Here is a 55,183-nt window from a genome sequence, read left to right on the forward strand (position 1 = left end):
CGGCACCTGGCCCGGCGCGCGGGGGCGGGGCGGCCGGTGTGGCTGGCCGGCTGGCTGGCGGCGACCGTCACCTTCGACGCGCGGACGCGGACGACACCGCTGTCCGCCACGCTGCTGCACTGCGCGGCCAGGGGCGAGGCCAGCCCCGAGGTGATCGCGGTGCTGCGCGGCATCGCGGGCAGACAGGCGCTCGAACCGGCCCTGCGCCGGCTGCACCGGCTCGGCCACACCTCGGGCGCCGACCTGGCCCAGGGCGTCGCGATCGGCGTACGGGCCGTGCGGTCGCTGAGCGGGGCCCGATGAACGGCCTGCCCCAGGCGGTGCTCGTACGGAGAGGGACCTACCACGACTCGGTGACGCTGATGCGGGTCAGCCGGGCGCTGTCGGAGCTGCCGGGCGTGCACGCGGCCATGGTCGCCATGGCGACCGAGCTCAACGTGTCGATCCTGCGGGAGATGGGCTTCGGCGTGCCGGAGGCGGAGCCGGGCGACCTCGTGATCGCCGTACGGGCGCGCGACACGGACGCGGCGGTCGAGGAGGCCGACCGGCAGCTGACCGCGGCGCCCCGGCCCGGGGAGACCTCCGACGAGCAGCCGCCGCTGACCACCCGCTCGGCCGCCGCGCGCGGGCCCGCCGATCTCGTCCTGGTCTCGACCCCGGGCGAGTACGCCTTCTTCGAGGCCCTCGACGCCGTCGAGGCCGGCCTGAACGTGATGATCTTCAGCGACGGCGTCCCCGTCGAGCGGGAGCGCCTGCTCAAGGAGCGGGCCGAGGCGAGAGACGTCCTGGTGATGGGCCCCGACTGCGGCACCGCCGTGATCGCGGGCGCGGGCCTGGGCTTCGCGAACGTCCTGGCGCCCGGCCCCGTCGGCGTGGTCGCCGCGTCCGGCACCGGCGCGCAGCAGGTGACGTGCCTGCTCGACCGGGCCGGCACCGGCGTGAGCCACGTGCTCGGCGTGGGCGGCAGGGACCTGTCGGCCGAGGTGGGCGGGCTGTCGGCGCGGCGGGCGCTGCGCCTGCTCGACGACGATCCGGGCACCGAGCTGATCGTGCTGATCTCCAAGCCGCCGGCCCCCGAGGTGGCGCGGGCCATCGAGGAGTTGCCGCTGCGCACGCCGGTGGTGCGGGCCCTGCTCGGCCCGGGCGCGCCCGATCTGACGGAGGCGGCCGAGCAGGCGCTGGGCGCCCTCGGCCGGCCCGTCCCCGAGTGGCCGTCCTGGCCCGCCTGGCACGGCGGCCGGGCCACGCCGGAGCGGATCAAGGGTCTGTACGCCGGTGGCACCCTGAGCGTGGAGGCCGCGGCTGTCGCCGGCACCGGGGACTTCATCGACTTCGGCGACGACGCCTACACCAGGGGCAGGGCGCATCCGATGATCGATCCCGCGCTGCGCGTGGAGGCGCTGGGGCGGGCCGGGGCGACGGACGTGGTGCTCATGGACGTCGTCCTGGGGCACGGCGCCGATCCCGATCCGGCCGCCTCGCTCGCCCATCCGATCGCCCGCAGCCCCGCCACCGTCGTGGTCGCCCTGATCGGCACCGAGGGCGACCCGCAGGACCTGCACCGCCAGGCGGGCGCCTTCCGTGAGGCGGGCGCGGCCGTCTTCCTCTCCAACGCCCAGGCCGCCCGCCACGCCAGGAGCCTCCTGTGACCGTCCCGCCCGGCGGCCAGGCCCTCGCCGTGATCTCCGCGCCCGCCGTCCGGCCCGACCGCCCTGTCAGGAGCACCGTGTGACCTCTTTGCTCGACGCCCCGCCCCGGGTGATCACCGTCGGCGCGGGGCTGCTGGACGAGGCACTGCGCGCGCAGGCCGTGCCGACGACGCCGGTCGCCTGGCGCCCGCCCCTGCCCGGCACCGCGGAAGACCTGGCCACGGTGCTGGCCGACCCGCGCAGGCACGAGGCGAACGAGCGGGCCGTGGCCCGGCTCGTCTCCGCCCGCCCGCACCTGGTGGGCGTGCGGCGGGCGTCCGAGGTGCTCAGCGAGGGCATGTTCCTGCACGCGGGCCCGCCGATCACCTGGGAGCGCGCGTCGGGCCCGATGCGCGGCGCGCTGATCGGCGCGATGCTGCTGGAGGACCTGGCGGCCGACGAGCGCGCCGACGCCGACCGGCTCGCGGCGGGCGCGGTCGAGCTCCGCCCGTGCCACGAGCACGGCGCCGTCGGCCCGATGGCGGGCGTGGTGAGCCCGTCCATGTGGCTGTTCGAGGTACGCGACGACGAGCACGGCGGCACCGCGTACTGCTCGCTGAACGAGGGCCTGGGCAAGGTCCTGCGTTACGGCGCGTACGGGCCCGAGGTGCTGGAGCGGCTGCGCTGGATGGACGCGGTGCTCGGCCCGGCACTGGCGGGCGCGCTGGAGCGCACGGGCCCGATCGACCTGCGCTGGCTGATGGCGCAGGCCCTGCAGATGGGCGACGAGTTGCACAACCGCAACCGGGCCGCCACCTCGCTGCTGCTGCGCGAGCTGGCCCCCGCCGTGGTCGAGGCCGCGCCCTCCGACGCGGCCGCGGTGCTGCGCTTCGTCCACGGCAACGACCACTTCTTCCTCAACGCCGGCATGGCCGCGGCCAAGGCGGCCACGGACGCGGCGCGCGACGTCCCCGGCTCGTCCCTGGTCGTCGCCATGGCGCGGAACGGCACGGACTTCGGCATCCAGGTGTCGGGGCTGGGCGGGCGCTGGTTCACCGGTCCGGCGGGCGTGCCCGACGGGCTCTACCTCGGCTCGTACGGCCCCGCCGACGCCAACCCGGACATCGGTGACTCCACGATCACGGAGACGTCGGGGGTGGGCGGGTTCGCGATGGCGGCGTCACCGGCGATCGTGCGTTTCGTCGGCGGCGAGGTGGCGGACGCGGTGCGGGCCACCCGCTCGATGTACGAGATCACGCTGGCCGAGCATCCGGCGTTCCAGATTCCGGGCCTCGGTTTCCGCGGCACGCCGGTCGGCATCGACGTCGCGCTCGTGGCGCGGACGGGCCTGTTGCCCGTGGTCAACACGGGAATCGCGGGCCGGGTCGCCGGAACGGGGCAGGTCGGGGCGGGGCTGGTCGAGCCGCCGGTGGAGGCGTTCACCAGCGCGCTGCACGCGCTGGCCGAGGCGATTAAGTGATCCTTTTTGAATTCCGACATATCCCCATGTCGGAACCCATGTAAGGCAACATCACCTTCCCTTGCGCATTCGCCGCCGATATCGTAACCATCCTCATAATCTGCAAGTAGCGTGGAAACGCACGTGACGGATGAGGCGAGATGGGGGCGGGAACATGGCAGCCGACCGCTTGCTCAGCGGGCCCGGCTCAGAGGGAGGTGCCACGGGGGGCGCTTCGCAGAGCCAGGGTCGCCTGATCGGCAGGCGCTACCGACTGATGTCGCCCGTCGGCAGAGGCGGCATGGGCATGGTGTGGCACGCTCACGACGTGCTGCTCGACCGGGACGTGGCGGTCAAGGAGCTGATCCTCCCCTACGGCCTCGACCAGGCCGGCAAGCAGGTCGCCCACCGGCGCATGCTGCGCGAGGCCAGGTCGGCCGCGCGGCTGACGCATCCCGGCATCGTGACCGTGCATGACGTCGTCGAGGAGGACGGCCGCCCCTGGATCGTGATGGAGCTGGTCCGGGCCTGGTCACTGGAGCAGGCCGTACGCCAGAGCGGGCCGCTGCCGGTGATCCAGGCCGCCGAGATCGGCATCCGGGTGCTCGACGCGGTGCGGCACGCGCACGCCGCCGGGATCCTGCACCGCGACATCAAGCCGGGCAACGTGCTGCTCACCTCGGACCGGGTGGTGCTGACCGACTTCGGCATCGCGGCCATCGAGGGCGACGTCACGATCACGCAGACCGGGCTGCTCATGGGCTCGCCCGCGTACATCCCGCCTGAGCGCCTGTCCGGCCAGCCGATCACCCAGGCGGCCGACCTGTGGTCGTTCGGGGCCACCCTGTACGCCGCCGTCGAGGGCCGCCCGCCCTACGAGGGGCCTGACCCGGTCGCGGTGCTCGGCTCCGTGCTCACTCAGGACCCGATCACGCCACAGCGGGCCGGGTCGCTGCTGCCGGTGATCGAGGGGCTGCTGCTCAAGGATCCGGCGCGGCGGCTGACCTCGGCCCAGGTCATCGAGATGCTGGAGGCGGTGCTGCGCGCGCACGGCGCCCCGCGCCCCCGTACGCCCGAGACGCTGCCCAGCCAGTCCGACCCCACTCCCGCGGGGCTGCTGCCGCCGCTGGAGACCCCGTCGGGGCCGATGCCCTCACGGATCGTGGAGACGCCCTCCGGTCCGGTACGCGTGCCGTACGACCCGCAGGGCAGCCCGTCGGGCGGCTACTCGATGCCACCCTACGAGGGTCTGACGAGCCCGTCGGCCGGCCACCGCACCGACCAGCTACCGCAGTTGCCGCGCACGCCCGGCGCCCCTTCCGGCCCGCGTCCCGGCACGTACGACTCGCTCGCGAGCAACTCGGGCGGGTACGACTCCCTGGCGAGCTCTTCCGGCCCCTACGACTCTCTTGCCAGTTCCTCCGGCCCGTACGACTCCCTGGCGAGCAACTCGTACGACTCCCTCGCGAGTTCCTCCGGCCCGTACGACTCCCTCGCCAGCACGTCGGGCCCGGCCGGGATGCCCTTCGGCGCTCCCCCCGGCCCCAGGCAGGGCCGGCACCCGGACGACGACCTGGACAGCCCGGCCTGGCCGCGGCCCCAGCCGATCCTGCCGCTGACCAGCGACAGCCGTACCTCCGGCGCCACCCCCTGGCCGCTGGCCTCGCCCGACGACCTGCGCGAGCAGTCGCGCGGCCTGTCGCGCGACATCGGCCGCGACCGCCTGACCACGCTGCCCAGCGCCACCCCCCGCTCGGGCAAGAGCCGGCGCAGGAGCGACGAGGACGACGGCCCCTGGGTGCGCGACGGCCGGCCCACCCCGCTGACGATCATCGGCTCCCTGCTGGCGCTGACCGTCGTCACGGGCGCCGTGCTGATCATCCTGACCGGCGGATCGCCGACGGCGCCCACCGCGCCGGCCGCCGTCGCCACGGGCGCCGCCACGTCGGGCGTCTCGCCCCTGAAGGGCGACGACGGGCCGTCCAGCGCGCCCGAGGGTTACACGATGCACACGGGCGCCGGTTTCGCCGCCGCCGCGCCCGCGAGCTGGAAGCCGGGCGACGACGGCGACAGGTCCACCTTCACCGGGCCGAAGGACTCCGGGATGCGGATCGTCGTGGAGAAGGCCACGCCGCAGTCCGACGGCGGGCTGACGGCGCTGGGCCGGCAGGAGGCGGACGGCGGGCTGGAGAGCTACATCCAGGTGCAGCTCCAGAGCGTGGACTACCGCGACTGGCAGGCCGCCGACTGGGAGTACACCTACACCACGCCCAGCGGCGTCCCCATGCACGCGCTGACCAGGTACGTCTCGATCGACAAGAAGACCGCGTTCAAGATCACGTTCGATCTGCCCGAGCTCAAGTGGGACGACCAGGCCGGCACCCGCGAGGTGTTCCTGAACACGTTCCGGCATGCCTGACGTATTGCACTGACCATTCCAAAACGGGTAGCGTGCCTCTCGTGGCACGACCGAGGAAGTTCGAGGAGACACGGGCGGTCGAGGCGGCCATGCGCGCGTTCTGGGAGGCGGGCTACGAGGGCACCTCGACACAAGACCTGTGCGCCGCGACCGGCCTCGGGCGCAGCAGCATCTACAACACCTTCGCCAGCAAGCACGACCTGTTCGAGAAGGCGCTGCGGCACTACACGGGCTGGCGCAACGCGCAGTTCGCCGAGCTGATGACGGGCGAGGGGCCGGTCAAGGAGAGGATCCGGACGCTCCTGTGGTGGTCGGTCGACCCCGACCCCGACGAACCGGCCGGCTGCCTGGTGATCAACACGCTGGTCGAGCTGGCCCCGCACGACCCGCACATCGCCGAGTTGCTGCGCCGCGACACCGACACCCGGGTCCAGGTCATCAGGTCCGCCCTTGAGACCGCCCGGCTGCGCGGCGAGATCGGCGCGGACAAGGACCCGCTGGCCCTGGCCCACTTCGTCACCGCCACGATCAACGGCCTGGGGGTGGCCGCCAGGGGCGGGGCGAGCCGGGCCGCGCTCGAGTCGATCGCGAACGTCGCGCTGGGCGCGATCTGACTTTCCGCTGCCCTTGTTTTGTACTGATCAATCTAAAATTGAGGAGGTCGCCATGCCGTTGGCGGTCTACATCCTGGGACTCTCCATCTTCGCCCAGGGCACGTCCGAGCTGATGCTGGCCGGGCTGATCCCCGTGCTGTCCGACGATCTGGGTGTCTCCGTGCCGGAGGCGGGGCTGCTGATCTCGGCGTTCGCGATGGGGATGCTGGTGGGCGCGCCGGTGCTGGCCATCGCCACCTCGCGCTGGCCGCGCCGTACGGTGCTGCTGGCGTTCACCGCGATCTTCGTGCTCACCCACGTCGTCGCCGCGCTGACGTCGAGCTACGGCGTGCTGTTCGCCACCCGCGTGGCGGGAGCCTTCGTGTACGCGGGCTTCTGGGCCGTGGCGGCGAGCACCGCGATCGGGCTGGTGCCCGTCAACGCCCGGGCCAGGGCGATGAGCGTGCTGGCCGGCGGGCTGACGGTGGCGACCGTCCTCGGCCTGTCCGCCGGGACGATGATCGGCCAGCACCTGGGCTGGCGGGCGGCCTTCTGGACGGTCGCCGCGATGTCGGCCCTGGCCGGAATCGGCGTCTTCGTCACCATCCCGGGCGGTCGCCCGCGGCCCGCCACGAAGCAGCCCACGACGCCGGGCGCTGTTGCTGATGCCGCTCCCGGCCCGGTCTCCGGGGTCGTCGCCGAGTTGCGGGCGCTGGCCCGGCCCGCGCTCTGGCTGGCGTACGCGACCACCGCCATCACCACGGCCGCCCTCCTGGCCTCGTTCAGCTACCTGAGCGCCCTGCTCATCGGCACCACCGGCCTGGACGCCGCCTGGGTGCCCGCCGTCCTCGCCCTGTACGGCGTGGGCTCGCTGATCGGCATCACCATCGGCGGCCGGATCGCCGACGCGCGCCCCTTCCCCCTCCTGTACGCCGGCATCACCGGCGTCATCCTGACCTCGGCCGCCCTGGCCGTCTCCGCGACCACGGCCCTGATCGCCATCCCGCTGATCTTCCTGCTCGGCGCGTTCGGCTTCGGCACCAACCCCGCGCTGAACGCCCGCCCCTTCGCCCTGGCCAGGAACGCCCCCACGTTGGCCGCGGCGGTGAACGTCTCCGCCTTCAACGTCGGCATCACCGTGGGCCCCTGGCTGGGCGGCCTGGCCATCGGGGCGGGCCTCGGCTACGCCTCGGTGGCCTGGATCGGCGCGGCGATCGGCGTGGCGGCCCTGGGCAGCGTGGTGCTCGCCGCGGCGCTGCACCGCCGGGTTCCGGTCACGCAGGAAACCGCCGGCGCGGGTCCGGTACGGTCGGCCGTATGAGGCTGGCGAGCATCTCCTTCTATCCCGTCAAGTCCACGGCCGGGCACGAGGTCGCCACGGCCGAGGTGGAGCCGTGGGGCCTGGCGGGCGACCGGCGCTACCTCGTCACCGGCGCGGACGGCGAGGTCCTCACCGCCCGCGTGGAGCCGCGCCTGCTGGCCTGCGTCGCCCGGCTCGACGGCGACGCGCTCACCCTGACGGGGCCGCACGCTCCGCCGCTGCCGGTCTCGCCCGCCGCGTGGCGTTCCACCGTGAAGGTGTGGGCCACCCGGGTCGAGCTGACCGACTGCGGCGACGCGGCGGCGGAGTGGCTGAGCGCGCTGGTGGGGCGGCCGGTCCGGCTCAAGTGGCTGGACGACCCCACGCGGCGCCCCGTCAATCCCGCCTACGGCCGCCCCGGCGACCGGGTGAGCCTGGCCGACGGCTATCCGCTGCTGCTCACCTCGTCCGCCTCGCTGTCCCGGCTCAACGACTGGATCGCCGAGACGGCACTGGAGCGGGGCGAGGAGCCGCCCAAGCCGCTGCCCATGCGCAGGTTCCGGCCGAACGTCGTGATCGACGGGGTGATCGACGGGGTGGCGGAGCCGTTCGCCGAGGACGAGTGGAAGCGGCTGCGCATCGGCGAGGTGGACTTCCGGGTGAGCAAGCGGTGCGACCGCTGCGTGATGACCACGGTCGACACCTCCACGTTCACCAAAGGCGTGGAGCCCATCAGGACGCTGGCCCGGTTCCGCCGATGGGAGGGGAAGGTCTGGTTCGGCGTCAACCTGATCCCGGACGGGCCCGGCCGGCTGGCCACGGGTGACCCCGTCACCGTTTTCTAACGAAAAATGCCGCTTTCCCAATAAGAATTCATTCACCGTCCTTTTTGGGGCGATGTTGGGGGTTATGCGAGACTTCACGGGTGACGAGTGCCCCCACGAAGCCCGCAGTCTCCTCCTCTGACCGGATCACCCGCGTCCAGCGGCGCACCCTGATGGTGCTCTCGGCGGCGCAGATCGTCGGCGGAGTGGGGGTGGCCGTCGGGCTCGCGCTCAGCTCGGTCGTCGTCGACGAACTGTCCGGCTCCACGGTGATCAGCGGCTTCGCCGGCACGGCCACCGTGCTCGGCGCGGCGCTGCTGGCCCTGCCCACGGCCAAGGCGTCGGGTCAGGGCGGGCGCCGGGCGGGGCTGTCGCTGGCGTACCTGGCGGCCCTGGCCGGATGCGCGATCTCGGTGCTGGCGATCAGCCTGCGCGCGTGGCCGCTGCTGCTGGCCGGGCTGGTCCTGGTCGGCGGCGGCAGCGCGGCCAGCCTGGCCTCCCGCTACTCCGCCACGGACCTGTCGCCCAAGGACCGCTCGGCCCGGCACCTGTCGCTGGTCGTCTGGGCCTCCACGATCGGCTCCGTGGCCGGTCCGAACCTGGCCAAGCCCGCCGACCAGATCGGCATGCGGCTCGGGCTGGTGGAGAAGGCGGGGCCGTTCGCGTTCGCGGCGCTGGCCTTCGCACTGGCGCTCGTCGTCGTCATCGGCTTCCTCCGCCCCGACCCGCTCAAGCTGGCCCGCGAGCTGAACGGCACCGGTGACCCGGGGCCCGGCCGCAACCGGACGATCAGGACGGCGTGGCTGACCCTGCGCACGACCCCGATGGCCCGCCGCGCCCTGGTCATGATCGCGGTCAGCCACACGGCGATGGTCTCCGTCATGTCCATGACTCCGGTCAAGCTCCACCACGACGGATCGAACCTGGACGTCATCGGCCTCGTGATCAGCCTGCACATCGCCGGCATGTACGTGCTGTCTCCCGTCGTGGGCTGGCTGGCCGACAAGGCGGGCAAGGTGCCGGTGCTGGTGCTCGGCATGGCGCTGCTGCTCAGCGCCGCCGCGCTGGCCGGCACGGCCGGGCACCGGGTGTGGCAGGTCACGGCGGCGCTGGTGCTGCTCGGCCTCGGCTGGTCCTGCGGCCTGGTGGCCGGCTCCGCGCTGGTCTCGGAGTCGGTCCCGCTGGAGGGCCGCCCCGCCGTTCAGGGCCTGTCGGACCTGCTCATGAACGTCTGCGGCGCCACCGGGACGATCGTCGCGGGGGCGATCGTCGGCATGCTGGGCTACGGCATGCTGGGCCTGGTCGTGGGCATCATGGTCGCCGCCGCCGGCCTGTGGCTGACCGCCGTCTGGCGCCGCCCCGCCCCCGACCTCGCCTGACCCCTTGGGCGGCCCTGTGCGTCCGCGTCGTCCGGGCGGGGCGGCCGGTCCGCACTCGTAGCAGAGGGCCGGAGGGTTACTTGGCGTCCGCGTAGGAGGAGACCGCCACCGCCTCCATCGGGAACCGTACCGGCGTCCGCCCGAACAGCAGCCGGCTCGCCTCGGCCGCCGACTCTGTCACCGCCGCCATCACCTCCGCCGCCTGCTCCGCCGGGCAGTGCACCATCACCTCGTCATGCTGGAAGAACACCAGCCGGGCCGGCTCGGGCAGCCGCCCCCGCAGCACCGCGAGCAGCGCCAGGGCCCACTCCGCCGCCGTGCCCTGCACCACGAAGTTGCGGGTGAAGCGCCCCCTGTCTCTGGCCGCGCGCCCGCCCTCAGGGCCGGACACCAGCTCCTTCCACCGCGCCGACGGCGGCGGGCTGGTGCGGCCGAGCCAGGAGCGGACGATCCGGCCCTCCTCCCCCGCCTTGGCCGCGTCCTCCACGAACTGGTACGCCTTCGGGAAACGCTGGCGCATCACGGCCAGCAGTTTGGAGGCGTCGCCGCTGGTGCCGCCGTACATGGCGGACAGCATCGCGATCTTGGCGTTGTCGCGCTCGCCCCCGAACGCCTGCGCCAGCGCCGAGTAGAGGTCGATCTCGCCCGCCGCCCTGGCCAGCCCCACATCGCCGGCCATCGCGGCGAGCACCCTGGGCTCCAGCTGCGCCGCGTCGGCGACGACGAGCACCCACCCGTCGTCGGCCATCACCACGCGCCGCATCACCTTGGGGATCTGCAGCGCCCCTCCCCCGCTGGTGGCCCACCGCCCGGAGACGACACCGCCCACCACGTATTCGGGCCTGAACCGCCCGCCGCGCACCCACTGGTCGGCCCACGCCCACCCGTGCGCGCTGAACAGCCGCGCCAGCTCCTTGTAGGCCAGCAGCGGCGCGACCGCCGGATGATCGATCCGCTTCAGCTCCCACGACCGGGTGGTCTTCAGCGCCACCCCCGCGCTCTTGAACGCCTTGACCAGCTGCTGCACCGAGTCGGGGTTGACCGGATGGGCGAACGCCGCCGCCACCTCGTCGGCCAGCGCCTGCAGCTTGGCCGGGCGCATGCCGTGGACGGGGCGCGGCCCGAGCAGCTCGGTCAGCAGCGCGTCGTGCACGTCCCTGCGCCAGGGCATGCCCGCCTGCGTCATCTCGGCCGCCACCAGCGCGCCCGCCGACTCGGCCGCCACCAGCAGCCGGAACCTGCCGGGCTCGGGCAGCGCGGCGATCCTGGCGAGCTGGCCGGCCAGCACCTCGGCCACCGCCTCCGCGCCGAGCGGCTCGGGCGCGAACAGCGTGCCGGGCGCGTTGGGCTGCTCATCCGGCACGGGCAGGCCGTGCAGCCTGGCGTGGGCGGCCCTGGCCGAGCGGGGCTCGCCGTAGCGGCCCTCGGCGGCCAGCAGCAGCCCCTCGGTGAGGGCGAGGTCGTGGCAGCGCGCCACCCGCACGCCGCGCTCCAGCAGCGGCGGGTACGCCTCCCGCGTGTCGGCCCACACCCACCGGGGCCCTTGCGCCGCCTCGATCTCACGCACGGCTTCGGCCATCCCGCCTGGCCCGCCGCCGAGCACATCACCGGGCACGCCGACACGGCCGCCGGGGGGAGCGTCGGCGGGAAGCCCCGACGTGTCCCCGACCGGCAGCAGCCTCTCCCCCGCGACCACGACGTGCACGAGGTCAAGAGTGCCAAACGCCTCCGACAGAAAGCCCGCCAGGCGCCCGTCAGACGGTCAGCGGGATGCGTACCTCGTCCTCCAGCGGCGGGTCCAGCTCCTGCCCCAGGCACCCCGTGGCCCCGAAGCAGCGCAGGGTGAGCTCCTCGCCGGTGACCGTGACGTGCAGGAACTGCTTGAAGAACGGCGGCGTGTCCCAGTCGGACAGCTCGGACAGGAACCGGTGGAACACCTTGTCCACCGGCAGCCGCAGCGGCCACGGCCAGGCCCCGAGCAGCCGGGCCGCCCACCGCATCCGCCGGGTGATCCGCACGGGCCCGGCCATGGTCCTGACCGGCTCGTTCCTGACGTGCTCCGACGTGATGCAGGCCGCCTCGGACGGCGTCAGGCGGAGCCACTTCATCCGCAGCCGCTTGGCGTAGAGCTGGCTGTAGAAGGACAGCGAGTCGCCGCGCAGCGGGTAGCACCGGAAGTCGTCCTCGTGCACGCCGGCCACGTCCACCCGGCCGATGATGTGGGTGGCGTGCATGAACGCGCCGCCGCCGCCCGTCACGACATACTGGATCACCCTGCCGTCGTCCAGCCTGACCGGGTAGCGCTGGTAGTTGTGCACGTCGCCGCCGATGGCCGCGACGTACCGGTGCGCCGGGTCGCGCACGATGTCGTCGATCGTCCCGCCGCCCTCCAGCCGCGACGGCTTGTAGACGTTGCCGGTGTAGATCGGCTTGCCGGTGACGAGGATCTTCGGCCGCGGGTCGCGCGAGACGCGCCGCAGCCACTCGGTCTGGGCCCGGTCGATCACGTTGCGGATGCCGGTGTCGACGCCCACGACGAGCAGGCTGTCGCTCTCGATCACCCAGTACGGTCCCGGCTGCGCCGCCGGCGGGCTCGCCTGCTGCGACGGCCTGCCCCGCAGCGTGCGCGCCTCGGCCAGCGCGGCCTCGTCGATCGTCTCCGGCTTGCGCCACAGCAGCCCGCGCAGCCCCCGGTCCGGCTTCGGCTTCAGCGGCGGCGCGTCGCAGAAGACCCGCATGAAGCCGCCGAGCCCGTCGTACCAGTCGTGGTTGCCGGGGATGGCGTAGATCGGGGCGTCATAGTCCTGGTACGGACGGAAGAACTTGTCGCCGTATTCGTTGCCCGATCCCGTCGGATAGATCACATCGCTGGCGATGACCGCGAAGGACGTCTTTTCCCCGATTTTCAGCAGGCCCGGAACAACGGCGTACTGCGACGCGTCTCCCTCACCCGTATCGCCCAGCAACAGGAAAGTGAAATCTCTCCCCACCGGCGGCTTGATGCGAAATTCCTGGTCAATCCCCCGCGCTTCCTGCGCCTCCACCCAGCGCGCGCGGACCTGTCCCGAAGGATCACCGAACAAGCCCGCCAGGATCTCGTTGCGCGAGAGCCAGAGCGTTCGTAAATTGAGCCAGGAAAAACCACGACGGTCCGGTCTGAGCTGCGCGAACGCCCCCGTCTGCGCACAGGCCCATCCGGCGCCCTCCTCAGAGATCCGGGACGACGACTGCTTTCCTCGTTCGGCCGCGACTTCCACCATGACCACATCTTTACGGTGATCTACCATTCGCGCATCCTGAACGCTCCGTACCGTAAGGAACACACAAGGTGCGCAATGGTGTAGCCTCACCCCCCAAGCAAGCGGTTGGGACCGCCCAGGGAGGCTCCCATGACCCGTAACGGCCCGGACGACGCGACCCGGAAGGGCACTTCGGAAATGGACGCCATCGTAGGTCTGCTGGCATTCGCCCAGACCCGGCCGCGCTGGAGCGGCAGCGCCGCCCTGGACAGCGCGAGTCAGGCGATCGCCAGGAGCAGGGTGCTGGCGGGAAAGTCCCCCGGCGAGTACACCGAACTGCTCGCCCGCTGCCTGCGCACGACCGCCGGGCTGCAGTTGCGGTGGGGCCGGGCGACGGAGGCGCTGCCGCTCGCGCAGGAGGCGGTGGCCGTCGCCCGCTCGATCGGGGGCGGGCCGCTGGTGCTCGCGCTGGTCTGCCTGGCCCACGCCCTGGAGGCCCTGCACCGCTACAGCGAGGCCGCCGCCACCATGGCCGAGGCCGAGCGGATCCCCCGCACCGACTGACCCGCGCCCGGAGGCGGGTCGCCGGCGCGGGGTTCCGGACGCGGCCAGTCGCGGACGCGGGGGTGCGCGGGGGTGCGCGGGCGCGGGACTACCGCGGCGGGGGGATGAGGGCGCCGGGGTTGAGGATGCCGGCCGGGTCGAGCTCGGCCTTGACCGCGCGCAGGACGGCCGCGCCGAGCGGGCCGATCTCGGCGCCGTACGCGTCGCGGTGGTCGCGGCCCACGCCGTGGTGGTGGGTGATGGTGCCGCCCGCCTCGACGATGGCCGCGTTCACCGCCGTCTTGGCGCGCTCCCACTGCGCGACGGGGTCGGCGTCCTGCGGGGTGACGACGGTGAAGTACAGCGAGGCGCCGGTCTCGTACACGTGCGAGACGTGGCACATGACGAGGGGCTGGGACGCCCGGTCCAGCGCGCCGAGCAGCGCGAGCCTGACCGCGTCGTAGAGCCGGGGCAGGTTCGACCAGAACCCGGCCGTCTCCAGCGTCTCCACGGTGGCGCCGGCGGCGAGCAGAGAGTCGCGCAGGTACGGCGCGGAGAAGCGGCCGCGCTCCCACGCCCGGCCCGGCTCCGGCCCGAGCGGCTCCCCGCCCATGCGCGCCAGCACCGCCGACGCGGCGGCGTGCCGCGCCCCGATCACCGCCCCCTCGTACCCGGCGATCAGCAGACACCCGGAGCCACCCGAACTCCCCGAGCCGCCGGAACCACCCGAGCCATCGGAACCGCCCGAGCCGCCCGAGCCGATCGAGTCCGGCTTGGCCAGGCCGATCAGGGTCTCGGTCTCGTCGGACAGCCGGAGCACCGCCGGCAGCGGCCCCTCCTGGGCGAGCGTCCGTACGGCGGCCGAGCCGGCCGTGAACGACGGGAACCGCCAGCCCTCGTAGCGGCGCTCGGCCGGCGCCCGCCGCACGCGCAGCCGCAGCGACGTGATGACCCCGAAGGCGCCCTCCGAGCCGAGCACGAGCTGGCGCAGGTCGGGCCCGGCCGCCGACCTGGGCGCCCGGCCGAGGTCGAGCGTGCCCGACGGGGTGGCCAGGGTGAGGCCGACGACCATGTCGTCGAAGCGGCCGTACCCGGCGGAGGCCTGCCCGCTGGACCGGGCCGCGGCGAACCCGCCGAGCGTGGCGTACTCGTACGACTGGGGGAAGTGTCCGAGCGTCAGCCCGTGCCCGGCCAGCAGCCGCTCGGCGTCGGGAGCCCGCACCCCTGGCTCGAACTCGGCCACCATCGACTCGGCGTCCACCGACCGCAGCCGGTCGAGCCGCCCCAGGTCGAGCGCGACCACCCCGGCGAAACCGGACCCCGCGGCCGAGCGCCCCGCCTGGCGCTCGGCGGAGCGCGCGGCGGAGCGCTCGATGGAGCGCTCGACGGCGAGCCCGCCGACGACTGAGGTGCCGCCGCCGAAGGGCACGACCGCGATCCGCTCCCGCGAGCAGAGCCGCAGCAGCTCGGCCACCTCTTCGTGCGAGCCGGGCAGCACGACCGCGTCGGGCGCGGCCGAGCCGTCGCCGGCGCGCATGAGCAGCAGGTCGGGGGTGGACTTGCCGCGCGTGTGCCTGACCCGGTCCTCGTGGCCGGTGCGCACGTTCGCGGCTCCGGCGATCTTCGCGAGCGCCGTGAGCAGCGGCTCGGGCAGTGCGACCGGCGCGAGCCGCACCGACTCAAGGGCGGCGGCGGGGGTGGCGGGCGCGCGTACGCCGAGCAGGTCGCGCAGCAGCCCCCGGACGCTCTCGGGCAGCTCGCGCGCCTGGGCGGGGTCGCCCCAGCCGGACCACAGCATCGGTTCTCCAGTCACGCATACACTGTGACACATGACGTCGATTCGTCACAACGATGAGATTCTGGACGCGGCCCGCGACTGCGTGCTCGCCTACGGCGTGCGCAGGACGACGCTCACGGACGTGGCGCGCAGGGCCGGGGTGTCGCGGATGACGCTCTACCGCCGCTGGCCCGACGTGCGCACGCTGGTGGCCGATGTGATGACCAGGGAATGGGTACGGGTGGTCGAGGGGCTCGACACCTCCGACCCGGTACGCGCGGTCGTGGCGGGCGTCAGGGGGCTGCGCGGGCACCCGCTGTGGCGCAAGATCGTGGAGGCGGACCCTGAACTGCTCGTGCCGTATCTGCTCGACCGGCGCGGCGCCACCCACGAGGCGGTGCTGGAGGTGCTGGAGCCGGTCGTCGGCGACGCGCGCAGGGCCAGGGCGGTGCTGCTGGTCGCCCAGTCGTTCCTGCTGTCCGCCCCGACCATGCTCGACCCCGTGACGCTCGACGAGCTCGACGACGAGCTCGCCGCCCTGCTGGAGGCCTATCTTGGATAGCTCGCTGAACGCCGCCAGACGATCCCGTGAGCTGCGCCGGGTCGCCGAGGAACGGGTGGACGTGCTGGTGGTGGGGCTGGGCGCGACGGGCGCGGGCGCCGCGCTCGATGCCGCCTCACGGGGGTTGAGCGTAGCGGCGATCGACGCGCACGACCTGGCTTTCGGCACGTCCAGGTGGAGCTCCAAGATGGCGCACGGCGGGCTGCGCTACCTGGCCAAGGGTCAGGTGGACGTCGCGTACGAGAGCGCGGTCGAGCGCGGGATCCTGCTCCGCAGGACGGCTCCGCACCTGGTGAAGGCGCATCCGTACATGCTGCCGCTGACCCGGGCGGTGTCGCGCAGGCAGGCGGCGCTGGTGATGGCCGGCTACTGGATGGGCGACGGGCTGCGGGCCGCCGCGCGCACGTCCCGCCGCCTCCTGCCCGGCCCGTCGCGGCTGAGCGCGGCCCGCGCCCGCACGCTGTCGCCCGTGCTGGCCCCTGACGGGCTGCGCGGCGCGCTGCTGTCGTGGGACGGGCGGCTGCTCGACGACGCCCGCCTGGTGGTGGCGATCGCGCGGACCGCCGCAGGGCACGGCACCCGCGTGCTGACCAGGTGCCGCGCGCTGCGGCTCACCGGTACGGGCGCGGACGTGCGCGACGAGCTGACCGGCGAGGAGTTCACGATCCGGGCCAGGGTGGTGATCAACGCCACCGGGGTGTGGGCGGGCACCCTCGACCCGGCGGTGGAGCTGCGCCCGTCCCGCGGCACGCACCTGGTGCTCGAACCGGGCACGCTGCCGGGGCAGATCGCGGGCATGCACCTGCCGATCCTCGGCGAGAGCAACCGGTTCGCGCTCGTGCTGCCGCAGCGCGACGGCCGCGTCCACGTCGGGCTCACGGACGAGCCGCTGGAGGGGCCGATCCCCGACGTGCCCGAGGCGCCCGAGAAGGACGTCAGAGCGCTCCTGGAGGTGCTGAACGGGGTTCTTGAGACTCCGGTGACCAGAGAGGCGGTCGCGGGCGTCTACGCGGGCCTCAGGCCGCTTCTGGCGGCCGACGGGCGGACGGCCGACCTGTCCCGGCGGCACGCGGTGCTCACGGACGGCGGCGTGGTGACCGTCGTGGGAGGCAAGTTGACGACATATCGGCGCATGGCCGAGGACGCGGTGGATCGAGCGATCTCGTACGGGAACCTCCGGGCCGGGCGGTGCCGTACCCGCAAGATCCCGCTCGCGGGCGCGGGCCCGGTGCCGTCGGGGGCGCCGGCGCGCCTGGCCGAGCGCTACGGCGCGGAGGCCGCGGCCGTCCAGCAGCTCGTCAAGGAGCATCCGGAGGAGGTCGGGCTCGGCCTCACCGAGGGCGACCTGCTCTGGTCGGCGCTGCACGAGGGGGCGCTCGACGAGGGCGACCTGCTCGACAGGCGCACCAGGATCGGCCTGGTCCCACGGGACAGGGACCGCGCCCTGTCGGCGACACGGGCCGTACTTGATCGGATCTCGTCCGCCTGACCCATCCGATCCGTTAGGTTAGTCTTACCTAAGTCGGATCGGGGAAAGGACAGGCACGTTGGCGAGGGGCTGCGAGCATCCGGCGGGATGCCACACAGGGGAGGTGCCCACGCTGGCGAGTGCCACCGTGGGAGCCAGGCTGTGGCTGCTCATCGAATACACCGGAGCCTGGCCTTCGCGCCTGGAAACGCTCGAACTTCCGGGAAAAATCTCAGAACTCGTCCGCCGGGCGCTCGAACGCGGTATCCGGCCCCAGCTGATCCGCCGTCCAGGGAGGCGAACCCGCCCGCAGGAGCAGGGGATCCGTGTGCTAGTGGCCCACGCGGCGGGGCCGAACCCCTGGCTGGCCTCGGGTGTCGTCGCAGGTCCCGACGATCTTGACCTGGACGCGCTGGTGGCGGGAGTGGTCCCGGAGTCCTGCATACTTGAAGACGAGCCGGTATTTCTGGTCTGCACGCACGCCAAGCGCAATGTGTGCTGCGCCCGCATTGGACTACCCCTCGCTCGGTCACTGGCGGAAAACCTGCCGGACAGAGTATGGGAAACGTCACACGTTGGCGGCGATCGGTACGCCGCCAACCTCGTGTGCTTGCCACACGGAATTTTCTACGGCAGCATGTCTCAGGCTGCTGCGTTGGCAGCGGCTAACGCGTACCGGTCGGGCGAGGTCATTCTCGACCGCTACCGGGGACGCGCAGGCATCCCTGAGCCATTGCAGGCCGTCGAGCACTTCGCCCGAGCCCATACGGGAGAGTGCTCCGTCGGCGCGGTGGCCGTGGAATCCTCCAGGACGGACGGCGACGTCACCGAAGCCATTGTGCGCATCGGCGACGTCCGGCTCCAGGTTGTGGTCGAGCCATCGGCGTTCACGGCGCCGTGTGGCACCGCTTCGGCTTGCGCCGAGACGATCACCACCTACCGGCTGGTTTCGCTGGACAGGCTCACGCCTGTGCGGTATGCCACGCCCGCTCTCGCCTGAACAGGGAACATCACGGCCCTACGTTGCGTTGGAACAGTGACGCCAAAAGCGTCCAATGCGGCTCAATTACCGAAATACCTCTCACGAAGGTGGTTTTCTCATGTCTCAGGTACGTCGGCAGCTCGCCCGCCCGCGCCCCAGCTGGGGTTGGCAGGATGATGCCGCGTGCCGGGGTGAGGACCTCGTGCTCTTCTTCGGCCCCGACGGGGAGCGGCAGCCCGAGCGTGACGTACGAGAGCGGAAGGCCAAGGCGATCTGCGCCCAGTGCCCTGTCCGCAACGAGTGCCTTGATTACGCGCTCTCCCGGCCGGAGAAGTACGGCACGTGGGGCGGTCTCAACGAGGACGAGCGGGCGAGCGAGCGTCGCCGTCGCATGCGCCGCGCGGCCAGCGCCGGCATCTCCGCCGCCTGACACACCCGGCAGCGTCACCATCGCGTGATCACGCAGTTGTCCCGATGAACCAGAGCCTGGCCAGCCAAGCGCAGGCTCTGGCGAACCCGGTCGGGGCAACTGCCTGATCAGGCGACCACAGCCAGAAACCCCCCGGCTCGAGCGGGGGCAGTACATGAAACGGACCGCGGGCGCCAGCCGCGGTCCGAAGTCATTTCCGGGCTCATCGCCGCGCGTGTTTCGCCAGGCGCCGGCGAGTCCCTTCGCGGGAACGTCTTCGCACGGGCCCCCGGCTCCGGCTCGCCACGGGTCGCGCGAGGCGTGCCGCTAGGGTGCCTGACATGTCGGCATCTGATACCGCACCCGTGACCGCGGACGACCTGGACGAGATCGTGGGTCTGGCCGTCGCGGTCCTCGCGGACACCACCGAGCCCGCCTGGAACGCCAAGGCGGGCGACCTCGAATGGACCTGCTGGGAGACCGCCGAGCACCTGGCCGACGACCTGTTCGCCTACGCCGTCCAGCTCGGCCTCACCACGGGGCCGCTGGACGTCTATGTCCCCTTCGCCGCCCAGAGCCGCCGCTCCGGCGGGCCGCGCAACTCCGTGCACGCCGACCGGGCCTCGGGCGTCACCGGGCTGATGCAGGTGCTGCAGTCGAGCGGCGCGCTGCTGAGCGCGATGGTGCGCACGGCGCCTCCACACGCGCGCGCCCACCACGTCTTCGGGCCGGCGGACGCTGAGTCCTCGGCCGCGATGGGCCTGGTGGAGACCCTGGTGCACACCCACGACCTGGCTCAGGGCCTGGGGCTCGGCTGGGATCCGCCAGGAGAGATCTGCGCGCGGGTGCTGAACCGTCTCTTCCCCGATGCCCCGCGCGACACCGAGCCATGGGCCACGCTGCTGTGGGCCACGGGCCGCGCCGAGCTCGCCGGGCGTCCGCGCCTGACCCGGTGGCGCTGGCACAACGAACCGCCGTCACCGACTCCGTGACCGAAACCCGTCGCCGATACGACCGTAACCAGGCTACGGCGTCGCCGCGTCAGACGATGAGGTCGTCGAACTCCCCGTCCTTGGCCCCCAGGACGAACGCGGTGATCTCGGCCTGGGTGTAGACCAGGGCGGGCCCTTCGGGGAAGCGTGAGTTGCGCATGGCGATCTCCCCGGTGGGCAGGTTCGCGACCTCGACGCAGTTCCCGTTCGGATTGCTCCGCTTGCTCTTGCGCCAGACGACGGGAAGGCGGCCGGCGGACGTTCCGTTGTGGAACTCATGCATGGGGACGGCTCCTCGCGATCTTACGGATGCACGTGCATCCGCGTTTGCGAGCTGACAATACGGCAGCACGGAGAGCTCCATATACCGGACGACCAAAAATCACGGTATGGAGTGGATCACAGGGATATACGGGAGCTCATCCAGAGATGAGCCGCTCCAGGAAGCGCCTGGTCGCCTTCGGCTCCTCCGCCTGGATGCTGAGCCGGTCCATGACCTCCATGTACTGGTCGGAGTCGGCGGATTTGTCCAGGTAGAGGGCGCTGGTGAGCTGCTCCATGTAGACGACGTCGGGCAACTCCCGCTCGGGGAAGCGCAGGATGCTGAACGGCCCGCCGGCCGCCGCGTGACCACCGCGGTCGAACGGCATGATCTGCACCGTGATGTTCCGCTCGGCCGTCATGTCGAGCAGGTGGGCGATCTGCCCGCGCATCGTCTCCGGGCCGCCCAGGGTGCGGCGCACGACGGCCTCGTCGATCACCGCCCAGATCGTCAGGCCGCTCTCCAGCCGCTTCTGCCGCGTCGTGCGCAGCGTCACCCGGCGGTCCAGCTCGGCCCTGGACGCCTTCTCGTGGGCCAGCTCGATCACCGCCCTGGCGTAGGCGGGGGTCTGCAGCAGGCCGGGGACGAACTGGTTCTCGTACGTACGGATGCTGGACGCGGCCCCCTCCAGGCCGATGTAGACCTCGAACCAGGAGGGCAGCAGGTCGCCGTACTGGTGCCACCAGCCAGGGGCGTTGGCCTGTTTGGCCAGGGCGAGCAGGGGCTCGCGCTCGGCCGGGTCGGTGACGCCGTAGAGGGTCAGCAGGTCGGCCACGTCGCGCTGCTTGAAGCTGACCTGGCCGAGCTCCAGCCGGCTGATCTTCGCGTGGGATGCGCGAATCGAGTATCCGGCGTCCTCGCGCGAGATACCCTGCTCCGTACGGAGCCTGCGCAGTTGGGTCCCGAGCAGGATCCGCAGCACTGTCGGGCTTCCCGGCGAATGGCGGAGAAGCTGCCCTTCCGCGCTCTGTGCGCTCACTGCACCGCTCCTAGGTCATCTGCACGTGCAGATGCGATTCGCATCCGTAAACTATGAAAAGTCTTGCATCGGTAAGCGCTCCCCGTAAAGATGGGCATTGGATCACCAGACCGCGCTTCGGGGGCCAGAATGACGACTTTCGACGCTCGGCCGCAAGCCGCCACCGGCACCCGGCCACCAGGATGGCTGTCGCCCATTCTGGTGGAAGGACGCGCCGGGGAGTGTGATGCCGTCTTCCCCTTCCACCAGCGCACCGCACTCGAACCCGCCTGCGTGGCCATGGCGCGGCGCTTCGTCGACCAGACGCTCGGCTCCTGGGGGGCGCTCGACCTGGCCTTCGACACCCAGCTCGTGGTCTCCGAGCTGGTGACCAACGCGATGCGGCACGGCGGCGGCGCCGCGCAGTTACGGCTGGTCTCGCACGAGGCGCAGCTCGCGTGCGTGGTGACCGACCACAGCCGGACCGTCCCCGTGACCTCGGCACCCGACGTGTTCTCCGAGTACGGGCGCGGGCTGCGACTGGTGGACGCCCTCTGCACGACGTGGGGGTGGCTCTCCCCCGGCGGCTCGCACAAGCTCGTCTGGGCCGTCATCGCCGGCTGACCCGCACGAGAAGGCCCGGTCCCGGGAGCCCAAGTCCCGAAAAGCCTTCGTCGCGGGAGCCTCAGGTCCTGTCCAGCAGGCGCAGGACGTCGGCGTCGGTGAGCTGTTCGAAGTGGTCGTACCACTGGCCGACCGCCCTGAAGTCGATCGGCGTGAGCAGCACCACCACCTCGTCGGCCTCCGCGCGCAGCGACTCGACGGTCTCCGTGGCCCCGACGGGGACGGCCAGCGTCACCTTCGCCGGCCGGGCCCTGGCGACCGCCCGCAGCGCCGCCCGCGCGGTGCCGCCCGTGGCCAGGCCGTCGTCCACCACGATCACCTCCCGGCCTTCGAGCGGGGGCAGCGGCCGGTCGCCGCGATAGGCGCGGACCCGGCGGGCCAGCTCGCGCCGTTCGTGCTCCACCACGTGCGCCACGGACTCGGGCGTCAGGCCCAGGCGGTTCAGCAGCGTCAGGTCGAACACCGGCTCGCCGCCCTCGGCTATCGCCCCGACACCCAGCTCGGGCGTCGGGGGATAGCCGATCTTCCTGGTCACCAGCACGTCGAGCGGCGCGCCGAGGGCCCGCGCGATGGGCGCGGCCACCGCCACGCCGCCGCGCGGCAGGGCCAGGATCACGGGGTCGTGCGCGTCCTGCAGCCGTTCGGCCAGCAGGGCCCCCGCTTCGGCCCGGTCCGCGAAGTACTCCATCAAACTCTCCCGAGGGGACTATCGCCTTCGGGCGACGGGGCAATCGGAAGCGGGAGGACCGTCAAGGTCCGAACGTGCAGTGACTTGTCAGGTCTGCGCATCAGAGATCTCCGTTCATCAAATGGATGGCGCTGCCATAGTGATCGTGTGACTCGCCAGGTACGCACTTCCCCGGGCGCGGCCTACGACCTCGAGTGCCACGTGCTGTGGTGCCGAAGTACCGCCGCCCGGTCCTTGGGGGCGGGTGAAGGACCGCCTTGAGGAGTTGATCCGTGCCAAGGCCGGCGAGCAAGGGTGGCAGATCGTAACGCTTGAGGTGATGCCGGACCACGTGCATCTGTTCGTCGAGACCCACCCGAAGAACTCGCCGTCGTACGTGGCCGGCCAGTTCAAGGGCTTCACCTCCCACCACCTGCGTGCCGAATTCCCCCGCCTGCGCTTCCAGCCGCCCACCCTGTGGTCACGGTCCTACTTCGTGGCCACGGCCGGCGCGGTGCCGGCCGAGACGATCCAGCGCTGCATCGACACGCAGGACGAGCGGCCGTCCAAGGGCGGTGGCCGTGCGTAGGTCGTACAAGTTCCTGCTGCGCCCCACCGCGCGTCAGGCGGCGGCGCCCGCGGCATGCCTCGAGGACCACCGGCAGCTCTGCAACGCCGCCCTGGAGGACCGGCACACCGCCTACGCCAAGGCGGGCGCGAGCGTCCGCTAGGGCGACCAGTCGGCCGAGTTGAAGCACATCCGCGCCGACGACCCAGACGGGCAGGGCCGCTGGTCGTTCTCCTCGCAGCAGGCCACCCTGCGACGGCTCGACAAGGCGTTCCGCGCGTTCTTCGACCGTGTCAAGGCGGGCCGCACGCCGGGCTGCCCCCGCTTCAAAGGGCGTGGCTGGTTCGACAGCGTCCAGTGGCCCAAGGACGGCGACGGCTGCCGGTGGGACTCCCAGCCTGAGCACCCCACCGCGACCTACGTCCGGTTGCAGGGCATCGGGCACGTCCGTGTCCACCAGCACCGCCCCGTACACGGAAGAGTGAAGACGATCAGCGTCAAGCGCGAGGGCCGCCGCTGGTACGTGCTCGTGTCGTGCCAGGGCGTACCCGCTCGGCCCCTGCCCGCGACGGGTGCGGTCACCGGTATCGACATGGGCGTGGCGTCGCTGGTCACCACCTCCGACGGCGAACACGTGGTCAACCCGCGCCACCTGGCGGCGACCGCTGACCGTCTCGCCGTCGTGCGGCGGGACCTGGCCCGCAAGCAACGCGGATCCAAGCGCCGCCGTAAGGCCGTCGCCCGGGTCGCCGCCCTGCACGCCAAGGCCCGCCGCCAGCGGATCGACGGGGCACACGAGACCGCGCTGGCGCTGATCCGCGACTACGGCATGATCGTGCACGAGGACCTGCGGATCACGAACATGACCCGCAGCGCGTCCGGCACGATCGACGCTCCCGGCCGGAACGTCGCGCAGAAGTCCGGCTTGAATCGAAGCATTCTGGACGCGGGCTGGGGGGTGTTCCTGACGATCCTCGCCCACAAGGTTGAAAGCGCCGGTCGAGAGCTGATCGCGGTGAACCCTGCCGGCACCTCCCGCACGTGCGCCCGCTGCGGGCACTGCGCGAAGGAGAACCACCTCACCCAAGCCTCGTTCGTCTGTACGGCGTGCGGGCATGCCGCACACGCCGACGTGAACGCTGCGGTCAACGTCTTGAGGGCAGGGCTTGCCCTTCGCCGGGCTGCGGAAGCGGCTTAGCGAGAAGCCGCTCCCTTCAGGGAGCGGAGGAGTCACGACCTGTGCTTACCCGCTGACAGCCGCTCCTCGCCTCCGCCCCGGCCAGCGATCGGCAATCCCTTTCACAGCATCGGAGAAGGCGCCGTGAAAGGGAAATACCGTACCAGCGCCGGACAGCGTCCTGTCGAGGTCGTGACAGAGCACCCTGCCAGAAGCGCCGTTTCCGGGCCGCCACGCCAGAGAGCGCTCTCTCGGCCCTTCAAGGCGCCGCCTCAGCGGGCCCTCACGGGCGGTTGCGGCCCGAGCGGCGCATCTCCTTGGTGATCAGCTTCCACTTGTTCTGCTGCTCCTTGCGCAGCCGCGCGTCGGTCCTCGAGGCCATCCAGGCGGCCTCCCTCTGGAGCTTGCGCCAGCTCTCCAGCCGCCGCTCCGGCAGCTCGCCGCTCTCCAGGGCGATCAGCACCGCGCAGCCGGGCTCGCCGCTGTGGCCGCAGTCGCCGAACCTGCACCGCTCGGCCAGCGCCTCGATGTCGGCGAAGACGAGGTCGACGCCCTGGCCGATGTCGTAGAGGCCCACCCGGCGGATGCCGGGCGTGTCGATGATCAGCCCGCCGCCGGGCAGCGGGATCAGCTCCCTGTGCACGGTGGTGTGCCGGCCGCGCCCGTCGGCCGCGCGTACGTGCTGGGTCTCCATGACGCCGTCGCCGGCCAGCGCGTTGACGAGGGTGGACTTGCCCGCGCCGGACGGGCCCAGGATGACGGCGGTGCGCGAGCCGCCGAGGTAGGAGGCGGCCAGCTCGACGCCGTCGCCGTGCAGCGAGGAGACGGCGTGCACGTCGACGCCGGGCGCGGCGACGCGGACGTCGTCGAGCAGGCCGTCGAGGCCGTCCTCGAACAGGTCGGACTTGGTGATGAGCACGACGGGCGTGCCGCCGGACTCCCAGGCCAGGGCGACCAGGCGCTCGATGCGGCCGAGGTCGGCGAAGTCGGTCGAGTGCATCGACGGCTCGGCCACGAAGACCACGTCGACGTTGGCCGCGAGCACCTGGCCCTGGCCGTCGCCCGACAGGCCCCCGACGGAGTCGCGGCTGACGCCGCCCCGGACGAAGGCGGTGCTCCTCGGCAGGACCTCGTCGAGCTCGTAGCGGCCCTCGGGGAGCCATCGGAGCGCGACCCAGTCGCCGACGCACGGCAGTGCGACCGGGTCGGCGGCGGAGGCGCGGCGCACGCGGGCGCCGTATTTGGCGTGATGCTGGCCGTCCGCGGCGATCACCTCGGCGGCGCCGCGGTCGATGCGGGCCACGCGGGCGGGGACGGTTTCGGCCGGCAGCTCGGCGGCGCGCAGGTCGCTCCAGCCGAGCAGGGAAAGGTCGTGAGACAACGCGATGAACCTTTGTTTCGAGAACGAAGAGGAAAAAGGGCTGCTCAGGCGAGCGCCCGGAGGTGGACTGACGGCACGCTGAAAACGGCGACCCGCATAGGTCCTCACCTCCTCGATCTCGAACTGTCGTCGCAGCGACTCTACGCAGACTGCCGCCACCGATGCAATCGCATTATCTTCCGCGATTCGTTGAACCGCCCCCTGGCCGCTGGCCGTACCACCTCCCGACGGACTGAGAAAGGGGAATGATGCGAATAAGCACGTATCCCCCGCCCTCGGCCGAGGAAGCCGCCCCGATGGGGAAGCCGCGCCTACGCCACTGGATCCGGCGCGTGCGCCCGGACGACGAGGTGGTCGTGTCCGCGCTCTACCGGGAATATCACAGGCCGCTGCTGGCATTCGTGATCCGGCTGACCGCGGGCGATCGGCAGTGGGCGGAAGACGTGGTGCAGGAGACCATGATCAGAGCGTGGCGCAGTGCGGAGCGGCTCGACCCGGATTCTGTCTCGCTGATGCCCTGGCTCGCCACGGTCGCCAGACGTATCGTGATCGATGACCGGCGACGCCGGGATGCCCGGCCGCGGGAGTCGGGCGACGGACCGCTGGAGAGCATGCCCGTGCCGGACGAGATGGAAGGACTGCTGCACCAGGTGGTCGTGTCCGAGGCGCTGAAGGCGTTGTCGCCGGCCCACCGCGAGATCCTCAACGAGACGATCCTGCGGGACCGGTCGGTCAACGACGCCGCCAAGGCGCTCGGCATCCCGGTGGGCACCGTGAAGTCCCGGGTTTACTACGCCGTACGCGCGTTGCGGATCGCACTTGAGGAGAGGGGGGTGACGGCGTGACTTCGAGAGTCGAGCACACGGATGTGGGGGCGTACGCGCTCGGATTGCTGGACGAGGACGACAGGCTGGCCTTCGAGGCCCACCTCCTCGGCTGCTCACAGTGCCGGTACGAACTGTCCGACCTGGCCGGCGTGGCCGACGTGCTGCACGGGATCGGACCCGTCCATGATCTCGGCCCCCCTACCGCTGAGCTCCCCTCCGGAGGGGAGGACGACGTGGTCGGCCTGCTGCGGCGCAAGAAGGAGGCCGACAGGCGGACGCGCAGGGGCACGTTCGTGATCGGGATGGCGGCCGCGGTCACGCTGGTGGCGGGCGGACTGACGATCGGCACGCAGCTCGACGCGGGAGAGGCGGCGCCGGTCGCGCAGGGTCACGGCGGCCACATGACCACCGACATGGGCCCGGCCGAGCAGTTCTACACCGAGGGCCGCCCCATCGAGGGCAAGGGCGTCGACGGGGTGACGGGCGGGCTGGTCGTGGAGTCCAAGGGGTGGGGCACGCACGCGGCGCTCAAGCTGTCCGGGGTGAAGGGGCCGCTGGAGTGCGAGCTGATCTCCGTCGGCAAGTCGGGTGAGCGCCGGGTGATGACCGGATGGTCCGTACCTCCAGCCGGGTACGGAGTGCCGGGATCGCCGACGCCGCTCTACATGCACGGCGGCAGTGCGACGCCGCTGAAGGACATCGACCACTTCGAGGTGGTCACCTCGGCAGGTAAGAAGTTGCTCACCGTCCAGGCCTGACCGGTTCGCGGGAAGCCCTTCCACCGCTGGTGGGAGGGCTTTTCTCGATTTTTCGGGCGAATTCGCGAAATATCCGCGCGACGGGGTGAACCCGCCCCGCTCCGGGCGCGTACTGCCTGCCGTACTGACCGGAACATCAGAGTCCTTGACGAGGTGCCGTAATGTCCGAGCGAAGAATCCTGGTCCCCGCGCTGCTGGCGGCGGGAGCGCTCCTCGCCGGGCCGGTGAGCCCGGCGCACGCCCCCGCCGACGACGTCTATCTCGCGGCCGGCCTGCGCGGCGCCGGCGAGGTGGGAGCCCCCGGCGACGCGGACGGCGCCTCGACGGTCGTGCTCAGGATCAGCGGGAACCAGGTCACGTTCGCGGCCCGGTGGAACGGGATCGGCGTGCCCACCGCGGGCCGCGTGCACGCGGGCGCCAAGGGCACGGAGGGCGACGTCCGGCTCGACTTACTTCCCGGGTCACTGCCCGGCTCCGCGCTGGGCGTGACCGGCACCGTCACCGCCGCCGCCGACGTGGTCAGCGCGCTCGTCGAGAACCCCGGCGGCTTCTACGCCAACCTGTACGACGCCGCCCACCCCAAGGGCGCGGTACGCGGCCAGTTCCACCGGCTCAGCAGGCCGGTCGACCTCAACGGCGTCCTGCACGGCGGCGACCAGGCCACGCTCTCCGCCCAGACCGGGGGTGAGTCGGGCGGGCGGGCCACCTGGTGGCTGCGTCCCGGAAGCTCCTCGATCGCCTACACCGTCACCTGGCCGGGCACCGGATCGGGCCTGGGCCGCGTCACGGCCGGGCACCTGCACAAAGGCACGCCGGGGCGGCACGGAGCCGTGGCTGCGGAGCTGTTCACCGTCCCCCGTGGGCTGCCCGCGAACGTGACCGGCGTCACCGGGGAGACGCCGGTCGCCCCGAAGGTGGCCAAGAGCGTCGCCGCGGGCCCCGGCGCGTACTACGCCGACCTGCGCACCGCCGAACTCGGCGACGGCGCGGCCCCGGGCCGGCTGTCGGGCGCGGCCTTCACCCATCCGCGCGGGTTCACCGCCGAGGTGCTGCGCGGCAGCCAGATCTACGCCTGCACGCAGCTTCCCGCGGGCGGCTACGGCTTCACCCAGCTCGGCGTGACGGCCCAGCTCCGGCGCGGCATCGACCACTCGTTCGTCACGCCCGCCTCCGGACCGCCGCAGTGGGTCGCCCCCGACGGCAGCGCGGTGCGCGGCGCGGTGTTCTCCAGGACGCCGAACGGTGCGCACATCCCCGAGCTCGTCCTCGACGCCACGCAGGCGGGCGCGGGCACCGGGCTGCTGGCCCAGGCCACGCAGATCCTGCGGCTGAACACCACGGGCGGCGTCGCCCCGGCCGGCGCGTGCGAGCCGGGCGCCGAGGTGAGCGTCCCGTACGGGGCCGACTACGTCTTCCTCGGCTGAGGCGAGACGAGACCAAGCCGCTAGGGAGAGCCGCTGGGAGAACAGAGCGAGGCCGTGGAGGGACGGTTCTGTCCCGTCCCCGAACGGCCGTTCCGGCCGATCCGGCCTGGTCAGCCGGTCGGCCGCCGCGACGGGGTACTCCGGCCACCCCGGTCGCGACCAGCGCCCCGCCGCACACAGGAGCCCGTGCGGCGGGGCGCTCCGCCGCGCCAGGCCGACGTCTCCGGACGCCGGGTCACACCAGGGCGGAGGCGTCCGAGACCGGGAAGAGGCAGGCGGCCGTGTGGCCGGGGTCCTCCTGGGCGGCCAGCGGCGGCCGGGTGTGCGCGCACTCGTCGCGGGCGGCCGGGCACCGCGTGCGGAAGCTGCACCCGGACGGCGGGTCGGCGGGCGACGGCGGGTCGCCCCTGAGCACGATGCGCCGCCGCGTCCGCTCCACCTTCGGGTCGGCGACGGGCGCCGCCGACAGCAGGCTGTGCGTGTACGGATGCCGCGGCGCGGTGAACAGCGTCTCGGTGTCGGCCAGCTCGACGATCCGGCCCAGGTTCATGACGGCGACGCGGGTGGCGATCTGCCGCATGATCGACAGGTCGTGGGAGACGAACAGGTACGTCAGCCCCCGCTCGGCCTGCAGCCGCTTCATCAGATTGATGATCTGCGCCTGGATGGAGACGTCGAGCGCGCTGACCGGCTCGTCACAGATGACCAGTTTCGGCTCCAGCGCGAGGGCTCTGGCGATGCCGATCCGCTGCCGCTGCCCGCCGGAGAACTCGTGCGGGAACCGGTCCTGGCTGCCCGCCTCCAGCCCGACGGCGTCGAGCAGTTCGGCCACGCGGTCGCGGGCGGCGGCCGAGCGGCGGCGCACCCGGCCGTGGGTGATCAGCGGCTCGGCGACGATGTCGCCCACGCGCATGCGGGGGTTCAGGCTGGCGTACGGGTCCTGGAGGACGACCTGCATGTCCTCGCGCACGGACAGCAGCTCCCGCTGCCGCAGCCCGAGCAGTTCCTTGCCGTCGAACCAGATCTCGCCCCTGCTGGCCTCGACCAGCCGCAGGATGAGCCGGGTCAGCGTGGTCTTGCCGCAGCCCGACTCACCGACCAGCCCGAGCGTCTCGCCGGGGCGCACGTCGAACGAGACGTCGTCCACGGCGACCACCTTCGAGCGGAACTCCTTGCGCACGCCGCGCAACGACAGCAGTGGCTGCTCGGCCATCAGAGACTCCCTTCCAGCAGGCAGGCGGCGCTGTGTCCCGGGGCGCGCTCGGTCAGCGGCGGGACCGTCGCGGAGCACTCGGGCATGGCCAGCGCGCACCGGGGGTGGAACGCGCAGCCGCCCGGCGGCGAGAACAGATTCGGTGGGCTACCGGGGATCGGGTCGAGCGCGGCGCCGCCGGGGACGTCGGAGCGGGGCATGGACCGCAGCAGCGCCCTCGTGTACGGCATCCTGGGCGCCGCGAACACCTCGTCCACGCCGGCCAGCTCGACCGGGCGTCCCCCGTACATGACGAGGACCCGGTCCGCGCAGCGGGCCACCACGCCGAGGTCGTGCGTGATGAGCACGATCGCCATCCCGAACCGCTCCTGCAGCCCGGCGAGCAGCTCCATGATCTGCGCCTGGACGGTCACGTCGAGCGCGGTCGTGGGCTCGTCGGCGATCAGCACCTTGGGCCGGCAGGCCAGCGCGATGGCGATCATCACGCGCTGCCGCATGCCGCCGGAGAACTGGTGCGGGTACTCCCCCGCCCGCTGCTCGGGATTGGGGATGCCGACCTCGCGCAGCGCCTGGACGGCCTGGGCGCGGGCCTGCGACCTGGACAGGCCCTGGTGCAGGCGGAGGGATTCGGCGATCTGCGCCCCGACCGTCTTGAGCGGGTTGAGGCTGGTCATCGGGTCCTGGAAGACCATGGCGATCTCGTTGCCGCGGATCGCGCGCATCTCCCGTTCCGGCAGTTTCAGCAGGTCGCGGCCGCCCGCCAGGATCTCGCCGCCGGTGTAGTGGCAGGGCGGGGTGGGGTGCAGGCGCAGGATCGACAGGGCGGTCGCGGTCTTGCCGCTGCCCGACTCGCCGACGACGGCCAGGGTCTCGCCCGCCTCGACCGACAGGGACACGCCGTTGACCGGTTTGACCGTGCCGGCGTCCAGGCGGAACTCGACGTGCAGGTCGTTGATCTCCAGCACGCTGCTCATCGGATCGCCTCCGGGCTCGGATGGGACGCACCGCTCGTCAGAGGCCCTCTGTCGCCGGTCATACGAGGCCCTCTCTGAAGATGCGCAGCAGCTCGGCCGGGTCGGCCTGGACGGTGCCGGCCGGCGGGCGGGCCGCCTGGGCGAGGGCTGAGGGCTGCTTGAGCGCGCCGCCCGTCACCACGCTGACCACCGTGTCGCTCTCCGACACCCAGCCCTGGGCGCGGGCGCGCAGCAGGGCGGCGGTGGAGGCGGCGGCGGACGGCTCGGCCAGGACGCCCTCCTCGCCGAGCAGCCGCATGGCCTCGAACAGGTCGTTGTCGTCCACAGCGACCACCCGGCCGCCGGATTCGTAGACGGCGCGCAGCACGCGCGAGCCGCCCTGGATGGGGGCGTCACCGGCGATGCTCTGGGCCACGGTCTTGTTGGCGTCGCCGTGGCGTCCCGCGACCGGCTTGCCCTCGGCGAAGGCGCGCACGAGCGGGGCCGAGGCGGCCGGCTGGACGCCGACCATCTTCGGCAGCCGGTCGATCAGGCCCAGCTCGCGCAGCTCGCGAAAGCCCTTCCAGGCGCCGTAGAGGCCGCCGCCGGTGCCGACGGGGTGCACCATGACGTCGGGCGCGCGCCAGCCGAGCGCTTCGCAGATCTCGTACGCGTACGTCTTCATCCCCTCGTGCCGCACCGGGTTGATGAAGTTGACGAAGCAGTAGAAACCCGCCTCAGACAGGGCGCTCACCCCGGCGAAGATCTCCAGGCTGGAGCGGTAACGCAGCCGCAGCACACGGGCGCCGCTGAGGCTGATGGCAGCGATCTTGGACTCGTTGGCCACGTCCTCGACCAGGACCGTGGCCTCGATGCCGGCTCTGGCCGCGTACGCGGCGAAGGAGGCGCCGGCGTTGCCCGAGCTGTAGGTGAACGCCTGCTTGACGTCCAGCGCCCGGGCGAAGCCGACGGCGACGGAGAAGCCGCGGTCCTTGAAGCTGCCCGTGGGCATGAGGGTGTCGTTCTTGATCAGCAGGTTGGGCAGGCCCACGTGACGTCCGAGCCTCCTGGTGGGCATCAGCGGGGTGTCGCCCTCGCCCAGGTAGAGGGGCTCGGCGCCGCGCGGCAGCGGGAGCAGGTCGGACCACCGCCACAGGCCGAGGTCACGGCGGGCGGCGGCCCGGTCCGTGATCCGGCGGGGGTCGGCGGGGCCGAGGTCGTAGCCGATCTCCAGCAGGCCCCCGCACGCCTCGCAGAGGAGGGCGGGCTTGTCCAGCGAGAAGGTGGCGTGGCAGTCGTCGCACTTGTAGTGGGTGGCGAGGTTCATCGGTGGTATGCCTTCGGGTCGGCGACGTCGCGGAGCAGGTCGCCGGTGACGTTGATCGCTAGTGTGGTCATCATGATGGCAGCGCCGCTGAAGACCGCGATCCACCACGCCCCGCGCAGATAGAGCTGGCCGTCGGCGAGCATGCTGCCCCATGTCGGGACGCTGGGCGGCACGCCGAGCCCCAGATAGCTGAGTGACGCCTCCGCGACGATCATCGCGGCCACCTGGAGCGTGCCGATGGTGGCCAGGGGGGCGACGATGTTCGGCAGCAGGTGGCGCACCATGATCTGCGGGCCGGTGTCGCCGATCGCCCTGGCCGCGGTGACGAACTCGCGCTCCCTGAGCGAGAGCACCTCGGCGCGAACCACGCGGGCGTACGACACCCAGCCGGTCAGGCCGAGCACGAGGATCAGGAAGAGCAGGCTCGGGCCGAGCACCGCGATGATGGCCAGGGCCAGCAGGATCGAGGGGAAGGCGAGCTGCACGTCCGCCAGGCGCATGAAGACCTGCTCGCGCCAGCCCCGGTAGTAGCCGCTGACGACTCCGACGGCCGCGCCGACCACGCCCGACAGCAGCGTGGCGGCCAGGCCGACGAGGAGGGAGACGCGGGTGCCGTACATGACCCGGCTGAGCACGTCGCGGCCGAGCTTGTCGGTGCCGAGCAGGTAGCCGGGCTCGCTGCCGTCCATCCACAACGGCGGGCGCAGCTTCAGCTGCAGGTTCTGCAGGTTGGGGTCGTGCGGCGCGATCAGCGGTGCGAAGATCCCGACGAGGACGACGAGCGCGATGATTCCCACGGCGACCTTGGCGGCGTGGTTGCGGCGCAGGGCGCGCAGGGTTGCGGTGAGCATCAGGACAGCCTCACGCGGGGGTCGAGCAGGGCGTAGGACAGGTCCACGATGAGGTTCACGATGACGAACACGGCCGCCAGGAACAGCACCGTGGCCTGCATGAGCGGATAGTCGCGGTAGGTGATCGCCTCGACGGTCAGCCGGCCGATGCCCGGCCAGGAGAAGACCTGCTCGGTGAGGATGGCCCCGCCCAGCAGGCTGCCGACCTCCAGGCCGACCACGGTGACGACCGGCAGCGAGGCGTTGCGCAGGCCGTGCGCGGTGACCGCCTTGACGCCGGACAGGCCCTTGGCCCTGGCGGTGCGGATGTAGTCCTCGCCGAGCACGTCGATCAGCGACGAGCGCAGCAGCCTGGCGATCATCGCGGCCGAGTAGAGGCCGAGCGTGATCGCGGGCAGCACCAGGTGGGCCGGCGAGCCGGTGCCCGAGGCGGGCAGCCACTGCAGGTTCACCGCGAAGATCAGGATGAGCAGGATGCCGACCCAGAACGCCGGGGTGGACTGGCCGACCAGGACCGAGGCCATGACCGAGGTGTCGGTCGCGCTGCCCCTCCTGACCGCGGCCACGATCCCGGCCGGGATCGAGACGATCAGGGTGAACGCCATCGCGGCCACGGCCAGGTCGATCGTGAGCGGCAGGCGCTCCATGATGACCTCGAACGCGGGGCGGTGGAAGAACACCGACTGGCCGAAGTCCAGGCCGAGCAGTCCCGTCATGTACGACACGTACTGGTCGAGCAGCGGCCGGTCGAAGCCGAGGCTCGCCCGCAGCGCGCGCTCCTGCTCGACGGTGGCCTCGGGCGGCAGCATCTGCTGCACCGGGTCGCCGGCCAGCCTGACGATGAAGAACGCCACCGTGGCCACGCAGAACAGCACGAGCAGGGTGTGGCCGACCCTCTTGCCGATGAAACCGATCATGAGGTGGCGAGTTTGGCGGTCGCCATGGCGAGGGTGCCGTTGGCGTTCGTCTTCCACTGGACCCGGTCGCTGACGGCGTACAGGATGCTCGCCTGATACAGGTAGAGGAACGGCGACTCCTCGATCATCAGCTTCTGCAGCGCGGTGAACGCCTCCTGCCGGGTGTCCGGGTCCACCGACTGCTCTTCGGTGTCGATGAGCTTGTCGGCCTGCGGGTTGTTCCAGCGGCTCTGGCGGCGGTCGTGGCGGACGAACGACTGCAGGTTGCTGGAGGCGTCCATGGTCCAGCCGGAGTTGCCGACGAAATACATCTCGCCCAGCGCCTTACGGTTGTCCGAAACCAGGCGGCCCTTGAACGTGGCCGGGTCGAGCAGCGACACCTCCGCCTTGACGCCGACCGCGGCGAGCTGGCCGGAGATGGCCTGCGCGATGTCCTTGTCGGCGGTGGAGGACGACAGCTTGAGGCTGAAGCCGCCGGAGTGTCCCGCCTCGGCGAGCAGGCTCTTGGCCTTGGCCACGTCGTGCTGGAACGGCTGCACGGAGGCGTCGAAGCCGAACGCCTGCTTCGGGATGAGCGTCGGGGTGCGCTCGGCGGCGCCGTTGAGCACCGACGCGATCAGGGTGTCCACGTCGAGGGCGTGGTTGAGCGCCTGGCGCACCCGCTTGTCCTTCAGCGGGCCCTCTTCGGTGTCGAGCGAGACGAAGAAGGTGCGCACGCCCGGCGAGGTGACGACCTTGAACCCGGGCGCGTCGCCGAGCTGCTGCGCGGCGTCCGGAGTCAGGCCGGTCACGATGTCCAGCTCGCCGGACTGCAGCGCGGCCAGCGACGACGACGGGTCCGGCATGACCTTGAAGGTGAGCTGCTCGACGGAGGGCTTGCCGTTCCAGTACTTCGGGTTCGCCTTGAGCGTGATCTGGCTGTCGCGCTGCCACTGCTCGAACGTGAACGGCCCGGTGCCGACCGGATGCTCGGCGAAGACCTTGTCGCCCTTCTCCTTGATGTACTTCGGCGGCACGATCACCCCGCCGAACAGCGACAGCTTGGCCGGCAGGATCGGGTCGGGCTCCTTGGTGACCAGGTCCACGGTGTGGGTGTCGATCACCTTGGCGCCGGTGACCAGGCGCAGCTCCACGATCGGGGACTGCGTGGCGGGGTCGATGAGGCGCTCGATGCTGTAGGCCACGGCGGCGGCGTCGCACGGCTCGCCGTTGTGGAAGGTCACGTTCTTACGCAGGTGGAAGCGCCAGGTCTTGTCGTCCTTCGACTCCCACCGCTCGGCCAGTCCTCCGACCAGCTGGTCGCCGGTGTCCCTGACGGTGAGCGTGTCGAAGACGTTGATCAGCACGTTCATGGAGGGCAGGTCGCCCTGCTTGTGCGGGTCGAGGGTGGTGGCGTCCGAGGCCAGCGAGACCCGCAGCGCGGACGCGGCGGCGCCCTGGCCGCCGGTCGATGGCTTGGTGCTGGCGCAGGCTCCCAGGGAGAGCGCCGCCGCGGCGAGGCCGCCGAGCTTGAACAGATCCCGGCGGGTCGGCAATTCGCGGACGGACATGAATCCCGCCTCCCTTTCTTACGTTTCACATGGTGAAATCTCGTATCACGTGGTTGAATATGGCTCGTTTCGGTTATGTCCGTCAAGCCTTTTGGGTCAGGTGACAATGAACTCGGTGGAGAAGACCCTGGTCGTGCTGGGCGCACTGGCCGGCCACGACCAGCCCCGCCGCCTGGCGGACATCGCCCTGCGGACCGGCATCAACAAGACGACCGTGCACCGGATCCTGCAGATCTTCATCGCGCAGGGGTACGCCGTCTCGCACGGCGACGGCACCTACGCCTCGGGCCCGGCGATCCTCGCGCTGGCCGGGGCGGCGCTCACCGATCGCGACATGACCACACTGGTCCGGCCGATCCTGGAGAACCTGCAGCGCAACACCACGCACACGGTGCACTTCGCGATCCGCAGCGGCTCGTCGGCCGTCTACCTGGCCAAGGTGGAGTCGCAGCAGCCGTACCGGATGGCCTCGCGGGTCGGGACGCAGATCGCGCTGCACTGCACCGCGATCGGCAAGGCGATCCTGGCGCACCTGCCCGAGGAGCAGGTGCGCGCCGTGCTGGCGGCCACCGCGCCGCTGATCAGCAACACGCCGAAGACGATCGTCGAGCCCGAGCTGCTGATGGCCGAGCTGGAGGAGGTGCGCCGGCGCGGATACGCGGTCGACGACGAGGAGAACGAGACCAACGTGCGCTGCGTCGGGGCGGTCGTCCACGACGCGGCCGGCACGGCGGTGGGCGCGGTCAGCGTGGCGGGGCTGACCCTCAACCTGAACGAGGACGACGTGCCGCTGCTCGGCCCGCTGGTGGTGGCCGCCGCCGCCCGGGTCTCTGCGGCGCTGGGGAGGAACGCATGACGGTGCCGCATTCGGCTGGGCGGGTTTTGACGCGGGCGAGGGAGGAGGGGGTGTTCTCGGGGGCCGCGTGGGCGTGGGGTTGCTCCGGCGGCCCGGTCGAGCTCGGCACCCTCGGCACGCTGAGCTGGGACGGCGACCCGGTCGGCACGGACACCCTGTGGGACCTCGCCTCGGTCACCAAGCCGATCGTCGGCCTGGCGGTCATGGCGCTGGTGGAGTCGGGCGAGCTCACCCTGGACGACCGGATCGCCCACCACCTGCCGCGTTACGCGGGCACCGACAAGGCGGACATCACCGTGTCCGAGCTGCTCACCCACACCTCCCGCATCCCCGGTCAGCGGCCCCTCTACCGCCGCTTCCCGACGCGGGAGAAGCTGCTGGACGCCCTCGTCGACCTGCCGCTCCGCCCGGAGCCGGGGATGGAGTACAGCTCGCAGGGCTTCATGATCCTCGGACTGATCGCGGAAAGCGCCTCGGGAACGTCCCTGGACCGGCTCGTACGCGACCGGATCACCGCACCGCTGGCCATGGACGCCACGACCTTCGTGCTCCCCGAGCCGGACCGGGCCAGGGCGGCGGCCACCGAGGACTGCCCGTGGCGCGGCCGGGTCGTCCAGGGCACGGTGCACGACGAGAACGCCGAGGTGCTCGGCGGCGTCGCCGGTCACGCGGGCATGTTCGGCACGGTGTCCGACCTGGCCCGGCTCGGCCGCTGGCTGTGCCGGGGCGGCGGCGGCCCGCTCGCGCCGCGCACGCTGAGCGTGATGACCGGCACGCGGGTGCTCGGCCGCACGCTGGCCTGGCAGGCGCACGAGCCGCCGCTGAGCAGCGGCGGCGACCTGCTCACCGCGGCCGCCTACGGGCACAACGGCTTCACAGGGACGAGCCTGTGGGTGGACCCCGAGCTGGACTTCTTCGCGGTGCTGCTGACCAACCGGGTGCACCCGACGCGCGATTCGGACGCGATCGGCCGCATCCGCAGAACCTTCCACAACGCCGCCGTCACGGAGGCGCTGTCATGACCCGGAACGCGTCCGAGGACCTGGCGAACACACCCCTGCGCGTGATCGGCTCTCCGTCTCCGGCCCGGCTGACGGTCTCCGGTGGCACGGCACGACTGACACCGCTCCCCGAACCGGACGACACCCCGGCAACCGGAGAGGCCGGGGAACTGTGGGCGGGACCCGGATGGGTGGACCTGCACGCCCACGTCTACGACGCGATGACCGAGATCAGCCTGCCACCCGACAGAGTGGGCCTCGACGCGGGCGTGCACGTGCTGGCCGACGCGGGCAGCGCCGGCCAGGCGACCATCGACGGCCTGGTCCGCTACGTCCTGCCCGCGGCCAGGACGCGGGTGCGGGCCTGGCTGAACATCGGCTCCCACGGCCTGGTCCACCTGCGCGAGACCGCCGACCCGTCGTTCATCGACGTGGACGCCACCCTGGCCGCGATCGAGCGGCACCGGGACGTGGTGTGCGGGGTGAAGGTGCGTTCCAGCGGCCTGATCGTGGGCGCGATGGGCCTGCAGCCGCTCCAGCTCGGCCGCCTGGTCGCCAGGGAGGCGGGCCTGCCGCTGCTGGTCCACGTGGGTGAGGCGCCGCCGCTGATCGACGACGTGCTCGACCTGCTGGACGCCGGCGACGTGGTCACCCACTGCTACCACGGCAAGACCGGAACGCCGTGGACGGCGGGCGGCGCCCCGGCCCCGTCGCTGGCCAGCGCCCTGGACCGGGGCGTGCTGATGGACGTGGGTCACGGGGCGGCCAGCTTCAGCTTCGAGGTGGCCTCCCGCGCGCTCGCGGCCGGCTTCCCGCCGCACACGATCAGCACCGACGTCCACGTCCGCAACGTCGCCGGCCCGGTGCACGACCTGGCCACCACGATCACGAAACTGGTGGCCTGCGGAATGCCCCTGGAGAACGCGATCGACGCGGTCACCCTACGACCACGCGAAATCCTGCGCATGCCGGAGCCATGGCTGTCCCCCGACGGCACGATTTACCACGCGACGCTCTTCCGCGTCACCACCACAGCCCAGAAAACCCGCGTCTACAGGGACGCGAAGGGCGACACCCTGACCCCGAAACAACACGTGATCCCGGTAGCCACCATCCAAGACGGCACCATCACAGCAACGGCGAACACCGGCTGACCCCGCCAAAGCACATCGGCAGGCAAGGGGGTGAACCACCGTCACGGCCAACGTTACGCCGTGACGGCGGCCGACCACGCGCGGGTCAGAGGGCGTCTCCCTGGAGGCCCTCAGCCCCGCGCGGCGGGAGGTGCCAAGCCGGCACCGCCGTAACATATGAAGCTTTAAAGACCCGGTGCGGGGAACTGAGCAGTGAGCTCGCTCACCTCATGGTGGACGCGAGTGACAACCGACTCCGCATCTCCCTTGGCGAGCGCGGTGACGACCTCGTCCATCCAGGCGCCGATCTGGCGCATCTCGGCCTCGCCCATGCCGCGCGACGTCACCGACGGCGTGCCGATGCGGATGCCGGACGGGTCGAACGGCTTGCGCGTGTCGAACGGCACCGTGTTGTAGTTGGTCTCCAGGCCCGCGCGGTCGAGCGCCTGGGCGGCGGGCTTGCCGCCGATGCCCTTGGGCGTGAGGTCGAGCAGGATGAGGTGGTTGTCGGTGCCGCCGGAGACCAGGTCGAACCCGCGCGAGGCGAGCTCGTCGGCCAGGGTCTTGGCGTTGGCGACCACCTGGTGGGCGTAGTCGCGGAACGACGGCTGGGCGGCCTCGTGCAGCGCGACCGCGATGGCGGCGGTGGTGTGGTTGTGCGGGCCGCCCTGGAGGCCGGGGAAGACGGCCTTCCTGAGCGCGGTGGCGTGCTCGTCGCTGGTGGCCATGAGCATGGCGCCGCGCGGGCCGCGCAGCGTCTTGTGCGTGGTCGTGGAGATCACGTCGGCGTGGCCGACCGGCGACGGGTGGGCGCCGCCCGCGACCAGGCCGGCGATGTGGGCGATGTCGGCGGCCAGTACGGCGCCGACCTCGCGGGCGATCGAGGCGAAGCCCTCGAAGTCGATCGTGCGCGGGATCGCGGTGCCGCCGCAGAAGATCAGCTTGGGCCGGTGCTCCAGCGCCAGCTGCCGGACCTCGTCGAGGTCGATGCGGCCGGTGTCCTTGCGCACGCCGTAGCGGACCGGGTTGAACCACTTGCCGGTGGCCGAGACGGACCAGCCGTGGGTGAGGTGGCCGCCGAACGGCAGGCCCATGCCCATGACGGTGTCGCCGGGCTCCAGGAAGGCCATGTAGACGGCGAGGTTGGCGGGCGAGCCGGAGTAGGGCTGCACGTTGGCGTGGTTGACGCCGAACAGGGCCTTGGCCCGCTCGATGGCCACGGTCTCGATCTGGTCGATGACCTGCTGGCCCTCGTAGTAACGCTTGCCCGCGTAACCCTCGGAGTATTTGTTGGTCAGCACGGTGCCGGTGGCCTCGAGCACGGCCTTCGACACGTAGTTCTCGGACGCGATCAGCTTGACGGTGTCGGACTGACGACGCTCTTCCGCCTTGATGAGCTCGGCGATCTGCGGGTCGACGCTAGCGAGAGAACTCATGACTCTCCTGTCATCGTTGACGAATTGCGAAGACCCAGGCGCACGGCCTCCGCTCCTTTCGCTCCCCGGTGGTCGATCCCACCCAATGCGCCAGTCGCGTCACGCCTAGACGATAGCGGATGCGGGCAGGCGCTCATCGCCTCGTGATCAGGAGCGGCGCCCTATTTGGCGCGGCCCACGCCGGGCCAGAGCCGGTCGACCTCCGCGTTCAATATCGCCCCGATGAGCACCGCCAGCGCGGTGATGTAGAGCCACAGCAGCAGCGCGATCGGCGCCGCCAGCGACCCGTACACCGAGACGGGCGAGAACCAGGCGGCCAGCACCGCGCGCAGCACCGCCGCGCACAGGATCCACAGGAACAGCGCCAGGATGGCGCCGGGCAGCTCGCGGTACCACTTGGTGCGCACCGGCACGCTCACGTGGTAGAGCACGGTGAGGAACAGCACCGAGCCGATGATGACGACCGGCCAGTAGAGCAGGTCGATGAGGATGCCGTAGTCGGCCGGCAGGGCGTCCTTGATCAGGGTCGGGCCGACGACCAGGATCGGCATGACGATGATCCCGATGATCAGCCCGATGACGTAGAGGCCGAAGGACATCAGCCGGGTGCGGATGATGCCGCGCTCCTCCCCCAGCCCGTAGGCGACGGAGATGAGGTCGACGTAGACGTAGAGCGCCCTGGAGCCGGACCAGAGCGACAGCAGGAAGCCCAGCGAGATGATCGACACCTTGCCGGCGTCGTCGCTCAGCACGTCGGTGATGAGCGGGTTGATCACCTTGTTGACGGCGTCGCCGGTGAACAGCAGCCCCGCCTGGTCGATCACCCAGGTCTTCACCTGGGTGACGACCGTGGGGCCGAGCCAGGTGCCGAGCTTGCCCAGCACGCCGATGAGGCCCAGCACGAACGGCGGCAGCGACAGCAGCGCGAAGAACGCGGCCTCGCCGGCCAGGCCGGTCACCCGGTAGGTGACGCCGGCGTTGGTGGACGCGCGCACGATCGCCCACGACTTGGTGTCGAGCACCCAGTTGAGCCGCGCGCGAGCATGGGAGACCAGGCCGCGCTTGGGCCGGGGAGGCGCATCGGTGGACGTCATGGCACCCAACGGTTATTCGCAGTGACTCTTCGGCACAGCTTACGTCCCCCGCGCCACCTCTAGCGGCCCAGTCGCCGGTCAGTCGTGGCCGGTAGTGGTCGGCGGTGGTCAGTCGTTGTCGACGATGCGCGCGCCCAGGGGGAGGAGGGAGACGGGGATGAGCTTGATGTTGGCCACGCCCATGGGGATGCCGATGATGGAGATGAACAGCGGGATCGAGGTCACCACGTGCCCGATGGCCAGCCAGATGCCGGCCACCACGCACCAGATGACGTTGCCGAGCAGGGAGAAGACGCCCGCGTCCGGGTCGCGCACGACCGTCCGGCCGAACGGCCACAGCGCGTAGGCCGCGATCCTGAACGAGGCGATCCCGAAGGGGATCGTCACGATCAGGATGCAGCAGATGACGCCGGCCAGCGCGTAGCCCAGGGCCAGCCAGACGCCCGCGAACACCAGCCAGATGACGTTGAGGATTGTGCGCATGCTCACAGCATGTCACCGATCATGAGGCCGGTGTCATCCGGCAGGACCCTGGCCTCACCCCGACTTGGGCGCCCGTCCCTTCCCGGGGCCGCCGGCGAACGCCTGGGCGATCTCCATCCAGGCCCGCGCGGGGCCGGGGGTGGTCTCCAGGCCGGTGTCCGACAGGTGGATGCGCTGGGTCACGACCAGGCAGAAGTCGAGGATCGTCCCGCGGACGACGTCGGCGGCCTCCTGCGGCCCCGCCGTCCAGGTGCCGCCGCCGGGCAGGCTCAGCTCCACCCGTACGAGCTCCTCGGGGACGGGCAGCGCGCGTACGGCGAAACTGTAGGGCCGGGCCCTGAAGCCGATCGTCGCCACGTGCCTCAGCCGCTCCGTCGGCTCCCTGACCACGCCGAGCGCGTCGGCGACGTCCTGACCGTGCGCCCACGTCTCCATGAGCCGCGCGGTCGCGAACGATGCCGCCGACATCCGCTGCCCGAACCACGGCAGCCGGTCCCGGGCGTCGAGCGTGGCGAACACCTCAAGGGCGCGGGCGCGGGAGGCGCCGAACCACGCCCGCAACTCGCCCGGCGGCATCCCCCGCGTCGCCTCGGCCACGTCGTCCACGGAGCCGAACCGGCCGAGCAGCGCGTCGTAGCCGGCGGGGTCGGTGGCGGCGAGCACGGCCGCGTCGTCGAACCAGGCGAGATGGCTCACCTGGTCACGGATCGCCCATCCCTCGGCGGGGGTGCGCCGCTCCCAGTCGTCGTCCCGCAGGGGCTGGAGCAGTTCTTCGAAGGAGGCGGTCTCGGCACGCAGGTCGCCGAGCAGTTCGGCCATGAGGTCCATAATGCAAGCGTGATCTGCGAGAGCTGCAAGGACAAGCGTCACGAGGACTGCCGCGGCGGCTCATGGTGCGACTGCCAGCACAAGACGGAGGAGCAGCCCCAGGAGTCGGATCTGGACTGGCCACGCCAGGGGTGAACCATCCCACACTCTGGACCCCGTCTTGGACATCCCGGACAGCCAGAGTAATCTCGAACCATGCCAGCGGACCCCATGCTCGTCGGTCGACGCCACGTCGATCTTCAGCGTGTCCGCAGTGCCATCTGTTGCGACGCCCGCTAACTCACTTGTTTCTCTACCGCTGAGCGCGTCGCACCCTTCCTCTCCAGCCCTGCCCTCGATGATGAGGCCAGGTGGGAACACTGCGCGCGCCCATGAATCGAAGGACGCGCAATGAGCACCCCTGCCAGCCGCACTCCTGCCAGCCGGCACCACAAACGCCCGCGCGGCGAAGGCCAGTGGGCCCTCGGCTACCGCGAGCCGCTCAACAAGAACGAAGAGAACAAGAAGAACGACGACGGCCTCAACGTCCGCCAACGGATCATCGACATCTACTCCAAGCGGGGCTTCGACTCGATCGACCCGGCCGACCTGCGCGGACGCATGCGCTGGTACGGCCTCTACACCCAGCGCAGGCCCGGCATCGACGGCGGCAAGACCGCCATCCTGGAGCCCGAGGAGCTGGACGACCGCTACTTCATGCTGCGCGTGCGCATCGACGGCGGCCAGCTCGACCTGGCCCAGCTCCGCGCGATCGCCGACATCTCCAACGACTACGCCCGCGGCACCGCCGACATCACCGACCGCCAGAACATCCAGCTGCACTGGATCGAGATCGAGTCGGTGCCCGACATCTGGGAGCGGCTGGAGGCCGTCGGCCTGTCCACCACCGAGGCGTGCGGCGACACCCCGCGCGTCATCATGGGCTGCCCGCTCGCCGGGATCGACACCGACGAGGTGATCGACGCCTCCGGCCAGATCACGGAGATCTACGACCGGGTCGTCGGCAACCCGGCCTACTCCAACCTGCCGCGCAAGTTCAAGACGGCGCTGAGCGGCTGCCCGGCGCACTGCACGGTGCACGAGATCAACGACGTCGCGTTCGTCGGCGTGGTCAACGAGCGGGGTGAGGCCGGCTTCGACCTGTGGGTCGGCGGCGGGCTGTCCACCAACCCGATGCTGGCCAAGCGGCTCGGCGTGTTCGTCAGCCCCGACAAGGCCGCCGACGTCCACGAGGGCGTCGTCGGGATCTTCCGCGACTACGGCTACCGGCGGCTGCGCCACCGGGCCCGGATCAAGTTCCTGGTCAACGACTGGGGGCCGGAGAAGTTCCGCGAGGTCCTGGAGACCGAATACCTCAAGGAGCGGCTGCCCGACGGGCCCGCGCCCGAGCTGCCGCGCGGCAACCGGCGTGACCACGTGGGCGTCTTCCCGCAGAAGGACGGCAACTTCTACGTGGGCTTCGCGCCCAAGGTGGGCCGGGTCGACGGCGACACCCTGCACCGGATCGCCGACATCGCCGAACGGCACGGCTCCGACCGGGTCCGCACCACGGTCGAGCAGAAGATGGTCGTCCTCGACATCGCGCCCGACCGGGTCGACTCCGTCGTGGCCGAGCTGGAGGCGGCCGACCTCCAGGTCAACCCGTCCACCTTCCGCCGCCAGACGATGGCCTGCACCGGCATCGAATACTGCAAGCTCGCCATCGTCGAGACCAAGGCCACCGCCATGGACCTGATCGACGAGCTGGAGCGGCGGCTGCCCGACTTCCAGGAGCCGCTGACCATCAACGTCAACGGCTGCCCCAATTCCTGCGCCCGCATCCAGGTGGCCGACATCGGTCTGAAGGGCCAGCTCGTCGTGGACGAGAACGGCGACCAGGTCGAGGGCTACCAGATCCACCTCGGCGGCTCGCTCGGCACCAACGCCGGGTTCGGCAGGAAGGTGCGCGGCCTCAAGACCACCGCCAAGGCGCTGCCCGACTACGTGTCGCGTGTCGTGTCCAACTACGACAGCCAGAAGAAGGAAGGCGAATCGTTCGCCGACTGGGTCCAGCGAGCAGACGAGGCCGACCTGAAATGACCACACGAGCGGTCCCCTTCCACTGCCCCTACTGCGGCGACGAGGACCTTGAGCCCTACCAGGGCGACGGCGGCTGGTACTGCCGCGCCTGCGCTCGTGCCTTCAAGCTGAAATTCCTGGGAATCGGAGTGAAGATATGACGCTGGCCGACATCGAGATCGGGTTGAGAGAGCAACGCGACGCTCTCGACCTTCAGGACATCGTCGAGTCCGCCGCGCTGTTCCTGGAGGGAGCCCCCGCCCGCGAGATCATCCGCTGGGCGGCGGCCACGTTCGGCGACCGGCTGTGCCTGACCTCCTCGATGAGCGACGCCCTCCTCATCGACCTGGTGAGCAGGGTCAAGCCCGGCGTGGACGTGTTGTTCATCGACACCGGCTACCACTTCGCCGAGACGATCGGCACGCGGGACGCCGTGCGGCAGGTCTATGACGTCAACGTGATCGACGTCAAGCCGTCGCGGACGGTCGAGGAGCAGGATCGCGACCTCGGCCCCCGCCTGTTCGGCCGCAACCCCGACCTGTGCTGCTACCTGCGCAAGGTGGAGCCGCTCAACCGGGCGCTCGAACCGTACCTGGCGTGGATCTCCGGCATCCGCCGCGACGAGGCGACCAGCAGGACCGGCACCAAGGTCGTGGAGTGGGACGCCAAGCGGCAGATGGTGAAGGTCAACCCGATCGCGGCCTGGACGCAGGAGGACGTCGACAACTACATCGCCGACAACGGGGTGCTCATCAACCCGTTGCACTACGACAACTACCCGTCGATCGGCTGCGCCCCGTGCACGCGGCAGGTCGCCGAGGGTGAGGATCCGCGCAGCGGACGCTGGGCGGGCCTGGGGAAGGTCGAATGCGGCATTCACCTGTGATCCCCAGTGGGGGACCCGTCCCGTTGGCAGGCGGGACGGCCCCCGGCGGCGTGCCACTGGTGGCGGTGGCCCACGGGGCGCGAGCCCCCCGCCCCCCCGCCACCGTGGCCGCCTTGCTCGGCCAGGTGCCGCGGGACGTCAGGGTGGCCTATCTCGACCACAGCGCTCCCACGCTCGGCCAGGCGCTGCGCGGCCTGGAGCGGGCCGTGGTGCTCCCGCTGCTGCTCACCGAGGCTTACCACAGCCGGGTGGACCTGCCGGCCGCGCTCAACGAGGTGCGCGCCCGCGAGCCGCGCCTGCTCGTCCACTACGGGCGCACGCTCGGGCCGCATCCCGCGCTGCGTTCGGTGCTCGAACGGCGGCTGAGCGAGGCTGGGGTGACCGTGGGCGACCCTGAGACGGCCGTGGTGCTGGTCTCGGCGGGTTCCAGTGACACCAGGGCCAACGGGGTCGTCGCCGCGCTGGCTCGGGGCTGGCGGCGGTCCGGCTGGTGGACCGTCACGGCCGCGTACGCCTCCGCCGCCCGTCCCTCCCCCGCCGAGGCCGTGGCCGCGCTGCGGCGGGCGGGAGCGCCGAGAGTGGTCGTGGCCCCCTACCTGCTGGCTCCCGGCTACTTCGCCGACAAGGTGCGGCGCGAGACGCTGGAGGCGGGCGCCGAGGTGGTGGCCGACGTGCTCGGGCCCGCGCCCGAGCTGGTGGACGTGCTGCTGGAACGGTACGAGGCGGCCCGGCGGCAGCCGGTGCCCCTGGCGGGCTGACCCCGCTGGTTCGGCGGGCTGGTCGCGGCCGTCCGGCTCAGTAGCCTCGGCCCAGGTCGCGGTGGGCGTCGCGGATCTGCCTGTTCAGCTCGCGGGTGTCGGCGCGCAGCTGGCGGCCCAGCTCGCGCCAGTCCTCGCCGTGCAGCCGCCGCCAGTGCTCGCGCCAGGCGGTGAGGCGGCGCTGGAGCGGCTGGGCGTGCGAGTCGCCGACCACCTTGACGTCGCCCATGATCGCGTACGCCTGCACGCGCACCACCGGCACGTTCATGCCGGGAGGCGCCTGGTTCACCTTGACCTTCTTGTCGCCCATGATCGCCATGCCGTCGAGGTCCACGTTCACCCCGTCGGGGACGATGATCTTGACGTCGCCCATCACGGAGACCGCCAGGATCTCCACGCGGTCGGTGCGCACCTCGGCCTCGCGCAGGTCGAGCACGACGTCGCCCATCACCGCGACGGCACCGAGCTCCTGGTCGATGCGCCACGTGCCGCGCCGCTTGGAGTCGCCCATGACGCCGACGAACCACCGCCGCTTCCTGCCCTCCCGGGGCACGACGGGGGCGGGGGCGGGCGTGCCGGCCGCGGGCAGGTCCTGGGTGAGCAGAGCCAGCTCGGCGTGGGTGGTGGCGGTGTAGGCCGCCTCCGTCCTGTCCGTCAGCTCGACGAGTGAGAGCCGGCCCTCGACCGAGGCGACACGGAGCTGCTCGACGACGGCCTCGCGCTCGGCGTCCGACGCGCGGAGCTCACCAGGATCAGTCATACTCGCAACATATCGCGTTTCGATCGCCTTGAAGCCCCTACTTTGGTAGGAATCACGACCCCCTGCGAACGATGCAGGTTCGGCATCGTCATTGAACCCCGGCGGGGGCCGGGTGCGTACCACGCCATGACACGGGGCCCTGGCTTGGTCCGGGGCGCGGCCGGACCAGGCTAGGGTCCCTGTCATGCATGAGGAACAGCTCTACCGCGCGGCGATGAACGGCGAGATCGAGACCGTCGGCAAGCTGCTCGCCTCCGGCGCCGATCCCAACACGCCCAGCGAGGGCGAGGAGGGCGGGCTGCCGCTGTGCGCGGCCGCCGCCAGGGACCGCACAGAGGTGGCCAGGGCGCTGCTCGACGCCGGCGCCCAGGTCGACGGCCGGGAGGACGGCGGCTGGACGGCGCTGCTCTGGGCCGCCACCAACGGACAGGCCGAGGTCGCCCGGATGCTGATCGAGGCGGGCGCCGACGTGGACGTCACCAACGACGACGGCGACACCCCGCTCACGCTGGCCGCCAGGCGAGGCGCGCTGGGCGTGGTGCAGGCGCTGCTGGAGGCCGGGGCCGACCACGAGAAGTACGACGGCGAGGGCGACACCCCGCTGGAGATCGCCGGCGCCTGGGTGGGCGTGCACCTGGAGAGCGCGCTGATGGACGAGTTCCAGCAGGACGACTGGGAATACGTCGTGGCCCGCCAGTACGCCAAGGACGGCACCGAGCTGATCACCGTGGCGGGCCGCTCGGCCGACGGCTCCGAGAGCGACCAGGTGCAGGCCCAGCGCGGCCACGCGGCCGTCGCGACGCTGCTGGAGGACGCGGCGGGCGTCTACACCCCGATCGAGCGGCTCGTGGCGCGGGCGCTGGCCCACCGCGACCTCGACGAGGACGCCGAGACCTGGTGGATCGTGGCCGACACGCTGAACAAGCGGGGCGACGAGGAGACGTACGACGCGCTGGCCCGGCTGTGCCTGAGCGAGGACGCGAGGGAGCGGGAGTTCGGGGTCGACGCCATCTCCCAGTTCGGGTTCACCGAGGACGGGGAGAAGCCGTACCTCGACCGGACCCTGCCGCTGCTGCAGAAGATGGTCACCACGGAGAGCAACCCGCAGGTGCTGCGCTCGGTGCTGGCGGGGCTGGGGCACCAGGGCGATCCGCGGGCGCTGCCGTACGTGCTCGACGTCATCGGGCGGCCCGGTCACAAGCGCACGATGACCGACCCGATCGCCCTGGCCGACGTGCTGCCGCCGGACGACGAGGAGGGGCTGGCGCTGCTCATCTCGATGACCGAGGACGACGACTCCGAGATCCGCGACTGGGCCACCGCCGGGGTCGCCGGGCTGGCCGCCGACACGCCCGGGATCAGGGAGGCGCTGGCGGCCCGGCTGAGCGACACCGACCTGCGCACGGTGGCCGAGGCGACCCGCGGGCTGGCCCTGCGCGGCGACGAACGGGCCGCGCGGGGGGTCGAGCGGGTGCTGGCGGAGAGCGACGACGAGTACGCCAGAGAGCTCGTCACCCGCCCCGCCGGCGAATAAGGCCGGTAGAGGCCCGTACAGCCCGTCAGCGAGCGCCGGCGCCTGGTCTCCCGGACGACCGCCGGCGCCGCCCGCCGGGCCGTCGTGGCTGTCAGTCGCCGTTGAGCACGCGGACCACCCAGTCGAGGGTCCCCGTGCTCAACGCCTCCTCGGCCAGCCGCTTGCCCGTCGTGGTCGTGAGCGCGGCCAGGGAGCTGTCGATCCAGCCCTGCACGTTCTGGTGCCCCTGCTCGCGGTATTCGACGGCCTGGATGAGGCACTCCAGCTTGTCGGCGTCGCGCGCGCAGACGGCCTCCAGGCTGGCCTTCTCCTCGTACTCGCCGACCGCGTCGCCGACCATGTCGGCCACCTCCGCCGGCACGCCCCGCATCTGGTCCGCGGTGACGTCCTCGTTGGAGGGCGGCTTGAGGTAGCGCTTGCCGATGTACGGGATGTCGGTGATGCGGGTTTCCTGCGTGTCGTGGAACAGGCTCATGAACGCGGCCCGCTCCGGGTCGGCCCCTTCCAGCCTGGCGATCACGCTGGCGATGACGGCGGCGCGGAAGGAGTGCTCGGCGATGCTCTCGGGGTCGCGTACGCCCGCCACCAGCCAACCGGTCCGCTTGTAGCGCTTGAGCAGCCCGAACTCGTACAGCAGGCCCGCAAGACCTGTCACTTCGTCCGCCACGAGGACCCCCCTCTCGTCATGAGCCGAGCCTAGACGACGACCTCCGCGATCACCGGCCTCGACTCGGCCGTCGCTCCGGCCGTTCTTCTGGAACGACGGGCGCGCCGGCGATTCCCGCTATGAACCCCCAACAAGCGGTCAAATCTCCGCCGTTCACCAGGGAGCAGCGACATTCGGAAATAACGCTTTATAGGACTGCGGTAATTAACGTGGCAAAGCTCTTTTAGGGGCCGGAAAGGGCGGGGGCCGAGATGAGGATGTCCCTGGCCAGGGAGAGGTCTCCCTCCAGCTCCGCGGGGAAGTCCCCCGGGTCCCCCCTGCCGCCGAGCAGGAAGCAGAACGTCACCACGTCCGCCGTGATGCGCACGTCCGGCTCGCCCGGCTCGGTGTCGGCGACGCCCAGGGCGACCCGCCACTCGCCGCCGCCCGCGCCCGTCAGCGTCACGTGCGCCGTGCGGCCGGTGCCGTCCATGCCGGACATGAACATCGTGAGGGGCAGCAGGCGGGCGCACAGGTCGGCCTGGAGGTGGATGTGACCGGCGACGGGGTCGGGCAGCCGGATCTCGGCCATCTGGGCCGCGTCGGCCGTGTGGATCCACGTCTCCAGGCTCCTGGCCAGGATGTGGTCGCTCGCCACCACCTCAAGGCCGTCCAGCGTGGTCGGAGTCGTGGGCGGCAGATCGGCCAGGTGGCGGCAGAGGGCGTCGGCCTGGGCGCGCCAGTCCCTCCTGGTCTGTTCGGGGCTGCGGGCACGTTCGTAGGCTTGGAGGTCGTTCGTCCGGCTCGTCGAGTCGGGCGCGCCGATCGGCGGGCCCAGCACGGGAGCTCCGACGGAGGCGGCCAGCAGGCTGTCCTTGGCGGCCAGGTGGGCGACGAGCTCCTGCAGCGTCCAGCCCTCGACGATGACGCGCGACCAGTCGTCCTCCGCGGCCGAGGCCAGCAGGGCGTCCATGGCGGCCACGCGGCCGGCGTACGGCTCGGCCCAGGCGGCGGTGGGGGCCGCGGGCCTGCGCCGGGCCCTGGCCCCGGACAGGAGCTGGGGTCGCAACGAGTGGGCCGGCACCGCCGGGTCCTCCATCATCGCGTCCAGATAGAGACGCTCGACGGGGTCCATCACACCTCTTCCTGCGCGTGCGTGGACGAAGGGCACGTGTGCGGCGGCCCCGCGTCCGTAAGACTGCTTCCCGCGTGCGCGAACACCGGCCGCGCGTACGGCGATCCCGCGTCCGGCGTGCCGTCCGCGGGCGCGAACGCCCGCCCGGCGTGCGGCGGCGGGGTGTTCATCACACTTCCTCCTCGGCGAGCGCGTCCGCCAGGCGCCGCAGCGCCAGCCGGATGCGCGATTTGGCCGTGCCCTCCGGCACGCCCAGTTCCTCTCCGACCTGCCGGTAGGTCCTGCCGCCGAAGTACGCCAGCTCGACCGCTTCCCGCAGGCCGTCGGGTAACGACGTGACCGCCTGCCGGACCCGTTCGGCCTCGTCGGCGGCGAGCACGGTGTCCTCCAGCCGCACGGGCTCGCGTTCGAACAATCTCGGGCCGAGTGCCGAGACCCTCCTGCGCTCCTCGGCGCGTACGTGATCGACCGCGCGCCGGTGGGCGATCGTGGCCAGCCAGGCACGCAGCGTGCCCCGTTCCGGGTCGTAGGCCAAAGGCCGCTCCCAGAAGACGAGGAACACCTCCTGCGTGATGTCCTCGGCGATCACCCGGTCCCTGGTGACCCGCAGGGAGAGACCGAAGATCAGCGAGGAGAGCCGATCGTAGACCTCGCCCAGAGCGGACTCATCGCCGCCGACCACTCGCTGATGCAGCAGGCGGTCGTCGTACGGTGCCTCCACTGGCACCACACTCCCGTTTAATCCGGACCAAGGCGGCGGGTGCGCCGCGACCCGAGCATGTCATTATTCGCGGCAAATGTAGAGCCGGATGACGGTCGGCGTGCCTGTTTCGCCGCGCGATAAGGTCGGAAGTCCATACAGGAGGGAGCACAACGCCATGGCCACCACACGCACCGCTACCACACAGTGGAAAGGCGCCTTGCTCGACGGTTCGGGCACCGTGTCGCTCGACACGTCGGGAGTCGGCACGTTCGAGGTTTCCTGGCCGTCCAGGGCCGAGGCGGCCAACGGTAAGACCTCGCCGGAAGAGCTGATCGCCGCCGCCCACTCGTCCTGCTTCTCGATGGCGCTGTCCCACGGGCTGGCCGGGGCCGGCACGCCGCCGGAGTCGCTGCGCACGAGTGCCGACGTCACGTTCCAGCCGGGTGAGGGCATCACGGGCATCGTGCTCACCGTGCAGGGTCACGTGCCCGGCCTCACGGCCGAGCAGTTCCAGGAGGCCGCCGAGACGGCCAAGGCGAACTGCCCGGTGAGCAAGGCGCTGACGGGCACGACGATCACGCTCAAGGCCGAGCTGCTCTAGCCTCCCGCCCGCCACGGAGCCCCTCCCGACGTGGGGTTCCGTGGCTCGCGAGCGAAGCGATCGAGCCATAACAAGACCAAGACCGCTTCAGCGTGCGACAATTGGGCCACATGCGTGAGGTCTGGCCGGGCGAGCCCTATCCACTCGGCGGCACCTGGGATGGCGTGGGCACCAGTTTCTCGGTGTTCTCCGAGGTCGCCGAGCGGGTCGAGCTGTGCCTTTTCCACGATGACGGCTCCGAGGAGCGCGTCGAACTGCCCGAGGTCGACGGGTTCGTCTGGCATGGCTACCTGCCGGGCATCCAGCCGGGCCAGCGCTACGGCTACCGCGTCCACGGGCCCAACGAGCCGTCCCAGGGCCACCGGTGCAACCCGGCCAAGCTGCTGCTCGACCCCTACGCCAAGGCCATCGACGGTGAGCTGACCTGGAACCAGGCGCTGTTCCCCTACTACTTCACCGATCCGACCAGGCGCAACACCGAGGACAGCGCGCCCTACATGCCGAAGAACGTGGTGATCAATCCGTTCTTCGAGTGGGGCAACGACCGGCTGCCGCGCATCCCGTACCACGAGACCGTGATCTACGAGGCCCACGTGCGCGGGCTCACCATGCGCCACCCCGACGTGCCGCCCGACCTGCGCGGCACGTACGCCGGCATCGGGCATCCCGCGATCATCGAGCACCTGCTGTCGATCGGGGTGACGGCGGTCGAGCTGATGCCGGTGCACCACTACGTCCCCGAGCACTTCCTGGTGGCGCGCGGGCTGACGAACTACTGGGGCTACAACACCATGGCTTACCTGGCGCCCCACGGCCGCTACTCCAGCGCGGGGACGCGGGGGCAGCAGGTGCTGGAGTTCAAGGCCATGGTGCGGGCGCTGCACGAGGCCGGCATCGAGGTCATCCTCGACGTGGTCTACAACCACACGGCCGAGGGCGACCACATGGGGCCCACGCTGGGCTTCAGGGGCATCGACAACGCCGCCTACTACCGGCTGCACGACGGCGACCGGCGCTACTACCTCGACTACACCGGCTGCGGCAACTCGCTCAACGTGCGCTCGCCGCACGCGCTGCAGCTCATCATGGACTCCCTGCGTTACTGGGTGCTGGAGATGCACGTCGACGGGTTCCGCTTCGACCTGGCCTCGGCCCTGGCCAGGGAGTTGCACGACGTCGACCGGCTGAGCGCGTTCTTCGACCTGATCCAGCAGGATCCGGTGATCTCGCAGGTCAAGCTGATCGCCGAGCCGTGGGACGTCGGTCCGGGCGGCTACCAGGTCGGGAACTTTCCGCCCCTGTGGACGGAGTGGAACGGCAAATATCGCGACATCGTACGAGATTTCTGGCGAGGCACCCACTCGGCCCTGCCCGAGTTCGCCTCCCGCCTGACCGGCTCCGCCGACCTGTACGAGTCCTCCGGCCGCCGCCCCGTCGCCTCGATCAATTTCGTCACCTGCCACGACGGCTTCACCCTCGCCGACCTGGTCTCCTACGACCACAAGCACAACGAGGACAACGGTGAGGACAACCGCGACGGCACCAACGACAACCGGTCCTGGAACTGCGGCGCGGAGGGCCCGGTCGAGGACCCGCAGATCGTCACGCTGCGCCGCCGCCAGCGCCGCAACTTCCTGGCCACGCTGTTCCTGTCGCAGGGCGTGCCCATGCTGTCCCACGGCGACGAGATCGGCCGCACCCAGCGCGGCAACAACAACGCCTACTGCCAGGACAACGAGCTGGCCTGGGTCGACTGGTCGATGGTGCGCGCCGAGTCCGATCTGCTCGACTTCGTCCGCGCGCTGTCGAAGCTGCGCCGCGAGCATCCGGTCTTCCAGCGCCGTCGCTTCTTCCACGGCCGCCACCCCGACAACGGCAAGCGGGACCTGGTCTGGCTCACGCCCGGCGGGCGCGAGATGACGGCGGGCGACTGGCACATCAGCTACGCCAAGTCGCTGATGGTCTATCTGAACGGCGAGGCGATCACCGAGCCTGGGCCGCGCGGCGAGCGGATCGTCGACGACTCCTTCCTGCTGCTGATCAACGCCCACCACGAGAACATGCCGTTCACGCTGCCCGGCGAGGAGTTCGGCACGGCGTGGCTGCCGGTGCTCGACACCAACCACGATACGGTGGAGGACGCGTTCCTCGACGAGCGCTGGCTGCCCAACGCCGTGGTGGCCGTCACAGCCCGCTCGCTCCAGGTGCTGCGCCAGCCCAGGCAGCCCAACCCCTGACCCCGCGCTCCCCTCGGGGTTGATTGTCGGTGCGGTGTGCCAAGGTAGAGGAGTGCGGCGCATCTATCCCGACATTCAGGACAACCCGGACATCGTGCAGGCGTACGCCTATCCCGAGGGCCGTCCGTGGCTGCGGCTCAACATGGTGTCCAGCGCCGACGGCGCGGCCTGGCTCGACGGGCGCTCCGGCGGGCTGTCCAGCAAGGGCGACAAGCGCATCTTCCAGACCCTGCGCGGCCTGGCCGACGTCATCGTCGCGGGCGCCGCGACCGTGCGCAAGGAGAAGTACGGCCCGGTGCCGCCGCGCGAGTGGTGGGCGCAGATCAGGCGGGGCCGGCCCGAGGTGCCGCCGATCGCCGTGATCACCCGCAGCCTCGATCTCGACCTCGACGGCGAGCTGTTCACCAGCGCGCCCAGCCGCACCATCGTCATCACCTGCGAGGCCGCCCCGCACGAGCGGCGCAAGACGGCGGCCGAGCGGTCCGACCTGATCGTGGCCGGCGAGCAGGGCGTCGACCTGCGGCGGGCGGTGGCCGCGCTGCACGACCGGGGCCTGACCAGGGTGCTGTGCGAGGGCGGTCCCCGCGTCAACGCCCAGCTTTCGGCCGGCGGCCTGGTCGACGAGCTGTGCCTGACGATCAGCCCGCTGCTGGTCGGGGGCGGCGCGGCCCGCATCCAGAACGGCGAGCCGGCCCAGACGGCACTTGAACTCAGTCAGGTGCTGGAAGAGGAGGGGGTCCTCTTCTGCAAGTACACGAGGGAGCAGAGCCATGACCGACCGGACACCGAGCCGGACACCGAGCCGGACACCGAGCCGGACTCCGGAGCCTGACGTGGACGCGACCACACCTCCGGCGGCCGATGCGGACGCGACCGCACCTGCGGCGGCGCCGTCACCGGAAGCTCGGGCGGCCGAGAAGGCCGCACCGGAGCCTGACCCCGAGCCGGAGCCGGTGCCCAATCTGCCGGTGCGGCCGCCGGTGGCGCCGATGCTGGCCAAGCCGGTCAAGGCCATGCCCAAGCAGGACGGCACGCTGTTCTACGAGCCGAAGTGGGACGGCTTCCGCTGCATCGTCTTCCGCGACGGCGACGAGGTCTACCTGGGCAGCCGTAACGAACGGCCGTTCACGCGCTACTTCCCCGAGCTGGTCGAGGCGGTGCGGGCCGAACTGCCCGACAAGGTCGTCGTGGACGGCGAGATCGTGCTGCCCATGGGCTCCCAGCTCGACTTCGACGCGCTGCAGCAGCGCATCCATCCGGCCAAGTCGCGGGTGACCATGCTGTCGGAGCGCACACCGGCCCAGTTCGTCGCCTTCGACCTGCTGGCGGTGGGCGACGAGTCGCTGCTTGAGGCGCCGTTCGCGGAGCGGCGGGCCCGGCTGGAGCAGCTCTTCCCGGAGGAGAAGAGCGGGTCCGTCCGGCTGACGCCGGTCACGACCAACGAGGAGCAGGCGGGCGAGTGGTTCGAGATGTTCGAGGGGGCCGGGCTCGACGGCATCATCGTCAAGCCGGGCGACCAGCCATACGTGCCCGACAAACGCACGATGTTCAAGGTGAAGCACGAACGCACCGCCGACGTCGTGATCTGCGGCTACCGGGAGCACAAGTCGGGTCCGATCGTGGGCTCGCTGCTGCTCGGCCTCTACGGCGACGACGGGCGGCTGCATCACGTGGGCGTGGCGGCCTCGTTCCCGATGAAGCGCAGGGCGGAGCTGGTCGAGGAGATCAGGCCATACCTCGCCGAGCTGAGCGAGCATCCCTGGGGCCACTGGGCCGAGCAGGCGGTGGCCAATGTGGGCCAGCCGGCCGCCGGGCCCGCGACGGGCGGGCAGCGGGTGCCGGGGGCGGTCTCTCGGTGGAACGCCAAGAAGGACCTGTCGTTCATCCCGCTGCGGCCCGAGCTGGTGATCGAGGTGGCCTACGACCAGATGGAGGGCGACCGG

General features: G+C 71.5%; 56 protein-coding genes, 1 pseudogene and 1 riboswitch (1 of these 58 cut by a window edge). Of the genes and pseudogenes, 35 read left to right on the forward strand and 22 right to left on the reverse strand.

Going from position 1 to position 55,183, the window contains the following annotated elements; all coding sequences use genetic code 11:
* The 8 genes from ABFX54_RS01730 to ABFX54_RS01765 all read left to right on the forward strand — a co-directional run.
* Positions 1 to 303 (forward strand): oxamate carbamoyltransferase subunit AllH family protein (locus ABFX54_RS01730; RefSeq protein ID WP_346101074.1); only part of this gene is annotated, 303 nt, incomplete at its 5' end.
* On the forward strand, positions 300 to 1,649 hold the full coding sequence (locus tag ABFX54_RS01735; RefSeq protein ID WP_346101075.1) for an AllF/FdrA family protein: 1,350 nt from the start codon (positions 300 to 302) through the stop codon (positions 1,647 to 1,649). The genes ABFX54_RS01730 and ABFX54_RS01735, both read left to right, overlap by 4 nt.
* 79 nt (positions 1,650 to 1,728) lie before the next feature.
* Complete coding sequence (locus ABFX54_RS01740) at positions 1,729 to 3,108, forward strand: YlbE family protein (RefSeq protein WP_346101076.1); 1,380 nt, start codon at positions 1,729 to 1,731, stop codon at positions 3,106 to 3,108.
* Between the two features lie 286 nt (positions 3,109 to 3,394).
* Positions 3,395 to 5,506 (forward strand): serine/threonine-protein kinase, encoded by a 2,112-nt coding sequence (locus ABFX54_RS01745; RefSeq protein ID WP_428834480.1) that lies wholly within the window; start codon positions 3,395 to 3,397, stop codon positions 5,504 to 5,506.
* Positions 5,507 to 5,547: 41 nt separating this feature from the next.
* On the forward strand, positions 5,548 to 6,120 hold the full coding sequence (locus ABFX54_RS01750) for a TetR/AcrR family transcriptional regulator (RefSeq protein WP_346101078.1): 573 nt from the start codon (positions 5,548 to 5,550) through the stop codon (positions 6,118 to 6,120).
* A gap of 52 nt (positions 6,121 to 6,172) precedes the next feature.
* Complete coding sequence (locus tag ABFX54_RS01755) at positions 6,173 to 7,420, forward strand: Cmx/CmrA family chloramphenicol efflux MFS transporter (RefSeq protein WP_346101079.1); 1,248 nt, start codon at positions 6,173 to 6,175, stop codon at positions 7,418 to 7,420.
* Positions 7,417 to 8,244, forward strand: coding sequence for an MOSC domain-containing protein (locus ABFX54_RS01760; protein WP_346101080.1), 828 nt, complete (start codon positions 7,417 to 7,419; stop codon positions 8,242 to 8,244). The genes ABFX54_RS01755 and ABFX54_RS01760 overlap by 4 nt, the downstream gene beginning before the upstream one ends.
* 80 nt (positions 8,245 to 8,324) lie before the next feature.
* Complete coding sequence (locus ABFX54_RS01765) at positions 8,325 to 9,602, forward strand: MFS transporter (protein WP_346101081.1); 1,278 nt, start codon at positions 8,325 to 8,327, stop codon at positions 9,600 to 9,602.
* A 76-nt stretch (positions 9,603 to 9,678) separates the two neighbouring features.
* On the opposite strand, the gene ABFX54_RS01770 is transcribed toward ABFX54_RS01765, so the two are convergent.
* Positions 9,679 to 11,307, reverse strand: coding sequence for a bifunctional 3'-5' exonuclease/DNA polymerase (locus tag ABFX54_RS01770; RefSeq protein ID WP_428834481.1), 1,629 nt, complete (start codon positions 11,305 to 11,307; stop codon positions 9,679 to 9,681).
* A 49-nt stretch (positions 11,308 to 11,356) separates the two neighbouring features.
* Complete coding sequence (locus ABFX54_RS01775) at positions 11,357 to 12,592, reverse strand: metallophosphoesterase family protein (protein ID WP_346101082.1); 1,236 nt, start codon at positions 12,590 to 12,592, stop codon at positions 11,357 to 11,359.
* Positions 12,593 to 12,991: 399 nt separating this feature from the next.
* Here ABFX54_RS01775 and ABFX54_RS01780 point away from each other — a divergent pair, with 399 nt between their 5' ends.
* Positions 12,992 to 13,405, forward strand: a complete 414-nt coding sequence (locus tag ABFX54_RS01780; RefSeq protein WP_346101083.1) for a hypothetical protein — start codon at positions 12,992 to 12,994, stop codon at positions 13,403 to 13,405.
* 88 nt (positions 13,406 to 13,493) lie between these two features.
* Here ABFX54_RS01780 and ABFX54_RS01785 read toward each other — a convergent pair whose 3' ends face one another.
* Positions 13,494 to 15,182: an FAD-binding oxidoreductase gene (locus ABFX54_RS01785; protein WP_346101297.1), complete on the reverse strand. Its 1,689-nt coding sequence runs from the start codon at positions 15,180 to 15,182 to the stop codon at positions 13,494 to 13,496.
* 31 nt (positions 15,183 to 15,213) lie between these two features.
* Between ABFX54_RS01785 and ABFX54_RS01790 the strand changes: the two genes are divergently transcribed.
* From ABFX54_RS01790 to ABFX54_RS01810, 5 genes are all read left to right on the forward strand, one after another.
* Positions 15,214 to 15,723 (forward strand): TetR/AcrR family transcriptional regulator, encoded by a 510-nt coding sequence (locus ABFX54_RS01790; protein ID WP_346101084.1) that lies wholly within the window; start codon positions 15,214 to 15,216, stop codon positions 15,721 to 15,723.
* Complete coding sequence (locus ABFX54_RS01795; RefSeq protein ID WP_346101085.1) at positions 15,716 to 17,212, forward strand: glycerol-3-phosphate dehydrogenase/oxidase; 1,497 nt, start codon at positions 15,716 to 15,718, stop codon at positions 17,210 to 17,212. The genes ABFX54_RS01790 and ABFX54_RS01795 overlap by 8 nt, the downstream gene beginning before the upstream one ends.
* Positions 17,213 to 17,315: 103 nt before the next feature.
* Positions 17,316 to 18,191 carry a sucrase ferredoxin gene (locus tag ABFX54_RS01800; protein ID WP_346101086.1) on the forward strand — a complete coding sequence of 292 codons (876 nt, stop codon included), beginning with the start codon at positions 17,316 to 17,318 and terminating at the stop codon, positions 18,189 to 18,191.
* 100 nt (positions 18,192 to 18,291) lie between these two features.
* Positions 18,292 to 18,603: a WhiB family transcriptional regulator gene (locus ABFX54_RS01805; protein ID WP_080036407.1), complete on the forward strand. Its 312-nt coding sequence runs from the start codon at positions 18,292 to 18,294 to the stop codon at positions 18,601 to 18,603.
* Between the two features lie 320 nt (positions 18,604 to 18,923).
* Positions 18,924 to 19,574 carry a maleylpyruvate isomerase N-terminal domain-containing protein gene (locus tag ABFX54_RS01810; RefSeq protein WP_346101087.1) on the forward strand — a complete coding sequence of 217 codons (651 nt, stop codon included), beginning with the start codon at positions 18,924 to 18,926 and terminating at the stop codon, positions 19,572 to 19,574.
* Between the two features lie 49 nt (positions 19,575 to 19,623).
* On the opposite strand, the gene ABFX54_RS01815 is transcribed toward ABFX54_RS01810, so the two are convergent.
* Both ABFX54_RS01815 and ABFX54_RS01820 read right to left on the reverse strand, forming a co-directional pair.
* Positions 19,624 to 19,857, reverse strand: a complete 234-nt coding sequence (locus ABFX54_RS01815; RefSeq protein ID WP_106234268.1) for a DUF397 domain-containing protein — start codon at positions 19,855 to 19,857, stop codon at positions 19,624 to 19,626.
* Positions 19,858 to 19,993: 136 nt separating this feature from the next.
* On the reverse strand, positions 19,994 to 20,875 hold the full coding sequence (locus ABFX54_RS01820) for a helix-turn-helix domain-containing protein (protein ID WP_346101088.1): 882 nt from the start codon (positions 20,873 to 20,875) through the stop codon (positions 19,994 to 19,996).
* 129 nt (positions 20,876 to 21,004) lie between these two features.
* Between ABFX54_RS01820 and ABFX54_RS01825 the strand changes: the two genes are divergently transcribed.
* The gene (locus ABFX54_RS01825; RefSeq protein ID WP_346101089.1) at positions 21,005 to 21,478 is read left to right on the forward strand and encodes an ATP-binding protein; all 474 of its coding nucleotides are present in this window, start codon (positions 21,005 to 21,007) and stop codon (positions 21,476 to 21,478) included.
* A gap of 61 nt (positions 21,479 to 21,539) precedes the next feature.
* On the opposite strand, the gene ABFX54_RS01830 is transcribed toward ABFX54_RS01825, so the two are convergent.
* The gene (locus ABFX54_RS01830; RefSeq protein ID WP_346101090.1) at positions 21,540 to 22,166 is read right to left on the reverse strand and encodes a phosphoribosyltransferase; all 627 of its coding nucleotides are present in this window, start codon (positions 22,164 to 22,166) and stop codon (positions 21,540 to 21,542) included.
* A gap of 147 nt (positions 22,167 to 22,313) precedes the next feature.
* On the opposite strand from ABFX54_RS01830, the pseudogene tnpA reads away from it, so the two are divergent.
* The 3 genes and pseudogenes from tnpA to ABFX54_RS01845 all read left to right on the forward strand — a co-directional run bounded on the left by tnpA (position 22,314) and on the right by ABFX54_RS01845 (position 23,911).
* Positions 22,314 to 22,734: pseudogene (gene tnpA / locus ABFX54_RS01835) on the forward strand (IS200/IS605 family transposase).
* Positions 22,727 to 22,876 (forward strand): helix-turn-helix domain-containing protein, encoded by a 150-nt coding sequence (locus ABFX54_RS01840; RefSeq protein ID WP_346101091.1) that lies wholly within the window; start codon positions 22,727 to 22,729, stop codon positions 22,874 to 22,876. Before tnpA ends, ABFX54_RS01840 begins: the two are co-directional and overlap by 8 nt.
* Positions 22,877 to 22,894: 18 nt before the next feature.
* Positions 22,895 to 23,911, forward strand: a complete 1,017-nt coding sequence (locus tag ABFX54_RS01845) for an RNA-guided endonuclease InsQ/TnpB family protein (protein ID WP_346101092.1) — start codon at positions 22,895 to 22,897, stop codon at positions 23,909 to 23,911.
* 262 nt (positions 23,912 to 24,173) lie between these two features.
* On the opposite strand, the gene rsgA is transcribed toward ABFX54_RS01845, so the two are convergent.
* Entirely contained in the window at positions 24,174 to 25,271 is a 1,098-nt protein-coding gene (gene rsgA / locus ABFX54_RS01850; protein WP_346101093.1) for a ribosome small subunit-dependent GTPase A, read from the reverse strand.
* A gap of 296 nt (positions 25,272 to 25,567) precedes the next feature.
* Between rsgA and ABFX54_RS01855 the strand changes: the two genes are divergently transcribed.
* The 3 genes from ABFX54_RS01855 (at position 25,568) to ABFX54_RS01865 (ending at position 28,280) form a co-directional block, all read left to right on the forward strand.
* Entirely contained in the window at positions 25,568 to 26,116 is a 549-nt protein-coding gene (locus ABFX54_RS01855) for a sigma-70 family RNA polymerase sigma factor (protein ID WP_245955465.1), read from the forward strand.
* Entirely contained in the window at positions 26,113 to 26,856 is a 744-nt protein-coding gene (locus ABFX54_RS01860) for an anti-sigma factor family protein (protein WP_346101094.1), read from the forward strand. The genes ABFX54_RS01855 and ABFX54_RS01860 overlap by 4 nt, the downstream gene beginning before the upstream one ends.
* A gap of 161 nt (positions 26,857 to 27,017) precedes the next feature.
* Positions 27,018 to 28,280, forward strand: coding sequence for a CHRD domain-containing protein (locus ABFX54_RS01865; RefSeq protein WP_346101095.1), 1,263 nt, complete (start codon positions 27,018 to 27,020; stop codon positions 28,278 to 28,280).
* A gap of 235 nt (positions 28,281 to 28,515) precedes the next feature.
* Here ABFX54_RS01865 and ABFX54_RS01870 read toward each other — a convergent pair whose 3' ends face one another.
* From ABFX54_RS01870 to ABFX54_RS01895, 6 genes are read right to left on the reverse strand one after another with little or no spacing between them, the layout of a single operon-like run.
* The gene (locus tag ABFX54_RS01870) at positions 28,516 to 29,493 is read right to left on the reverse strand and encodes an ABC transporter ATP-binding protein (protein ID WP_346101096.1); all 978 of its coding nucleotides are present in this window, start codon (positions 29,491 to 29,493) and stop codon (positions 28,516 to 28,518) included.
* Positions 29,493 to 30,467: an ABC transporter ATP-binding protein gene (locus tag ABFX54_RS01875; RefSeq protein ID WP_346101097.1), complete on the reverse strand. Its 975-nt coding sequence runs from the start codon at positions 30,465 to 30,467 to the stop codon at positions 29,493 to 29,495. The genes ABFX54_RS01870 and ABFX54_RS01875 overlap by 1 nt, the downstream gene beginning before the upstream one ends.
* A gap of 58 nt (positions 30,468 to 30,525) precedes the next feature.
* Positions 30,526 to 31,773, reverse strand: a complete 1,248-nt coding sequence (locus ABFX54_RS01880) for a threonine synthase (protein WP_346101098.1) — start codon at positions 31,771 to 31,773, stop codon at positions 30,526 to 30,528.
* Positions 31,770 to 32,624 (reverse strand): ABC transporter permease, encoded by an 855-nt coding sequence (locus tag ABFX54_RS01885; protein WP_346101099.1) that lies wholly within the window; start codon positions 32,622 to 32,624, stop codon positions 31,770 to 31,772. Before ABFX54_RS01885 ends, ABFX54_RS01880 begins: the two co-directional genes overlap by 4 nt.
* Positions 32,624 to 33,541, reverse strand: coding sequence for an ABC transporter permease (locus tag ABFX54_RS01890; protein ID WP_346101100.1), 918 nt, complete (start codon positions 33,539 to 33,541; stop codon positions 32,624 to 32,626). The genes ABFX54_RS01885 and ABFX54_RS01890 overlap by 1 nt, the downstream gene beginning before the upstream one ends.
* Positions 33,538 to 35,091 (reverse strand): ABC transporter substrate-binding protein, encoded by a 1,554-nt coding sequence (locus tag ABFX54_RS01895; protein ID WP_346101101.1) that lies wholly within the window; start codon positions 35,089 to 35,091, stop codon positions 33,538 to 33,540. The genes ABFX54_RS01890 and ABFX54_RS01895 overlap by 4 nt, the downstream gene beginning before the upstream one ends.
* 115 nt (positions 35,092 to 35,206) lie before the next feature.
* Between ABFX54_RS01895 and ABFX54_RS01900 the strand changes: the two genes are divergently transcribed.
* From ABFX54_RS01900 to ABFX54_RS01910, 3 genes are read left to right on the forward strand one after another with little or no spacing between them, the layout of a single operon-like run.
* Entirely contained in the window at positions 35,207 to 35,947 is a 741-nt protein-coding gene (locus ABFX54_RS01900) for an IclR family transcriptional regulator (RefSeq protein WP_346101102.1), read from the forward strand.
* Entirely contained in the window at positions 35,944 to 36,969 is a 1,026-nt protein-coding gene (locus tag ABFX54_RS01905) for a serine hydrolase domain-containing protein (RefSeq protein WP_346101103.1), read from the forward strand. Before ABFX54_RS01900 ends, ABFX54_RS01905 begins: the two co-directional genes overlap by 4 nt.
* Positions 36,966 to 38,102, forward strand: coding sequence for a hypothetical protein (locus tag ABFX54_RS01910; RefSeq protein WP_346101104.1), 1,137 nt, complete (start codon positions 36,966 to 36,968; stop codon positions 38,100 to 38,102). Before ABFX54_RS01905 ends, ABFX54_RS01910 begins: the two co-directional genes overlap by 4 nt.
* A gap of 164 nt (positions 38,103 to 38,266) precedes the next feature.
* Here the strand turns inward: ABFX54_RS01910 and glyA are convergent, their stop codons facing one another.
* The 4 genes from glyA to ABFX54_RS01930 all read right to left on the reverse strand — a co-directional run bounded on the left by glyA (position 38,267) and on the right by ABFX54_RS01930 (position 41,922).
* Positions 38,267 to 39,517, reverse strand: coding sequence for a serine hydroxymethyltransferase (glyA, locus tag ABFX54_RS01915; RefSeq protein ID WP_346101105.1), 1,251 nt, complete (start codon positions 39,515 to 39,517; stop codon positions 38,267 to 38,269).
* Positions 39,518 to 39,542: 25 nt separating this feature from the next.
* Positions 39,543 to 39,625, reverse strand: a riboswitch (ZMP/ZTP riboswitch).
* Between the two features lie 53 nt (positions 39,626 to 39,678).
* Complete coding sequence (locus tag ABFX54_RS01920; RefSeq protein ID WP_346101106.1) at positions 39,679 to 40,611, reverse strand: YihY/virulence factor BrkB family protein; 933 nt, start codon at positions 40,609 to 40,611, stop codon at positions 39,679 to 39,681.
* A gap of 108 nt (positions 40,612 to 40,719) precedes the next feature.
* The gene (locus tag ABFX54_RS01925; protein ID WP_346101107.1) at positions 40,720 to 41,094 is read right to left on the reverse strand and encodes a YccF domain-containing protein; all 375 of its coding nucleotides are present in this window, start codon (positions 41,092 to 41,094) and stop codon (positions 40,720 to 40,722) included.
* A gap of 54 nt (positions 41,095 to 41,148) precedes the next feature.
* Entirely contained in the window at positions 41,149 to 41,922 is a 774-nt protein-coding gene (locus ABFX54_RS01930) for a TIGR03084 family metal-binding protein (protein WP_346101108.1), read from the reverse strand.
* A 9-nt stretch (positions 41,923 to 41,931) separates the two neighbouring features.
* Here ABFX54_RS01930 and ABFX54_RS01935 point away from each other — a divergent pair, with 9 nt between their 5' ends.
* The 6 genes from ABFX54_RS01935 (at position 41,932) to ABFX54_RS01955 (ending at position 45,624) form a co-directional block, all read left to right on the forward strand.
* Complete coding sequence (locus ABFX54_RS01935) at positions 41,932 to 42,057, forward strand: hypothetical protein (protein WP_326638150.1); 126 nt, start codon at positions 41,932 to 41,934, stop codon at positions 42,055 to 42,057.
* Between the two features lie 60 nt (positions 42,058 to 42,117).
* Positions 42,118 to 42,201: a putative leader peptide gene (locus ABFX54_RS56815; RefSeq protein ID WP_311132608.1), complete on the forward strand. Its 84-nt coding sequence runs from the start codon at positions 42,118 to 42,120 to the stop codon at positions 42,199 to 42,201.
* A 111-nt stretch (positions 42,202 to 42,312) separates the two neighbouring features.
* On the forward strand, positions 42,313 to 44,001 hold the full coding sequence (locus ABFX54_RS01940) for a nitrite/sulfite reductase (RefSeq protein WP_346101109.1): 1,689 nt from the start codon (positions 42,313 to 42,315) through the stop codon (positions 43,999 to 44,001).
* Positions 43,998 to 44,141 (forward strand): Insertion element protein, encoded by a 144-nt coding sequence (locus tag ABFX54_RS01945; protein WP_106234237.1) that lies wholly within the window; start codon positions 43,998 to 44,000, stop codon positions 44,139 to 44,141. Before ABFX54_RS01940 ends, ABFX54_RS01945 begins: the two co-directional genes overlap by 4 nt.
* Positions 44,138 to 44,866 carry a phosphoadenylyl-sulfate reductase gene (locus ABFX54_RS01950; protein WP_346101110.1) on the forward strand — a complete coding sequence of 243 codons (729 nt, stop codon included), beginning with the start codon at positions 44,138 to 44,140 and terminating at the stop codon, positions 44,864 to 44,866. The genes ABFX54_RS01945 and ABFX54_RS01950 overlap by 4 nt, the downstream gene beginning before the upstream one ends.
* Positions 44,848 to 45,624, forward strand: coding sequence for a sirohydrochlorin chelatase (locus ABFX54_RS01955; RefSeq protein WP_428834482.1), 777 nt, complete (start codon positions 44,848 to 44,850; stop codon positions 45,622 to 45,624). Before ABFX54_RS01950 ends, ABFX54_RS01955 begins: the two co-directional genes overlap by 19 nt.
* Before the next feature lie 37 nt (positions 45,625 to 45,661).
* Here the strand turns inward: ABFX54_RS01955 and ABFX54_RS01960 are convergent, their stop codons facing one another.
* Positions 45,662 to 46,384 (reverse strand): DUF1707 SHOCT-like domain-containing protein, encoded by a 723-nt coding sequence (locus ABFX54_RS01960; RefSeq protein WP_346101112.1) that lies wholly within the window; start codon positions 46,382 to 46,384, stop codon positions 45,662 to 45,664.
* A 184-nt stretch (positions 46,385 to 46,568) separates the two neighbouring features.
* On the opposite strand from ABFX54_RS01960, the gene ABFX54_RS01965 reads away from it, so the two are divergent.
* Complete coding sequence (locus ABFX54_RS01965; protein WP_346101113.1) at positions 46,569 to 47,918, forward strand: ankyrin repeat domain-containing protein; 1,350 nt, start codon at positions 46,569 to 46,571, stop codon at positions 47,916 to 47,918.
* 91 nt (positions 47,919 to 48,009) lie between these two features.
* Here the strand turns inward: ABFX54_RS01965 and ABFX54_RS01970 are convergent, their stop codons facing one another.
* The 4 genes from ABFX54_RS01970 to ABFX54_RS01985 all read right to left on the reverse strand — a co-directional run bounded on the left by ABFX54_RS01970 (position 48,010) and on the right by ABFX54_RS01985 (position 50,426).
* The gene (locus ABFX54_RS01970; RefSeq protein WP_346101114.1) at positions 48,010 to 48,585 is read right to left on the reverse strand and encodes an HD domain-containing protein; all 576 of its coding nucleotides are present in this window, start codon (positions 48,583 to 48,585) and stop codon (positions 48,010 to 48,012) included.
* A 223-nt stretch (positions 48,586 to 48,808) separates the two neighbouring features.
* Positions 48,809 to 49,699, reverse strand: a complete 891-nt coding sequence (locus tag ABFX54_RS01975) for a maleylpyruvate isomerase family mycothiol-dependent enzyme (RefSeq protein WP_346101115.1) — start codon at positions 49,697 to 49,699, stop codon at positions 48,809 to 48,811.
* Entirely contained in the window at positions 49,699 to 49,869 is a 171-nt protein-coding gene (locus ABFX54_RS01980; protein ID WP_346101116.1) for a hypothetical protein, read from the reverse strand. The genes ABFX54_RS01975 and ABFX54_RS01980 overlap by 1 nt, the downstream gene beginning before the upstream one ends.
* Positions 49,869 to 50,426, reverse strand: coding sequence for a sigma-70 family RNA polymerase sigma factor (locus tag ABFX54_RS01985; RefSeq protein ID WP_219911586.1), 558 nt, complete (start codon positions 50,424 to 50,426; stop codon positions 49,869 to 49,871). Before ABFX54_RS01985 ends, ABFX54_RS01980 begins: the two co-directional genes overlap by 1 nt.
* A gap of 151 nt (positions 50,427 to 50,577) precedes the next feature.
* Here ABFX54_RS01985 and ABFX54_RS01990 point away from each other — a divergent pair, with 151 nt between their 5' ends.
* The 4 genes from ABFX54_RS01990 to ABFX54_RS02005 form a co-directional block, all read left to right on the forward strand.
* A complete protein-coding gene (locus tag ABFX54_RS01990) occupies positions 50,578 to 51,003 on the forward strand; it encodes an OsmC family protein (protein WP_346101117.1) in 426 nt (141 codons plus the stop codon).
* A gap of 110 nt (positions 51,004 to 51,113) precedes the next feature.
* Positions 51,114 to 53,240, forward strand: a complete 2,127-nt coding sequence (glgX, locus tag ABFX54_RS01995; protein WP_346101118.1) for a glycogen debranching protein GlgX — start codon at positions 51,114 to 51,116, stop codon at positions 53,238 to 53,240.
* A gap of 52 nt (positions 53,241 to 53,292) precedes the next feature.
* Complete coding sequence (locus ABFX54_RS02000; protein ID WP_346101119.1) at positions 53,293 to 54,072, forward strand: pyrimidine reductase family protein; 780 nt, start codon at positions 53,293 to 53,295, stop codon at positions 54,070 to 54,072.
* Positions 54,073 to 54,229: 157 nt separating this feature from the next.
* On the forward strand, positions 54,230 to 55,183 hold the 5' portion of the coding sequence (locus tag ABFX54_RS02005) for an ATP-dependent DNA ligase (RefSeq protein WP_428834486.1). Its footprint extends 117 nt past the window's final position; only the first 954 of its 1,071 coding nucleotides appear in the window; it begins with the start codon at positions 54,230 to 54,232; the stop codon falls past the right edge of the window.

Source organism: Nonomuraea maheshkhaliensis (assembly GCF_039529435.1).
Taxonomy (GTDB): Bacteria; Actinomycetota; Actinomycetes; order Streptosporangiales; family Streptosporangiaceae; genus Nonomuraea; species Nonomuraea maheshkhaliensis.

Excerpts from the sequence above, each read along its gene's own strand:
- glgX (WP_346101118.1), top strand. The coding sequence starts at position 51,114 with ATGCGTGAGGTCTGGCCGGGCGAGCCCTATCCACTCGGCGGCACCTGG.
- ABFX54_RS01890 (WP_346101100.1), bottom strand. The coding sequence starts at position 33,541 with ATGATCGGTTTCATCGGCAAGAGGGTCGGCCACACCCTGCTCGTGCTG.
- ABFX54_RS01805 (WP_080036407.1), top strand. The coding sequence starts at position 18,292 with ATGTCTCAGGTACGTCGGCAGCTCGCCCGCCCGCGCCCCAGCTGGGGT.
- ABFX54_RS01880 (WP_346101098.1), bottom strand. The coding sequence starts at position 31,773 with ATGAACCTCGCCACCCACTACAAGTGCGACGACTGCCACGCCACCTTC.
- ABFX54_RS01990 (WP_346101117.1), top strand. The coding sequence starts at position 50,578 with ATGGCCACCACACGCACCGCTACCACACAGTGGAAAGGCGCCTTGCTC.
- ABFX54_RS01910 (WP_346101104.1), top strand. The coding sequence starts at position 36,966 with ATGACCCGGAACGCGTCCGAGGACCTGGCGAACACACCCCTGCGCGTG.
- ABFX54_RS01755 (WP_346101079.1), top strand. The coding sequence starts at position 6,173 with ATGCCGTTGGCGGTCTACATCCTGGGACTCTCCATCTTCGCCCAGGGC.
- ABFX54_RS01870 (WP_346101096.1), bottom strand. The coding sequence starts at position 29,493 with ATGGCCGAGCAGCCACTGCTGTCGTTGCGCGGCGTGCGCAAGGAGTTC.
- ABFX54_RS01905 (WP_346101103.1), top strand. The coding sequence starts at position 35,944 with ATGACGGTGCCGCATTCGGCTGGGCGGGTTTTGACGCGGGCGAGGGAG.
- ABFX54_RS01785 (WP_346101297.1), bottom strand. The coding sequence starts at position 15,182 with ATGCTGTGGTCCGGCTGGGGCGACCCCGCCCAGGCGCGCGAGCTGCCC.
- ABFX54_RS01885 (WP_346101099.1), bottom strand. The coding sequence starts at position 32,624 with ATGCTCACCGCAACCCTGCGCGCCCTGCGCCGCAACCACGCCGCCAAG.
- ABFX54_RS01735 (WP_346101075.1), top strand. The coding sequence starts at position 300 with ATGAACGGCCTGCCCCAGGCGGTGCTCGTACGGAGAGGGACCTACCAC.
- glyA (WP_346101105.1), bottom strand. The coding sequence starts at position 39,517 with ATGAGTTCTCTCGCTAGCGTCGACCCGCAGATCGCCGAGCTCATCAAG.
- ABFX54_RS01980 (WP_346101116.1), bottom strand. The coding sequence starts at position 49,869 with ATGAACACCCCGCCGCCGCACGCCGGGCGGGCGTTCGCGCCCGCGGAC.
- ABFX54_RS01790 (WP_346101084.1), top strand. The coding sequence starts at position 15,214 with ATGACGTCGATTCGTCACAACGATGAGATTCTGGACGCGGCCCGCGAC.
- ABFX54_RS01830 (WP_346101090.1), bottom strand. The coding sequence starts at position 22,166 with ATGGAGTACTTCGCGGACCGGGCCGAAGCGGGGGCCCTGCTGGCCGAA.
- ABFX54_RS01815 (WP_106234268.1), bottom strand. The coding sequence starts at position 19,857 with ATGCATGAGTTCCACAACGGAACGTCCGCCGGCCGCCTTCCCGTCGTC.
- ABFX54_RS01810 (WP_346101087.1), top strand. The coding sequence starts at position 18,924 with ATGTCGGCATCTGATACCGCACCCGTGACCGCGGACGACCTGGACGAG.
- ABFX54_RS01955 (WP_428834482.1), top strand. The coding sequence starts at position 44,848 with ATGCGGCATTCACCTGTGATCCCCAGTGGGGGACCCGTCCCGTTGGCA.
- ABFX54_RS01875 (WP_346101097.1), bottom strand. The coding sequence starts at position 30,467 with ATGAGCAGCGTGCTGGAGATCAACGACCTGCACGTCGAGTTCCGCCTG.
- ABFX54_RS01965 (WP_346101113.1), top strand. The coding sequence starts at position 46,569 with ATGCATGAGGAACAGCTCTACCGCGCGGCGATGAACGGCGAGATCGAG.
- ABFX54_RS01780 (WP_346101083.1), top strand. The coding sequence starts at position 12,992 with ATGACCCGTAACGGCCCGGACGACGCGACCCGGAAGGGCACTTCGGAA.
- ABFX54_RS01960 (WP_346101112.1), bottom strand. The coding sequence starts at position 46,384 with ATGACTGATCCTGGTGAGCTCCGCGCGTCGGACGCCGAGCGCGAGGCC.
- ABFX54_RS56815 (WP_311132608.1), top strand. The coding sequence starts at position 42,118 with ATGCCAGCGGACCCCATGCTCGTCGGTCGACGCCACGTCGATCTTCAG.
- ABFX54_RS01855 (WP_245955465.1), top strand. The coding sequence starts at position 25,568 with ATGGGGAAGCCGCGCCTACGCCACTGGATCCGGCGCGTGCGCCCGGAC.
- ABFX54_RS01865 (WP_346101095.1), top strand. The coding sequence starts at position 27,018 with ATGTCCGAGCGAAGAATCCTGGTCCCCGCGCTGCTGGCGGCGGGAGCG.
- ABFX54_RS01760 (WP_346101080.1), top strand. The coding sequence starts at position 7,417 with ATGAGGCTGGCGAGCATCTCCTTCTATCCCGTCAAGTCCACGGCCGGG.
- ABFX54_RS01825 (WP_346101089.1), top strand. The coding sequence starts at position 21,005 with ATGACGACTTTCGACGCTCGGCCGCAAGCCGCCACCGGCACCCGGCCA.
- ABFX54_RS01745 (WP_428834480.1), top strand. The coding sequence starts at position 3,395 with ATGGTGTGGCACGCTCACGACGTGCTGCTCGACCGGGACGTGGCGGTC.
- ABFX54_RS01940 (WP_346101109.1), top strand. The coding sequence starts at position 42,313 with ATGAGCACCCCTGCCAGCCGCACTCCTGCCAGCCGGCACCACAAACGC.
- ABFX54_RS01950 (WP_346101110.1), top strand. The coding sequence starts at position 44,138 with ATGACGCTGGCCGACATCGAGATCGGGTTGAGAGAGCAACGCGACGCT.
- ABFX54_RS01975 (WP_346101115.1), bottom strand. The coding sequence starts at position 49,699 with ATGGACCCCGTCGAGCGTCTCTATCTGGACGCGATGATGGAGGACCCG.
- ABFX54_RS01930 (WP_346101108.1), bottom strand. The coding sequence starts at position 41,922 with ATGGACCTCATGGCCGAACTGCTCGGCGACCTGCGTGCCGAGACCGCC.
- ABFX54_RS01895 (WP_346101101.1), bottom strand. The coding sequence starts at position 35,091 with ATGTCCGTCCGCGAATTGCCGACCCGCCGGGATCTGTTCAAGCTCGGC.
- ABFX54_RS01925 (WP_346101107.1), bottom strand. The coding sequence starts at position 41,094 with ATGCGCACAATCCTCAACGTCATCTGGCTGGTGTTCGCGGGCGTCTGG.
- ABFX54_RS01920 (WP_346101106.1), bottom strand. The coding sequence starts at position 40,611 with ATGACGTCCACCGATGCGCCTCCCCGGCCCAAGCGCGGCCTGGTCTCC.
- ABFX54_RS01945 (WP_106234237.1), top strand. The coding sequence starts at position 43,998 with ATGACCACACGAGCGGTCCCCTTCCACTGCCCCTACTGCGGCGACGAG.